This is a genomic window from Streptomyces sp. NBC_00122, assembly GCF_045160845.1.
Classification (GTDB): Bacteria; Actinomycetota; Actinomycetes; order Streptomycetales; family Streptomycetaceae; genus Streptomyces.
The window spans coordinates 56364-114034 of record NZ_CP108192.1; the positions used below are offsets into that span (position 1 = coordinate 56364).

Sequence of the window (57671 nt, forward strand, 5' to 3'; positions counted from 1 at the left end):
CCCGCCGGTTCGCCGCCGCCGGCGCCGAGCTGACGCCGGTACGGGCGACCTCCTACCTGTACCCCGACTTCGAGCCGCTGCGCGGCGAACTCGCCCGCGTCCACGGGGTACACGACGGCGGCCGGCTCGCCGCCCTGTTCGCGGAGCGGTACGGGGTCGGGCTGCTGCCGGGCACCGCCTTCGGAGAGCCCGCGCACTCGCTGCGGATCCGGGCCGCCACGAGCCGGCTGTACGGCGAGACCGACTCCGAGCGCACCGCCGCCCTGACCGCCGCGGACCCGCTGCGGCTTCCGTGGATCAGCGCGTCCTTGGACCGCGTCCAGGAGGTCCTGACCGACCTCACCGAACCGTTCGCCGCCCGGCACCCGGAGGCCGGCCGGCCGTGACCACTCACCACCGCCACGCGCAGGGGACCGCCCCGGCGCGGGTCAGCCCACGACTCAGGAGGTCCCTGACCACCATGTCCACCATCCTCTTCGAATGCGAGTACCAGGGCCTGCGGTACGCGGGCCTCGGCAAGGCGGCCGCCGGCGAGAGCCTGACCCTGTACCGGGTGGCCGACGGGCAGCTGCGGGCCGCGTTCCTCGCGGGCGGCGGCCCGGAGGCGGTGGCCGCCGCGGTCACCGAGGGGGCCGAGACGGTCACGGTGACCGCCGGCGACCCGGAGGTCCGCTTCCTCCCGCCGCTGCTGCCCACGGCCGGGGACGCCCTGCTGACCGGTTTCATGGGGACCCACCGGTCCAAGTACGCCGACGACCCGGACCCGGACAAGGAGTTCACGCCGCCGAACTGGCTGATCAAGGGCTTCGGTTCCTGGGTGCGCATGCCGGACGAGCCGCTGGCCGCAGCCGCGTCGACCGTCGCCCTGCTGGAGGAGCCGGAGGTGGCCCTGGTCTACGTCAACGACGAGGAGGGCACCCCGCGCTACGCCGGCTACACCTTCGCCAACGACCTGAACGACATCGGCTACCACCTGAAGAACCCGTGGGGCTGGACCCCGTACTCCAAGCTCTGCGAGACCTCCATGACGCCGTGGCTGTTCCTCGGCGAGCCGCCCCGTACGGTCACCGGCCAGATCACCATCGAACGCGACGGGGCGGCGGCCTGGAAGGGCGACTTCTCGTGCGGCGCGGACGCCCTGTACCACCAGGTGGAGGACATGGTGGACCACCTGTTCTCGTATCCGGTGATGCGCCGGCCGGGACTGGTGAGCTACGTCCTGCTCGGGGCCGACAAGGCCAGCTATCACGACGGGTTCCGGATCGCCGACGGCGACCGCGTGACGATCGACGTGGCCAGCCACGGCGTCGTGCTGTCCAACGTCATCGAGTACGCCCGCCGGGCCGAGGCCGCCTGACGGGCGGGGCGGCCGGGGCCGGCCCGGGCGGCGCGCGCCGACGCCGGTCAGGCCGTCGCGGCCGCCTGGCCGGGCGCGCTCTCGCAGGCGGCGCCGCGCACGGCCGCGACGTAGCGGGAGATGGCGTCCCTGTTGCGTTCCAGGCACCGGATGCGCTCGGTCATCCGGTCGCGTTCGAGTTCGAGCGCGGCGATCGTCTCCGGGGTGGCGCCGGAGACGTGGATGGTTCGGGGCGTGTCGATGCACGGGAGGACGTGCTTGATGACCCGGGTCGGCAACCCGGCGGCGAGCAGTCCTCTGATCTGCAGGACCCGGTCCACGCAGTCCTCGCCGTACTCCCGGTACCCGTTCAGGGAGCGGCCCGAGGAGATCAGCCCCTGCTCCTCGTAGTAGCGCAGCAGCCGGCGGGAGGCGCCGGTGCGCTCTGACAACTGCCCGATCAACATGTGACCCACCTCACATCGGATCATCTTGACCTTCACATCTATGTAAGGGTTTGAGGATACAAGCCATGACGACTTCCCACACTGAGTCACAGTCACTGAACGTCTCTCCACCAGCACCTGACACCCGGAAACTTCCCATGTCGCCACTGCTGGCGCTGGGTACGGCCGCTTTCATGGGGATCCTGACCGAGGCGCTGCCGGCGGGCGTGCTGCCCGAGATGGCCCGCGACCTGTCGGTCAGCGAGTCGGCGGCGGGGCAGTCGCTGACGATCTACGCGCTGGCCACGGGCCTGTCGGCCATTCCCGTCTCCGTGGCCACGGCGGGGTGGCGGCGCAAGAAGCTGCTGCTGCTCGCCGTGGTGGTGTTCGCCGTCGCCAACCTGGTCACGGCCGTCTCGTCCAGCTACGCCCTGACCATGGCGTTCCGCCTGGTGGCCGGCGTGGCGGCAGCCGTGGTGTGGGCCGAACTGGTCGGGTACGCACGCCGCCTGGCACCGCCCCACCTCCAGGGCAGGGCCATCGCGATCACCATGGCCGGCATCCCGCTGGCCCTGTCACTGGGCATTCCGGTCGGCACGTTCCTCGGCGGACTGTTCGGCTGGCGGCTGACCTTCGGCCTGGTGACCGTGGTCTCCGTCCTGCTGGTGGTGTGGATCCTCGCGTCGGTGCCGGACTCCCCGGGGCAGCGGCGGGAGAGCCGGGAGCCGATCCTGAAGGCCCTGCGCCTTCCCGGCGTGGTGGCGGTCCTGTTCGTGGTCGCGGCCTACGTGCTGGCCCACAACATCCTCTACACGTACATCGCCACGTTCCTCGACGAGTACGGCATGGGCGCCTCGCGCGACGTCGTGCTGCTGGTCTTCGGCATCGCCTCCATGGTGAGCATCTTCATCACCGGAGCCCTGGTCGACCGCCGGCTACGCGCCCTGACCATCGGCAGCACCGCCCTGTTCATCGTCGCTTCCGTCCTGCTGGCACTGCTGGCGAGCAGCCCCGTCGTGGTCTACGCGGCCATGGTGCTGTGGGGGCTCGGCTGGGGCGGCGTCGCCACGCTCCTGCAGACCGCGGTCACCGACGCGGGCGGCGACCGCGGGCAGGCCCTGCTGGTCACCACGTGGAACTCGTTCATGGCCGGCGGCGGAGCCGTCGGCGGCATCCTGCTCGACTCGCTCAGCCCGACGTCCTTCCCGTGGAGCGTCCTGGTGCTCCTCGTGCCCGTGCTGCTGGTCGTGGTCGGCGCCCGAGCGCACGGCTTCCCCGCCAAGCGGCCGGACTCGGCCTGACGTACCGGCGGACGGCGCAGCAGGCGGTCGGCCGCGACCCCGGACCGGGGCCGCGGCGCGGCTGCGCCGCAGCGAGAGGCGGCCCCTGCGTGACCAAGGCGTCCGAAGCCTTGACCACGCAGGGGCCGCGTCCGTGTGCCCGGATTCCGTGGTCGGCCGCGGGTCGGCGGCACGTCAGCCGCGGCCCATGCGGTAGCCGACACCGCGGACCGTGATGATCCATCTGCTGGCGCCGAGTTTCGCCCGCAGGCTGCTGACGTGCGTGTCGATGGTGCGGCTGGAATCCGCCCAGTTGGTGTCCCACACCCGGGCCATCAGCTCCCTGCGGGAGATGACGCTCTCGGGGTTCGCGGCCAGGATGTGCAACAGCTCGAACTCCTTGCCGGTGAGGTTGACCGGCTCGCCGTGCAGGCGGGCTTCACGGGTCCCGACGTCGATGTGGAGCGGGTCGAGGGAGATGCTGCGGGTCGGCTCCGGCTGCGGATGGGAGCGCCGCAGTACCGCCTCGATGCGCGCCGTCATCTCGCGTACGCCGCAGGAGGTGACGACGCAGTCGTCCGCGCCGGCCTGCAGGGCGAGGACCCGGTCCAGTTCGGTGTCGCGGGCGGTGACGGAGATGATGGGCTTGTCGCCCGCCTCGCGGATCAGCCGGCAGACCTCCAAGCCGTCGATGTCGGGCAGGTCGAGGTCGAGCAGGACCAGGTCGGAGTGCTGATGCGTCCTCAGCGCTTCCGCCCCGGTGTCGACGCTGCTCGCGTTGTACCCCTGCCGGCGCAGGTCGCGCACCCTCGTCTCGGCTTCGGCCGCGTCGTCCTCGACCACGAGCACCCGGGTGAGGGGCGCGTCGGCCTTCTTCGGGTGGAAGCGTGAGGCGGCCGGCGGTGCGCCTGCCCGCCGGCCGGCGGGCGCGGTCCGCGGCCGGCCGGCCTGCTCGGTCCACAAGGTGACTCCCTGAGTCATGACTCCCCCTCATAACCGGCTGGGGCGGCGCGAGGTGCCCGGCATTTCGCCATGCTGCACTCCCCCTGGCGTGACTGCTCGCCATATCATAACGAACGTTCTCTTTTTTTTGAGCGGCGATATCCACTCTGTCCTCGACCGGCCCCGGCCTGCCGTTCCGCGGGTTCTTCGCCGCCGACCGCCGCGGGTTTCGCCGGGCCGACGTCGCCGCGCGGGGTGGTCGGGAACCCGCCAGTTTCGGTTCAATCGGTGGCAATCCGGGAAGGCGAAGGCCCTTTCACCAGTTGACCTTGTGCCGGAACGACCGGCACAACTGACCGAGCGGAACCGAATGCGTCGGCACCGGAGGTGACATGTGGCCGCTCTCGCGCGTCCAGCCCGGGGCCCGCGTGCGCCCCTGGCGAGAAATCGCCGGTCTCCGGCCCCCCATGCCGCCGCCGGCCCACCACCGGCCGAAGAGACACACGCGCGCACCGGCCCCACCCACGGTGCGCCTGCTCAGCAACCGTGCGGCCCCGCCGGTCCGGCCATCGACCCGGGTGGGTGGAATCCGGAGACAGCCCATGGTGAAACAGGAGAGGGCCGCCCGTACCCGGGAGGCCCTGGTGCAGGCCGCCGCGGCGGCGTTCGACTGCACGGGATACGAGGCCACCACGCTGGCCCGGATCAGCAAGACGGTCGGCATCTCCACCGGAGCCCTGACCTTTCACTTCCCGGCGAAGGACGACCTGGCGGACGCCGTCCTCGCACGCGGCGCATCCGCCGTGCGGGCCGCGGCGGAGCGGACCGCCGCGCGCCGGGAGCCGCCCCTGCGGTCCGTGGTCGCCCTGAGCCTGGAGATCGCGAGGCTGCTGGAGACGGATGCCACCGTGCGCGCCGCGGCACGGCTCGCGCGTGAGCGCGTGGACGGCCCGGCCCTGTGGCCCTCCCTGTGGCTGCCCACCCTCGACTGCCTCCTCACGCAGGCGGCGGAGGGCGAACTGCGCCCGGGCGCGGACCACAAGGCGGTCCTCGCCCTGGTGGCCTACCTCGTCACCGGCGCCGAGGCGCACGCCCGCAACCGCGCCAAGTCCCCCGGAGCCCGGGGCGACAGCGCCGAAGAGCAGCTCACCCGGATCTGGGACGTGGTCCTGCCGGGCATCTCGGACGGCGACCGGGCGCCCTGACCCGGCCCCGGCCCTGCTGTCCCGTCCGTGACGCACGGTGCACGGGGGGCGTCGGTCCCCGGCGAACGCCGATAGGGCGGCGTACGCCGACGCGGTGTCGGAGTACGCCGCCCTCGGGCGGGACGAGTCGCGGGAGGCGGCCCGAGCTCAGGCGAACAGCTCGCCGAGCAGCTCGGGGCCGATGGCGATGGGGGCGGGGCGGTAGGCGGGGGGCTGCGTGCCCGTCAGCTCCCGCACCAGGAAGTCCCAGCTGCGCCCCCGAACGTAGGCCAGGCAGTCGAGGAGCGTGTGCTCGGCCCCGGGGACGATGAGCAGCTCGAAGTCCTTGTCGGCGGCGATGAGCCGGTCGGCCAGCCGCAGCGTGTGGTCCGGGTGGACCTGGTCGTCCATTTCGCCGTGGATGAGCAGCAGCTTGCCCGCCAGCCGGTCCGCGAGGTCCACGTTGGAAGCACGCGCCCAGGCCTCGGGGTTGTCCGCGCCGTCGTAGGTCTCCACAAAGCCCAGGTTGAAGTGGCGGGCGTCGTGCGAGCCGGAGAGGGCGACGCCGGCCTTGTACACCTCGGGGAAGTCCAGCAGCGCCCGGGCCGCGGCGAACCCGCCTCCGGAGTGGCCGAACGTGCCCACCCGGTCCAGGTCCATCCACGGCCGGGTCCGGGCCAGCTGCTCCAGCGCCGCGACATGGTCGGCCAGGCAGCCCGCGTCGGCCAGGTGGCCGTACGAGGCGTCGTGGAAGGACTTGCTCCGCCCCGGGGTGCCCCGTCCGTCCAGCGCCACCACCACGAAGCCCAGCGCCGCGAGGGGTTCCGCGTCGAGGCCCAACCCGCCGGGGTCGAAGCAGGGGGCGACCCGGTTGACCTGCGGGCCGGGGTAGACGTTGTCCACCACCGGGTAGCGCTGGGCGGGGTCGAACCCCCGCGGCCGGTACAGCACCCCGTAGATCTCCGTCTCTCCGTCGGCCGCCTTGACGCAGAACCGTTCCGGCGCCGTCCAGCCGGTGGCGGTGAGCTTGGCTGTGTCGGCGCTCTCCAGCTCGGCCAGCACCCGCCCGGCCCAGTCGCGGACGCGGGTCACCGGCGGGGTGTCGACGGTGGACGCGGAGTCGATGAAGTACTCCTGGTCCTCGGGCACGGTGACGACGTGGTCCAGCTCGTCGTCCGTGACCTTGGCGAAGCCGGAGCCGTCCAGACCGGCACGGCACACCGTGCGCCGGTACGGATCCTTATCGACCAGCCCGGAGGCGGTGAAGTACACCACCCGCTCGGCCTCGTCGACGCGCAGGATCTGCCGCACCGCCCACTGCCCGGAGGTGACCTGCCCGAGCAGCGCGCCGGTGCGCAGGTCGTACCGGTACAGGTGGCCCCAGCCGTCCCGCTGCGAGTACCACAGCACCTCGTCGGCCAGCACCCGCACGATCGGCGGCTCGTACATCCACTGGTTGGGCTCCACACGGGTGGTCCCGGTCTCGCTGAGCACGGTGGTGACCTCGCCGGTGGCCGGGTCCAGCCGGTACAGGGTGAGCGTGCGCAGGTCGCGGGGCCGGCCGAGGTAGTACACCGCCGAGCCGTCCGGAGCCCACCACGCCCACTTGGTCGTGATCGGCGACAACTGCGGCATGAGCAGCGGCTCGGCCTGCGCGCGGACCACGGTGCCCTCGGCGACGTCCAGTACGACCAGCTCGGCCAGCGGCATGTTCTCGTCCCCGGCGTAGGCGTACCGCTGGGTGTGCAGGAGGGGCGCGCCGCCGTCGGCGGGCCTGGCCTCCACGAGGTGGGTCTGCCGGACGCTGCGCTCGTCGGTCCGATGCGCCAGCACCTTCGTCGAGTCGGGTGACCAGGCCACCGCGGGCGGCAGGTGCGGCAGGCCGATCTTGCGCAGCAGGGTGCCGTTGCCCGTGCAGTCCGGGCCGGATCCGTACCGGTGGTCGGGCTCTCCGTCGGTGGTCAGCGCCCACTCGCGGCCGTCGGACAGCGAGCGCGCCCACAGGTCGTGCCCCCGCTGGGACACGGCGGCCTTCCCGTCGGGCGACGGCACGTCCAGGGGGCTGCCCGGCGGCGTGAACTCGGCCCGCTCACAGACGTAGCCCTCCAGGTCGCAGCGCCAGTACTCACCGAGCGCGGCGAACTCCACGGCGTTCTGGCCCAGTTCGATGGCCATGAACGGCAAGGCCTCGGGGTCGACCGGGTGCCCGGAGGCGGCGGCCAGCGCGGCGGCGAGCAGGGTGTGGTCGAAAGCCGGCTCCCGGGTTCCCGCCGCCGGGTCGACCCGTACGAACCGTCTGCCGGCGCCGTTGCTCACCGCGTACCAGAACCGGGCGCCCCCATCGATCCACTGCGGCTTGACCTTGTCGCCGATGACGAGCTCGCCAGGACGGGTGGGGCGGCGGAAGAGCAGCTCTGCGGCCTGGTAGTCCTGAGTGGTGGTCATTCTTGGTGTCCTACCTCGGTGTTGGTCTTGGGGCATCGTGATCTTCATGAAGGTCATGCGAAGGCGCCGGCGAGGTGGGCACGGTCGGTGCCGCGTCGGGGCCAGGCGTTTCAGAGGCTGCGGGCGGTGATGTCGCCGTAGGCGGTGGTCGCGTGGATGTTCAGGCCGGCGGCGGCGCCGTCGGTGTTGTTCAGTGCGTTGTGGATGCGGCCGTAGGAGGTGCCGGCGTCCAGGGACGCGGAGACTCCGCGGGCGGCGCCGACCGAGATCCCGCCGGCCTCGGTGCGCAGTTCGACCGTGCCGCGCACGGCCTCGGTGATGCGCAGGTCGCCCTTCTGGGTGCTGATCTGCGCGGGGCCGCCCAGGCGGCCGACCGTGATGTCACCGGCCTGGAGGGTGAGGCGGGCGCTGTCGGTCTCGTCGAGCTTGACGGTGGCCTGCGCGGCCTCGAAGGTGACGTCGCCGAGCCGGCCGACGCCCCGCAGTTCCGCGCTGGCCGCCTTCGCCTCGACGCGGGAGCCGGCCGGCAGCTGGACCGTCACCTCGACGGAACCGGAGTTGCCCAGGATCCGGTTCTTCGCCGCCGGGGCCGCGATCCGCAGGACGCCGTCGGCGTATCCGACCTCGATCTGCTCCGCCGCCTTCACGTCACGGCCCTTGGAGGCGTCCGCGGGCAGGACCTCGACCGTGGTGTCGGCCCGGTCCGCGGCGATGAACCGGATGCGCCCCGCGGGAATGTCCAGGACGGCGGCGACCGGGACGGCGGTGTCGAACTTCAGCATGGCGTTTCTCCTACATCGTGGCGGGCGCTCCGTCGGCCCGCCGTTTCCGATGAAGGAAAAGCTACGTTGCGTTCAAAGACTGGGCAACACACTCGTTGCGCAGAAATGCCATCACCACAGGTCAACGCCAGGAAATCGTTGCAACGGTCTAACGCCTAACGCAACAAACCCCACCCCATTCGTTGCAATGAATTGAAGGTGAACGCCAGAGCGCCCGCCGCGCCGCCGACGTCATCCGGCTCGGTAGCCGAGGTGTCCGTCGAGCAGGCTCCGCAGGCGCCTGCGCCCACGGTGCAGACGGGAGTTGACGGTGCCGTACGGAATGCCGACCCGCTCGGCGATCTCCTCGTACGCCAGGCCTTCGACATCGGCGAGGTAGACGACGGTCCGGAAGTCGCCCGGTATCGCCCGGAACGCCTCGACGATCACGGGGTCGGGGATCCGGTCCATGACCTGGGACTCCGGCGTGGGCAGACCCACGGACGTGTGGGAGGCGGCGCCGGCGAGCTGCCAGTCCTCGATGTCCGAGGTGTGCGTGACGCGCGGCTCCGCCTGCTGCTTCCGGTAGTCCGTGAGGAAGGCGTTGGTGAGGATCCGCAGCAGCCAGGCCCTCAGGTTGGTGCCGGGGCGGAACTGGTGGAAGCTGCGGTAGGCCCTGGCGTACGTCTCCTGGACCAGATCCTCCGCGTCGGCGAAGTTGCAGGTCAGCCGGATGGCGCGGGCGTTCAGCAGGGTTCGGTGGCAGGCGGCGTCCCGCTCGAAGCGGGCCGAGCGCTGCTCGTCCGTCTCCGCGGCGAGGAGGACCGCAGTCGTGTCCGTCATGAGTGTTTCCGCGCTCCTGTACCGCCCGCCGCACCTCGGATGGTCCGTCAGATCCGCGGGACGACTGTGGGGTTACGTCCTCGGCAAGATTATATAGCTAGCGTTCGTTTTTCTTCTTCGGGCAAAAAAGGGGCGGCCGGACGCCGCCCTGGTGGGCGTCCGGCCGCCATGCGGGTCCTGCGGTTACCTGGCGGTCCAGCCGCCGTCGACGGGCACCGCGGCGCCCGTGAGGAAGGAGGACCGGCCGCTGAGGAGCCAGGCCGCGGCCTGGGCGATCTCCACGGGCCGGGCCATCCGCTTCTGCGCGGAACGGGAGACGAAGGGCTCCTCCAATGCGGGGGTGTCGTGGAGCACCTGCTGCATGAGTTCGGTGAGCGTGCTCCCCACCACCAGCGAGTTCACTCGAATGCCCTGGTCGCCGTATTCGTCGGCCGCGGCCTTCGTCAGACCGACCACCCCGTGCTTGGCCGCGATGTAGGAGGCGGTGGCTCCCGTCGCGAGCACTCCCGCCACACTGGCCGTGTTCACGATGGAGCCGCCGGAGCCGGCGGCCAGCATGGCGCGTATCTGATGCTTGAGACAGTTCCAGACCCCGCGCAGGTTCACGTCGATGACACGGTCGAACACCTCGTCGTCGGTCTCGTGCAGCGGGGTCCCCGCCGTGGCCCAGCCCGCGTTGTTGAACGCTCCGTCCAGACGGCCGTACGCCCCGACCGTGGCGGCCACGGCGCGCTCGACGTCCCCGGGGTCGGTGACATCGCCGACGACCGCCGTCGCCCGTCCTCCCCCTTCCTCGATCTCCTTTGCCAATAAGGTCAGTTGGTCTTCCCTGCGCGCCATCAGGACGACGTCGGCGCCCTCTTGAGCGAACAGTCGCGCCGCAGCGGCCCCGATTCCGCTCGACGCACCTGTGATCATGACGGCCTTGCCCTGGAGCAACCCCTCGTATCGCATGGACCTCATTCAATCCCGGCTGGGGTTGCCGAACCCGGTGATCCTCCTCACGGCCTGACGGACCGCCGGAAGTCGGCCACGTGGCTCTTGGCCCACTGCCCGAACGTGCGCGCCGGGCGGGAGACCAGGCGCTCCAGGTCATGGGTGACCTGGAGTTTGGCACCGGCCGCCTGCCGGGCGGCGCTCTCGGTCAGGGCCTGCACCATCTGCTCGGAAAAGCGTCGCCTCCATGCCTCGCGCGCCTGGTCGAGCGTCAGCTCCACGAATCGCAGGGGCAGCTCCAGCGCGGATGCCAGCCGGTCGGTCTGATCCCGTGCGGAGAGTGCCTCCGGGCCGGTCAGGGCGTAGGCACCCCGGTGGTGTCCGGGTGTGGTCAGCACCACCGCGGCCGCCTTCGCCACGTCCTCGGGATCGACGCAGGCGTTGCGCGATGTTCCGTACAGCGCCCGCACCGCCCCGTCGCGCCGGACGCCCGGCGCCCAGCCGAGCGCGTTGGACATGAACGCGCGCGGGCGCAGCAGGGTCCAGTCCATGCCCGAAGTCCGCACCATCTCCTCGCACTCGCGCTGCCGCCGCGTCATCGCGTCCGTGGCCCGCGGGTCGGTGACGGCGAGCGCGGACAGTTTGACGACGTGGCGGACGCCGGCGGTGCGCGCCGCCGCCAGGAGGTTCTCGTCGTGGGACAGCCGGAGCGGATCGCCGGTGATCACGAACAGGGCGTCCGCTCCCACGCAGGCCCGGACGAGACCCGGGCGGTCGTCGTTGTCGGCGCCCACGATCCGGCCCGCCAGGCCCGCCCGCGCCGCCCGGGCGGGATCCCTCGTCAATGCCGAGACCTCGTGGCGGGCGGCCAGCAGGCTGACGGTCCGTCTTCCGACGGTGCCGGTCGCGCCCGCCACCACGATGCGCCGGCGTCTGTCGCCGCCGGTGGGGGCGCCGGCGCTCAGCACGCGATCGACTCCCCCTTCCCACGGTTCGGGTCGAGGTCGATGGAGGCCGCGACCGCGGCCGGGGCCAGGCCCGGGAGCAGGAACCGCCACATCCTGACCACGCGGTCGGTGAGGTCCGCCCGCCCGCACATCAGCTGCGAGTGCAACTGGGTGCCGGTACACGTACCGACGATGAACTGGGCCACTTCGGCCGGGTCGATCCCGTCCAGGAGCTCGCCACCCGCCTGCGCGTCCTTCAGGCAGGCCTCCATGATCTCCTCCCAGTCGCGGAACGAGGTGTCGTCCTGGACGCCGAGGGCCCGCTGCTCGACGGCGAGCTGGACGCCGGCGCGCAGGAGCAGGTCCGTCCGAAGGCGCCAGGACCACACCAGCGTGATGTCGACCAGGCGCTGGAGGCCCGCGGATCCCAGGTACGGCACGATCGTGTCGGGCTGCGCGTTGATGACGGCACGCGCGAGCTCTTCCTTGTTGGGGAAGTGGAAGTACACGGCTCCCAGCGTGACTCCGGCCTGCTGAGCCAGCGCCCGCATCGAGGTGCCGCGGTACCCGTACTCCTCGATCAGAGTTGCTGCTGCTCGCAGGATCTGCTCCCGCGTCCTGGCTGCGCGTTCCTGCTTCGGTTCGTGCACCGGCCCTCAACTCCCTCGACAAACAAAAAGAACACACGTTATGTTACGGCCCTCGGTCCCCCCACCGCCAGCGACTGAGGTCACTACGAGGCTTGCTCGGCCGTATCTGGAGTGAATCGATGATCAGCATCCAGTCTGCGCATGTCCGTTCCAGTGCCTTACCTGACCGGCTCGACCGTCCCGTCCTTCCTCTCCGTTCTACCGTTCCCGCCGTTCCCGCCGTTCCTGAACAGCAGTCACGCCGACTCGCCTCGGCAGACCTGCTCCAACTGCTCGTGCACAAGCGGAGACCGGCGGAGGTACTCCTGACCGGCTGGGAGCGACGCGGATCGAACACCTTCACCGTGAGAGCCCACTGGCCCGTGGCGCACACCTTCTACGAGCCGCGCTGCGGCGTCTTCGATCCGCTGCTGTTCGCGGAGACCGTGCGGCAGAGCATCCCGCTCCTCTCGCACGCCGCCTACGACGTCCCGCTCGGACACCAGCTGATCTGGGAGTACTTCACGTACGCGGTCGAGCCGGCGGCGATGCGGGTCCAGCACCGCCCGGCCGTCGTCGAACTGCGCATCACCTGCTCGGACATCGTGCGGCGCGCCGCACGCATGGCCGCGATCACCATGGACGTCGAGGCGTTCGCGAACGGCGCGCCGATCGGTACGGCCCGCGCCCGCTTCACCAGCAACCCGCCCGCGATCTACAAGCGGCTGCGCGCCGGCTACGCGGACCCCGTGGCCGCCATGGCCGCGGCCGGGCCGGCCGCCCTCCCGATACCGGCAGCCGTCGTGGCGCGCGAGCGGCACGCGGACGTGGTGCTGTCCGCCTGCGACGAACCCGCCCGCTGGCTGCTGCGCACCGACACCTCGCACCCGATCCTCTTCGACCACCCGGTGGACCACGTGCCGGGCATGCTGCTGCTGGAAGCCGCCCGCCAGTCGGCGCTGGCCCGGGTTTCCCCGGCCCACGCGAGGGCGGTCGCCTTCGACTCGACGTTCTTCCAGTACGTCGAGTTCCATGCCCCGTGCTCGATCGCGGCGGAGCCGACGCTGCCCGACGAACAGGGCCGGCCGCGCGTCGACGTGGTCGCGCTGCAGCGGGGGACGGTCGCCTTTTCCTGCATCGTGACCCTTGAGACGCACGACCACTTACCGGCAGCCGCGTGACCTCCCGCCCCGGCGTCCGCGGCACCAGCGCCCCAAGGGGCAATTCGGTAAATTTTCTCCATATGCCATAAATACGACGCACAGAACGGGGCCCTGGGCGTCCGATCACGGAGCCTCCGGTATGGCGGGGGCATTCGCCCGCTCCGAGGCGCCCAGCTGGCCACACAGCGATTCCGGTCCTCTCGCCGCGGAGTCCGGTACGCCGCGCGGCACCCGTCGAGGGGTGTCGCGCGGCCGGGGCCGGCCGCTCTCCCGCGAGCGGACCGGTCCGTGGAAGTCCGGGGCGCTGATCAACCGTTCAACGGCTTCTGATACCACTTCAAGCCATGAAGAAGATCACTCGCCGTCATGCCTTGGGCATCACCGCCGGCGCAGCCACCGCCTTCGGGCTGACCGCCTGCTCGTCGTCGGGCGCCAAACCCGCGGCGGGCTCCTCCGGGTCCCCCGCTTCCATACCCACCGGCACCATCGACGAGGTCTACGAAGGCCGCCGCATCCAGATCACCCTCGGCGCGGGCGGCCACCACGGCGTCGGCATGCCGGTCATCAAGATCGACGGCAACGAGCTGCACCTGATGGCCAACGCCGACAACAGCTGGGTCACCGTCGTCAACCACTACGAGACGTTTCCGGACCCCATCTCGGCCGCCCGCGCCGCCATCCGCGACCTCCAGGGCGCCGCCCTCGTCCCGTTCACGCCGAAGGGCGACACGCTGTGACCGTCCGCAAGAATCAGGCCAAGCTCACCGCCGACGAGAAGCGCGCCTTCACCAACGCGGTGCTCGAACTCAAGCGGACGGGCGTCTACGACCGGTACGTCAACGCCCACAACGCGTTCCTCATGAGCGACTCCGACTTCGGCGACCGGGTCGGCCACCGCGCCCCCTCCTTCCTCCCCTGGCACCGCCGCTTCCTGCTGGACTTCGAAGCGGCGTTGCAGAAGGTGGATCCGAAGGTCTCGCTCCCGTACTGGGACTGGACCGCCGACCGGACCCCCGGATCCTCCCTCTGGGCCGCGGACTTCATGGGCGGCACCAGCCGCGCCCGGGACGGGCAGGTACTGGACGGGCCCTTCGCCTACCCGGCGGGCAAGTGGGCCATCACCGTGGGGGTGGACCAGCGCCAGTACCTGCGGCGCACCCTCGGCACGGGCACACCCGAGCTGCCGACCAAGGCCGAGGTGAACGCCGTCCTCGCCATGCCCGAGTACGACATGGCCCCCTGGAACAGCTCCTCCGGCGGCTTCCGCAATCACCTGGAGGGATGGCGCGGGGCCAATCTCCACAACCGCGTCCACGTGTGGATCGGCGGCCACATGGCCACCGCGGCGTCTCCCAACGACCCGGTCTTCTGGATGCACCACGCCTTCATCGACATGCTCTGGGCCGAGTGGCAGTCCCGGCACCCGCAGTCCACCTACGTGCCCGCCACCCCGACGCCGAACGTGGTCGACCTGCGCGGCACCATGCGGCCGTGGAACAACGTGACCCCGGCCGACATGCTGGACCACCGCAAGTTCTACACCTTCGACACCGAAGGGGCCCCCGCCGCCCGTTAGGCGGAGGTGGTCCGTTCGACCAGCTGGACAGCCACTCCGCTGGGGGGCGGCCCGGACCCGGCGGCGGCTCACGTCTTCGGGCCGCTCACCACCGGTCTCGACGGGTGACGGCGAAGGACTCGCCCTCCCTGCGGACCTCCACCGCGCCCGCCCCGCCGAAGTGCGCGGGGACCACCAGCTCGCAGGTGTCCGCGGCCCGTTCGAGGATCCGCCGGCGGGTGGCCACGGCCTGGTCCGCGTCCAGGCAGAAACAGCTGTTGCAGGAGGGCCGCAGGATCTGTACGGGGCTGTGCAGGATGTCGCCGACGAAGACCGCCCGGTCGTCGCCGGAGTCGAGGCGCAGGACGCTGGAGCCGGGGGTGTGGCCGGGTGCGGACTCCAGGGTGAGGTGTTCGTCGATGCGGTGCGTGCCCTCCCAGAGCACGGCCTGCCCGGAGCGGTGGACGGGCGCGATGCTGTCCTCGTAGATGAGCCGGTCGTCCTGGTTCAGCCCCTTGCCGTAGGCGTTGCCGGGTCCGAAGTGGAAGTCGTCGGCCGCCGGGATGAGGTACTGGGCGCCCGGGAAGGTGGGTATCCACTGCCCGTCGACGTCGTGGGTGTTCCAGCCGACGTGGTCGCCGTGGACGTGGGTGTTGACGACGGTGTCGACGTCCTGCGGGCGGATTCCGGCCCGGGCCAGTCGTTCGAGGAACTCACCCTGCCAGTGGTGGAACTGCGGCGAGCCCGGACGTTCGCGCCCGTTGCCCACTCCGGTGTCGACGAGGACCGTCCGTCCGGCGCTGCGCAGGACCCAGGTCTGCAGGGCCACCACCGTCAGGTCCTCGTCCGGTTGCCAGTGGTCCGGGGCCAGCCAGTCCTCGTTGTCCTTCCACACGTCCGTCCCGGACTGCGGGACGAGGTCGCGGGCGGGGACGAACGGACCCGCCCATTCGACGATCCGGATGACCTCTACGTCTCCCAGCACGGTGCGCTGTACGTTCTCACTGTTCATGGCTTCGACCCTAGAAAGAGCCGGTGAGGCTCTCAATGCCTGCTCGGCTCACCGGAATACGAGGGCGTCTCATCTAGTCTGGCCCGATGGACGTGGTGAGCGATGCGATCTCGGCCGTGCGGATCGGGCGGCCCTCCTCGGACCGGATCCGGGCGGGGGGCCGCTGGTGCACGCGGCTCGCCCCGTACGACGGCGCCGGCTTCCATGTCGTACTGGAGGGAAGCTGCTGGCTGCTGCCCGACGGGGGCTCCCCCGTCCTGCTGGGGCCCGGTGACGCGGTGCTGCTGCCGCACGGGACGGGGCACGTGATGGCCGACCGCCCCGCGGACGCGGCGGCAGTGGAACGGGCCGTGCCCTTCGAGCGGGTGGCCGGCGGGGCGGCGGGGCTGCCGCAGGACGGCTCCGGTGCGGTGGAGGTGCTGTGCGGGAAGTACCGGCTCGACCGCAGCCGGGTGCACCCGCTGATGGCGGAGCTGCCGCAGGTCGTGCACCTGCCGAACCGGGCGGGCACCCATCCAGAACTCCGCGCCGCCATCGACCTGCTGGGCCGGGAGCTGGACGGGCGGCGGCCGGGCGCCTGCATCGCGGTGCCCAGCCTGCTCGACCTCCTGCTCGTCTACATGATCCGCTCCTGGATGGCCGAGGGCCGCACCGGGGCGTGGCCGGCCGTACTGGGCGATCCGGTGGCGGCCGCCGCCCTGCGCGCGCTGCACTCGGACCCGGCGGCCCCGTGGACCAACCAGCTCCTGGCGGCCGAGGCGGGGGTGTCGCGGCCGACCCTGGCCCGGCGGTTCACCGCTCTGGTCGGCCGTCCGCCGATGGCGTACCTCACCTGGTGGCGGCTGAACCTCGCCGCCACCTTGCTCAGGGACACCGGGGACCCGCTGTCGGCGGTGGCCCGCCGGGTCGGGTACGGCACCCCGTACGCCCTGTCGCACGCCTTCAGCCGCGAGTTCGGCATCACGCCGGGGCGGTACCGGGCGCAGGCGGCGGCCTAGGTGTGTTGTCCGGCCAGGCCTGGCGGAGGGCCTGGACGTCATCGCCCTGCGGCTTGATAGGTGTTGGGCATGCATGACAACCAGGTAGTCAGGCTCGAAGACGTCAGCCGGTGCTACGCGGCCGGGTCGTCGGCGCAGGTGCGCGCCCTCGACGGGATCTCCGTGACCTTCGAACGCAGCACCTTCACCGCCGTGATGGGCCCCTCGGGCTCGGGCAAGAGCACCCTGCTGCAGTGCGCGGCGGGGATCGACCGGCCCGACTCGGGCCGGGTCGTCGTGGACGGCGTCGATCTGGGCCCGCTCGGTGAGAAGGCCCTCACCGAACTGCGCCGGGACCGGATCGGATTCATCTTCCAGGCGTCCAACCTGATCGGCGCGCTCACCGCGGAGCAGAACGTGGGGCTGCCGCTGCGGCTGGCCGGCCGCCGGCCGGACCCCGCCCAGGTACGGGCAGCGCTCGCGCAGGTCGGGCTCGGCGAGCGGGGCGGGCACCTGCCCTCCCAGCTGTCCGGCGGCCAGCAGCAGCGTGTGGCCGTCGCCCGGGCCCTGATCAGCCGCCCGAAGGTGCTGTTCGCCGACGAACCGACCGGGGCCCTGGACAGCGGCTCCAGCCGGACCGTGCTGAGGCTGCTGCGCGGTCTGGTCGACGAGCAGGGGCAGACCACGATCATGGTCACTCACGACCCGGTGGCGGCCTCGTACGCGGACCGCGTCATCTTCCTCGTCGACGGCCGCGTGACCGACGAGATGCACGGGCCGACCGCGCAGCGGGTGGCCGAGCACCTGGCGCAGCTGGAGGCCGAACCGGAACCGGCCGCGGAGCCCGCTGCCTGCCCCCGTCAGTGAGACGGGTGGTGGTCACCGGCGGCCGCACCTTCGGCGAGGAGCGCGTTGGCCTCGGCATAGGGGAGGGCGTCCGCGCCGAAGCCGAAGGTGCCGTACTCGGCGATCTCACGGGCGGCCCGGGTGAGGGCGCCGAGCGCCGCGCGGGACAGGGCCGATCCGGTGCTGATCCGGCGCACCCCGAGGGCGCCGAGCTCGGTGACGGACAGCTTGAGGGCGCCGCCCATCAGGACGTTGACGGGCCGGGTCACCGAGGAGCAGACGGCCCGGATGGCGTCGGCGTCGGGCAGGGCCGGGGCGTAGAGCACGTGGGCGCCGGCCGCCTCGTACGCCTGGAGGCGGCGGATGGTGTCGTCGAGGTCGGGCCGGCCCAGGAAGAAGTTCTCGGCGCGGGCCGTGACGGTGAACGGGAAGTCCAGGCGCTCGGCGGCCTCCACGGCCGCGGCCACCCGCTCCACGGCTTCGGCGAGCGGGCGCACCGGCTCCTCGTCGCGTCCGGTGGAGTCCTCGATCGAGCCGCCGACCAGTCCCGTGGCGGCGGCGAGGCGGATGGTCTCGGCGACGTCCTCGGGCTCGTCCCCGAAGCCGCTCTCCAGGTCGGCGGTGACGGGCAGGGTGCAGGCCTCCACGATCCGGCGGGCGTTGTCGAGGATCTCGGCGCGGCCGGCCCGGCCGTCGGGGCGGCCGAAACTGTGGGCGAGGCCGGCGCCGGTGGTGGCGAGGGCGGCGAAGCCGAAGCCGGCCAGGATGCGCGCGCTGCCCGCGTCCCAGGGGTTGGGGACGACGAAGGGCCGGGGGCCGTGGTGCAGGTCCCGGAAGGCGACGGCCCGCCGGTGGCGGGCGTCGGCGGTGCGGTGGTCCATGGGTTCCTCGCTGCGGTCCGTCGGCGTCGGCCCGGCTCCGGCTCCGGCCGGGGGCGCTCGGCTCAACGTACTCATCTGCGGCCGGTTTCACCCCACTTGGCGCGGTGGACCCCTCAGACCGCCGCGAGCGAGTCGTCCCCCTGGGGGATCCGGCCGTGGAGACGGTCCAGGTAGGTGTGGGCCGGGGGCAGAGTCTCCAGCAGGATCCGCTGCTGCCGCTTGATCCGGGTGAAGTGGTCCTCGGCCGTACGGACGGCGTGGGGGTGGTGGGAGAGGGCCGGGGGCGGGGACGCGGTGTGCGGGGTGAGGGCGGTCAGGAGGGCGCGCAGCGGAGCCTCCGCGGGCGTGACGGACAGGCCGGCCCGGTGGGCTTCCACGGTTTCGTGCAGGGCGTCGGAGAGGGGCAGGGTGCGCTGCTGTGTCCAGAACGGGCCGTCCGTGCCCTGTGAAGCCGCGTAGCGGAGCTGGGCGAGGTCGAGGGCATCGCGGTAGTGGGCGGCGGCCGCCCGGTTGAAGCGGGGCGCGGGGACTTCACGGGTGCCGAGGGACGGGAGGTCCCGGATCAGCCGGTCGAGCAGGTCGAGCGTCGCGCGCTGGTCGTCGGCCAAGGGGTCGGTGGACCAGGCGGCCGCGCCGAGGGCCACGCAGTTCTTGACCCAGGCGCGCCTGGTACGGCCGGCGCGGAGGGGGGTGTGGGTGAGCTCCGTGGGGTCGCGGGGCAGGCCCAGGGCCCTGCGCAGGCTCCGGGCGGCTTCGTCCGGGGTGGTCAGGGCGCTCGCGTAGACGAGGCCCGCGCCGTAGCGGCCGAGCAGGGGGCGGCGCCAGGTCCAGCCGTGCGCGAGGGCGGTGGCCGTGGTGTACGGCTCGACGCCGTGCGGGCCGCTGTCGTGCGGGACGGTGAGCGACATCATGCTGTCGGCGAGGAGGCGGTCGGCCGCGCTGAGGAAGGGTTCGCCGAGGAGGCCGGCCAGGAGGCCGCTCTCGTGGCCGGTGCAGTCCAGGAAGAAGTCGGCCGTCAGGTCTCCGCGGGTGGTGTGCACGGCCGTCAGCATGCCGCTCGCGTCGCGGTGGGCGCCGAGGAGCTCGCCGGTCACCATGCGCACGCCGCAGGTCTCCATCGCCTTTCTGCGCAGGAAATGGGTCAGCATGGCGGTGTCCGCGTGCCAGCCGTACGCGATCGCCGCCCGGCCGTCCAGCCAGCGGGGGGATTTCCGGGCGTCCATGAGCGGCGGCTCGCGGAAACAGGCGTGGTCGGCGGGTTCGACCGTCCGGCCGGTCCGGCGGCGGAGGAGCCAGAAATCGGACAGGGGGAATCCCTCGCAGTCCGGCGGCGTCCCGTCCTGCGGAATGTAGAAATGGTGTTCGCCCCAGTTCACATATTTGACGGCCGCGCTGAAGGACGCCGAACTCGCGTGCATCCATTCGTTCTCGGAAATTCCCAGGCGGTCGAAGAGATCGCGCTGCACCGTGGGCGCGAGGGCGGTGACCCGGCTCGCGGGGCGGTGGGGGGTTTCGAGAACCGTGACACGGACCGTCCCGCGGCAGGCCGAGGCCAGCCGGGCGGCGGCGATCCAGGCGGTGAGGGTGCCGCCGACGATCACCGCTTTCCTGATGTCGCCGGGTGCGGCCTCGGCCGTGTTCGTGTCCATGGGGGGAGTTTCGCCGCCACCTCTGTACCGGGTGTGTACGACGTCTGTATCGAGGTATCCGAGGGGACCGGAGAACGCGTACAGGGGGCGAGCCGAATCTGTTGGTGCGGGACCTGAACGGGGCCCGACACCAATAGGAGGAATGATGTTCAAGAACCCCCAGGTCCAGCACCCTCTGGAAATTCTGACGGAGATCGAGCGCAGTGCGGCGGTGGATCAGGAACTGCTGCTACGGGACAGCGGAACGCCGTGGGCGGAGATCCTCTCGGAATACGTCGACGCTTTGAACGAGCTGGCCACTCGGGGCACCGCGGACAACGGGTACATCGCCACCTACGGCCTGGACGAGGGGCACGCCGGCGGCTGCGGGTGAGTCCGCGCACGGGGAAGCGGCCCGGTGGCGGGAACCACCGGGCCGCCGGGGAGCGGGAGTTCAGACCGCCGTGAGGACGCTGGTCCGGCTGAACAGCCTGACCAGCGGCATCAGGCGGTAGTGCGGGACGAGGTTGTCGGTGGGCCGGGGTTCCAGAAGGCGGGCGTCGGCCAGCTGGTCCAGGACGTCCTCGGCCTCGTGGAGCGGCAGGTCGAGGAGGGCGGCCGCGTCCAGGGGCGTGAAGTGGGAGAGGTCGGTGGCGGTGAGGGCGGCGAACGCCGTGGCGGTGGACGGGTCGAGGTCGGTCAGGGCGTGCCGCAGTCCGGTGGTGACGTCGAGGCTGCCGATGCGCAGTTCGCCGAGCCGGCGGTCCTCCGCGGCGAGCCGGGCGGCGAGGCGGGCGGGCGGCCGGTCGGGGCGGTCGGCGAGGCGGGCCGCGGCGATGCGCAGGGCGAGCGGGAGGCGATCGCAGTATTCGGCGATGCGGGCGACCGCTTCGGGGTCGGCGGCCAGCCGGTCGGGGCCGGCGATCCGGGCGAGGAGACGGGTCGCCTCGGCGGGGGTCATCGGGCCCAGGCGGACCAGGCGGGTGCCTTCGAGAGAGGCGAGGGCCGGGCGGATGCCGGTGACGAGGGTGCGGGTGGCGCCGCCGCCGGGAAGCAGGGGCCGTACCTGGGCGTCGTCGGCCGCGTTGTCGAGGACGACCAGCATGCGGCGGCCGGCGAGGAGCGTGCGGTAGAGCTGGGCGCGCTCGTCGAGGCCGTCGGGGATCCGGCCGGGGGCGGTACCCAGGGCGTGCAGGAACCAGCCCAGGACCTGGGCGGGGGCGCGGGACGCGCCGTCGGGGGTGCGCAGATCGGCGTACAGCTGGCCGTCGGGGAAGTCGGGGCGGGCGTGTTCGGCGGCCCTGAGGGCGAGTGCGGACTTTCCGGTGCCGTGGGCTCCGGTGATGACGACGTCCTGGCGGCCGTCGAGGGCGTCCAGCACCTCACGGCACGGGGCCTCCCTGCCCGTGAAGTCGCCCGGCGCGGCCGGCAGCAGGGCCGGGACCGGGCCGGCGGCGGAGCCGGGGACGGCGGGGGCCTGACCGGCCGGGGCCGGGGCGGTGACGGTCCGGGCGGCCGGCGCCCGGCCGGCCGGGGCCGGACCCGGCGCGGGCGGCTCGGCCGTGAGGGCGGCCGTCCGGTGTTCGGGGGCGGCGGGGGCGGGCAGGGTGCCGGTGAGGATCTCCTGGTGCAGGGCGCGCAGCTCGGGGCCCGGGTCGATGCCGAGTTCGTCGGCGAGGACCCGGCGGCCCTCCTCGTACAGGCAGAGGGCATCGGCCTGCCGGCCGCAGCGGAACAGTGCGGTCATCAGCTGGCCGCGCAGGCGCTCCCGTAGGGGGTGCTGGGTGACCTGCCGGGTGAGGCCCGGGACGAGTTCGCCGTGGCGGCCCAGGGCGAGGGCTGCCTCGGTGTGGTGTTCGGTCGCGGCGAGGTGTGCCTCGGTCAGGCGCGGACCCTCGGCGGCGGCGAGCTGTTCGGTGACGCCGCTGAGCGCCGGGCCGCTCCACAGGGCGAGCGCCTGGCCGAGGCGGCGTTCGGCGTCGGCGTAGCGGCCCGCCAGGAGGTCGGCGCGGCCGGTTTCGGCGAGTTCGCGGAAGCGGTCCCAGTCGAGGGCGGCTGGGGTGATGTCCATGCGGTAGCCGGCGCCGTGGCGTTCCAGGCCGTGGCCCGGGCCCAGCCGGGTGCGCAGCCGCGAGACGTACGTGTAGAGCTGGTGGGTGCTCGTGGCGGGCGGGTTCCAGCCCCAGAGCAGGGTGGTGAGCCGCTCGTCGGTGATGACCTGGCCGTGGGCGAGGAGCAGGGCGGCGAGCGCGGTGCGCTGTTTGGAGCCGTCGAGGGGAACCGGGCTGCCGTCGAGCTCGGCGGACACGGGCCCGAGGATCTTGAAGTCCATGGAGTCCCCTCCGTTTCGCGAGCCCGCGTCTGCTCGCGGGCCAACCACCGCGAAACGCTAGTGACCTGGGGTTTTCCATCGCTCTCGGATCGATTTTGGTGAGCCGAAAGGGTTTTGAAAGCGCACGAAAACGGGGGCTCCGTAGCGTTCATGGCGTACCGCAGGGCACCGGCCCACGGCGGACGACGAGGGTCCAGGAGGACACCATGAACCGCGCCATTCTCTCCGCTCGCAAGACCGCCCGGACCGCGACGGCCGCCCCGCTGGGACAGCTGGCGGCGACGGCGGCCCTGCTGCTCGCGGCGGTCGGGGGGATCGCCGCGAACCAGGGTGTGACGCCATTCGTCGACAGCGCGGCCTCGGACCTCTCCGTCTCCCAGGCCGCCACGGCGGACGACCCGTGGGTGTGAACCCGGTCCCCGCGGGGACCGCCGTCAGGGCTGGCCGCTCGCGAACAGCTGCCGCAAGCCGGCCGGTTCGCCTCCCGCGAGCGCCACCAGGAACTGCTCCACACGCTCCCGCCACGCCCGTGCGCCGACCTCGGTGAAGAGGTCCACCGCGCTCTTGAACGTACCCGCGGCGCCGCTCACGTCCGAGCGCAGTGCCTGCGCACATCCGAGGACGACCGCTGCCCGCGCCCGGAGGTAGGCGTCCGTCACCTGTTCCGCGGCCTGCAGGGCACTGCGGGCGACCGCCTCGGCCTCCTCGAGCTTTCCCTGGCGCCACAGCGCCTCTCCCAGAGCACGCAGCACATGCGTCTCGCCCCTGCGGTCACCACTGCCGAGCACCAGCTCCAGCGCACGCCGGCAGGCCTCCTCGGCGCGCGCCGCGTCGCCCTGGTGGAGCAGCGCCTTCGCCAGCCGGAGCATGCTCTGCGCCTCGCCCCGCACCGACCCGAGCCCTCTGCTCCTGGCCACGGCCTCCGAAGACAGCACCAGGCTCGCCTGGGCGTCCCCCCGTTCCAGTTCGATCTGCGCCAGCAGACCCAGTACATGGGCCTCGGCGTAGGGGTCGTCGACCGCGCGGAAGATCTCCAGCGAACGGCGGCCCGTCTCCACCGCCCGGCCCGTGTCTCCGCGATGGCGCTCGCACATCGCCAGGTTGCGCAGCACCAGGGCTCGCCCCTGGTCCTGGCCCTGCTCCTCGAACAGGGCCAGGGCCAGGCCGAGGCGCTCGTACGCGCTGTCGTGCTCGTACTGGATGATCTCCAGGGTGCCGAGCGACTGCAGCATGGCCGCCTCGCCCAGCCGGTCGCCGGTGCGGCGGGCCGCGTCCAGGGCCGCTTCGCCGCATTCCCGCCAGTCCTCCAGGTAGTTGCGGCTCTGGAAGAGGGTGACGCTGGTCATCGTCAGCTCCCACGCGTAGCCGGACTCGCCCTCGCGGGCCGCCTGCTGCACGAGGCCCGTGATGGAGGAGCGCTCGGCCTCGAACCACTCCATGGGGTTCTCCACGAGGGAGTCCACCAGGTGGGCGGGGAGGTCCCGCAGGGGAGCGGCCCCGGGGACGACGGTGTAGTCGCCGCCGTAGAGCCGCCGGTGTGCCACCTTGGCGAGCCCCAGCCACACCCCGCAGGCGCGCCGCAAGGCCGCCCTCAGTTCCCCTTCTCCGTCCTCGGCAAGCGCGCATTCGCGAGCGAAGAGGCGGAGAAGGTCCTGAAACCGGTAGCGGACGTGGCCGGCGCTGGCGCTGAGGGGTTCGAGGAGCTGGGCGTCGACGAGCTGTTCGATGAGGTCCTCGGCGTCGACCGGGCCGATGTCGAGCAGGGCGGCGCCGGCCCACGCGGAGAACTCGGTGACGTTCAGCGAACCGAGCAGCCGGAACATGCGGGCGGTGTCGGCCGGCAGGTCACGGTAGCTCAGCCGCAGACCGGCCCGCACCCCGCGCGCGTCCAGGCTCAGTTCGTCGAGCCTGCGGTGCTGGTCCTCCAGGCGGGAGACGAGTGTGCGGACGGTCCAGTGCGGTTTCGCCGCGAGCCGGGCGGCCGCGATGCGCAGCGCGAGGGGAAGGCGGTCGCACAGTTCGCTGAGCCGGGCGGCGGCCACCGGGTCGCCGGCCAGCCGGTCGTCGCCGGCCACCCGGGAGAGCAGGGTGATCGACTCGTCCTGTTCGAGGGAACCGAGGTTCAGCGGTACGAGGGCGTAGTCGCCGGCGAGCCGGCTGCTCATGCTGTCGCGGCTGGTGACCAGGACGCAGCAGCCGGACGTGCCGGGCAGGAGGGGGCGTATCTGCTGGAAGGAGCGGGCGTTGTCGAGGACGATCAGGACCCGGCGGCCGTCCAGGACGCTGCGGAAGAGCGCGGTCCGTTCGACCTGGTCGGCGGGGATCTGCGGGCCGGGCACGCCGAGGGCGCGCAGGAAGCGGTCGAGGACGGCGGCGGGCCTGCGGGGTTCCTCCTCCTCGTCGTAGCCGCGCAGGTCGGCGAAGAGCTGCCCGTCGGGGAAGCGGGAGGCGACCTGGTGGGACCAGTGCACGGCGAGCGCGGTCTTGCCGACGCCGCCGGTGCCGGTGATGGAGCCGACGGGCGGGGAGGCACCGTCGAGGAGGTCCAGCAGCCGGTCGAGGGTGGCCAGGTCCTGGTTGCGGCCGGTGAAGGACGCGGCGGCCGGGGGGAGATGGGCGGGCACCGTGGTGACCTGGGCGGGCAGGGGGTTTGCGGTGGGGAGGGTGAGCTTCGGGGAGTCGGCGAGGATGTCTCCGTGCAGTTCCTGGACCGCGGGCCCGGGGTCGATGCCGAGCTCCTCGGAGAGCAGGCGTGCGCCGTCGCGGTACGCCTCCAGGGCCTCGGCGCGGCGGCCGGAGCGGTAGTGGGCCAGCATCAGCTGGGCGAGGGCCTGTTCGCGCAGCGGGTTCGTCCGTACGAAGCCGGTGAGCTCCCCGATCAGTTCGCGGTGCTGGCCGCGATCCAGGCGCAGGGCGGTGAGCTGTTCGTACACGTCGAGGCGGAGCTCGGTCAGGCGCTCGGCCTCCGCTTCGACCCGTTCGGCGGTGATGCCGGCGAGGGCGGGGCCGCGCCACATCGCGAGGGCTTCCTCGAAGTGTGCACAGGCCTCCTCGGTACGACCGCGGCGCGCGGCCTCGCGTCCTTCGGCGGCCCGTTCCTCGAACTCGACGGCGTCGATGCGGTGTTCGCCGGCGTAGAGCATGTAGCCGGGGTGGCTGGTGACGAGCAGGTCGTCGATGCCGACGGCGGTCTTGAGGGTCTTGCGCAGCGCGGAGACGCAGATGGCGATCTGGTTGCGCGCGGTGGCGGGCGGGTTGCCGTGCCAGACGGCGTCGGCGAGGGTGTCGACGGAGACGACCCGGCCGGGCGCGAGCAGCAGCATCGACATGATGGTGCGCTGCCGGGCGCCCTGGAGGGCGACCGGGCGCCCGTCGGCGCTGATGTCCAATGGCCCCAGGATCCGGAACACCACCTGAAGCACGACTGCCCTCCCTTGCTCCGGCCACGGTCGTACCCGAACGACCGGTTCGCCTTCACTCTGGGTTACAGGCCGTGGTGGGGCCCCGCAACGAAGGCGGCAGCAAACTGCCAGACGGGCCGCTGATCAGGTACGGGCCGCCCACGAGGAGGGGGGCAGCAGCTCGCTGCGGTCCCAGCGGGCGGCCTGCTCGGTCGGGGCGGGTTCGGGGGCGCGGGCGGTGAGGACCGTCACGAGGGCCGCGACGACGGCGAGTTCCTCCGGGGTGGGACGGCCATTGATGATCTTGAACAGGGACGGTGCCAGGGGTCCGTCGAGGGCGGGTGCGGTGGTGCCGGACATGGCTCTCACTCCTTACATCGGGGGGTTGCCGTGCTTGCGGGCGGGCGTCGCGGCGTGCTTGGTGCGGAGCATGGCGAGGGCGCCGATCAGGGTGGCGCGGGTGTCGGCGGGGTCGATGACGTCGTCGACGAGGCCGCGCTCGGCCGCGTAGTACGGGTGCATCAGCTCGGCCTTGTACTCCTTGACGAGCTGCTGCCGGGTGGCCTCGGGGTCCTCGGAGGCGGCGATCTGGCGGCGGAAGACCACGTTGGCCGCGCCCTCGGCGCCCATGACGGCGATCTCGTTGGCCGGCCAGGCGAAGGTGAGGTCGGCGCCGATGGACTGGGAGTCCATGACGATGTAGGCGCCGCCGTAGGCCTTGCGCAGGATGAGGGAGATCCGCGGGACGGTGGCGTTGCAGTAGGCGTAGAGGAGTTTGGCGCCGTGCCGGATGATGCCACCGTGTTCCTGGTCGACGCCCGGGAGGAAGCCGGGTACGTCGACCAGCGTGACGAGCGGGACGGAGAACGCGTCGCAGAGCTGGACGAAGCGCGCCGCCTTCTCCGAGGAGTGGATGTCCAGGACACCGGCCAGGGACTGGGGCTGGCTGGCGACGATGCCGACGACCTGGCCGCCGATCCGGGCGAGGGTGGTGATGACGCTGGTGGCCCAGCGCTCGTGGACCTCCATGTGCTCGCCGTCGTCGACGATCTCCGTGATGACCTCGCGCATGTCGTACGGGCGGCTGCCGTCGAGGGGGACGAGGTCGAGGAGGCGCTCGCAGCGGCGGTCGACGGGGTCGTCGCAGGAGACGGCGGGCGGGGTGGCCCGGTTGTTGGCGGGCAGCATCGACAGCAGGTAGCGGACCTCGGAGATGCAGGTCTCCTCGTCGTCGTACGCGAAGTGCGCGACGCCCGAGGTCTCGGCGTGCACGTCCGCGCCGCCGAGCCCGTTCTGGGTGATCTCCTCGCCGGTCACCGCGCGGACCACGTCCGGGCCGGTGATGAACATCTGCGAGGTCTCGCGGACCATGAACACGAAGTCCGTCAGCGCCGGGGAGTACGCGGCGCCGCCCGCGCACGGGCCCAGCATCACCGAGATCTGCGGGATGACGCCCGAGGCCCGGGTGTTGCGCTGGAAGATGCCGCCGTAGCCGGCGAGGGCGGAGACGCCCTCCTGGATACGGGCGCCGGCGCCGTCGTTGAGGGAGACCAGCGGAGCGCCGGCCGCGATGGCCATGTCCATGATCTTGTGGATCTTCGTGGCGTGGGCCTCGCCCAGGGCACCGCCGAAGATGCGGAAGTCGTGCGCGTAGACGAAGACCGTACGGCCCTCGACCGTGCCCCAGCCGGTGATGACACCGTCGGTGTAGGGCTTCTTGGCCTCCAGGCCGAAGCCCGTCGCCCGGTGGCGGCGCAGCTGCTCGACCTCCTTGAAGGAACCCTCGTCGAGCAGGAGGGCTATGCGCTCACGGGCGGTCAGCTTGCCCTTGGCGTGCTGCGCCTCGGTCGCGGCGGGCATGCCGTCGAGGACGTCCTGCCGGATGCGGACGAGTTCGGCGACGCGTTCGGCCATGGTCATGGGGGCTCCCTTGCCGGTCTACCGGTTGTGCCGGTGTCAGCTGGTGCGGAGGGCGATGTAGTCGCAGAGGGCGAGCAGGGCGCGGCGGGCCGGCAGCGGGGGCAGCCCGGCGAGGGCCGCGCGGGCCCGGTCGAGGCGGCGGTGCATCACGGCCTCGGTCTCTTCGAGCGCGGTGGAGCGCTCGAAGAGTTCCAGGGCGCGCGGCACGTCGGCGGCCGGGACGGGGCCGGCGGCGAGGAGGCCGCGCAGTTCGGCGTCGGCGGGGTCGCCGCCTTCGCGGGCGAGCAGGACGGGCAGGCTCTGGACTCCGGCCAGCAGGTCCTTGCCGCGTTCCTTGCCGGTGACGTCGGCCGGGGAGCGCAGGTCGAGGAGGTCGTCGGCTATCTGGAAGGCGATGCCGAGCTCTCGGCCGCACTCGGTGAGGGCGGCCACGTCGCCCGTCCGGGCCGCGGCCTGGATGGCTCCGATGCCCAGAGACATCGAGAGCAGGGCCGCCGTCTTGCCCTCGGCCACCTTGAAGTAGTGGGTGACCGGGTCCTCGTCGGGGCCGGGGCCGGTCAGTTCGCGCAGCTGGCCCGCGACCAGGCGGCCGGCCGCCTGGGCGTTGAGGTGGACGGCGGCGGGGCCGAGTTCGGCGGCGAGCTGGGCGGCACGGGCGAGCAGCCAGTCCCCGCCGAGGACGGCGGCGCGCTCGCCCCAGCGGGCGTGGGCGCTGGGGACGCCGTGCCGGGTGGCGGCGCCGTCCATCACGTCGTCGTGGTAGAGGGAGGCGATGTGCACGAGTTCGGCGATGGCGGCGGCCTGGGTGACGCCGTGGGCCCAGGGGTCGCCGAATTCGGCGCCGAGGAGGACGAGGAGGGGGCGCAGGCGTTTGCCGCCTGCGTCGGCGAGGTGGCCGGTGAGCGCGGCGACCCGCGGGTCGAGGGCGTCGTGGGCGCTGGCCTGGAGCCATTTCTCGGCGCGGGAAAGGGATTCCCGCATTCGGACCTCGAACTCCGGTTCTTCAAGGGCGAGTTGGGTGAGCAGCCGGGCGGCGGGCAGATCAGTCGACACGGATGCCGTCCCGGCTCCGTACGTTTGTCCAGCACCCATGGGGAATCCCCTCCGCGACACGGCGAACCTATCGATTTCACCTATTCGCACGACAGCTTTCAGCCCCGGCGGACTGCCCTACAACAGCGCTGACATGAAGGTGCCACTACGACCTCAGCGCACGGCCGACCAGGAGATCGTCAGCTTCCTGCCAAGTTTTCGGCGGTCCGGTCGGCCCCGAATGGCCGCCGTTACGCTCCCTCACGAAATCTTCGAGGGAAGGCTCAAGGAATTGCGAAACCGAATCACGCTCGCCGCTGTACTCGTCGCCGTCGCACTGTCCCTGACGGTCGTTCCGGCCACGGCGGCCGAGACCACCGCGACGCCTGCCGCACCGGCCGCGCAGACCTGCGGTGAGATACGGCTGACCGGGTCGCTCCCCGCGCCGCCGGCCGGTATGGCCGTCCAGCAGCAGATCACGATCGGGGCGGACTGCGAGCCCCGGCTCGGGGAAGCGCGGCTGGTACCGGTGGCGTCCGAGGGCGCGGCGAAGACCGCCGTGAGCCCGGCCGCCGCGCCGGCGGCCGGTGTCGCCGCCGTTCGCCAGTTCAAGAGCTGGAACGAGATGTACGACTGCTGCAACATCCGGATGACCGGCCTCTACACGACGTCGCAGTGGACGACGGACGGCGGCCGGATCACGACGGCGGCCACCGACGCGACGCAGGCGTGGAACCGGGAGCCCTGGAATGCCGGCTGGTCACTGAAGTCCGCCACGAAGAACACCGACTGCTTCAGCGACTGCGGTGTCTCGCGGACCGAGGCGCACGCCGACTTCACGTACAAGGGAATCTTCGACATTTCCGGGAACGTGTACGCGAACACGCACCACTCCTCCGTGGACCTGAACGCCGACGGCTCCGCCACCTGCCGTTTCGACGTGTCGCTGCGGAACACCTTCATCGGGTGGAACTGGCAGCGCGGCTGCGCGTGAGGCGGCCCCGCAAAACGGCGTCTGGCAGCTTTTGACCAACCGCGGGGGTGCCGTGTGACGTGCGGCGCCACGTCAAGGGCGTGCGCTGTCAACAAGCTGTCATCGGAAGGAATTCCGGAGTCCGGGTTTTCTAAACTCGCCGGGATTCCCCCATCCGAGTCCGCTGAAGGAGTCCGCAATGTTACGAGGGATTGGGCGGCTTGCCGTACGCCGCCCATGGCTCACCATCGCCGCCTGGATCGTCGCCACATTGGCCACGGTGATGCTGGCTCCGCAACTACCGTCGACGACCGATCAGGCCGAGTTCCTCCCGTCGCATTACGAGACGGTGCAGGTCATGAAGGTGGAGGAGCGCGCTTTCCCGCGCGAGGAGCAGCCGGCGGCCACCATCGTCTTCAAACGTACCGACGGCGGAAGTCTTTCGGCGGAGGATCAGGCCACCGTCTCGAAAGTGGCGGCCGATCTGACGGGAAGGAAATACAAGGAGATCAAGGAGGTCCTAACCGGTCCGCAGATGCTCTCGCCGAACGGCACGATCATGCTGGCCTCGGTCAGTACCTCGGCGGAGAACGTCTTCACCGAGGACGTGTACGAGTCCGTCAGGCAGATGCGCGTCGACGCCAAGGAGCAGCTCTCCGGCGGAGCGCTGTCGATGGGCATCACCGGGCAGGCGGCCTCGGCGGTGGATTCGATGGAGTCGGCCGGTGACACCGACTCCATGATCATGATGGCCACGCTGGGCCTCATCGTCGTACTGCTCCTGATCATCTTCCGCAGCCCGCTGATCGCCCTGATGCCGGTGGTCATCATCAGCCTGGTCTTCGCCGTGGCCACCGGGCTGATCGCCACCGCGAGCAAGATCGGCGGGCTGAAGGCCGACGCCTCCGTCACCTCGATCCTCATCGTGGTGCTGTTCGGCGTCGGCACCGACTACATGCTGTTCCTGCTCTTCCGTTACCGGGAACAGCTGCGCACCGGCGTGCCGGCGCGACAGGCCATGGCGCAGGCCGTGGAACGGGTCGGCGAGACCATCGCCTCCGCCGCGGGCGCGGTGATCGTGGCCTTCCTCGCGCTGCTGCTCTCGTCCATGGGCATGCTGCGGACCATGGGCCCGGCGCTCGCCATCTCCGTGGGCGTCACCGCGGTCGCCTCGCTCACCCTCGTGCCCGCGGTGTTCGCCCTGCTGGGCACCAAGGCGTTCTGGCCGTCCAAGGCGTGGCAGCGCGAGCCGAAGAACGCCCTGTCGCACCGCACCGCCCGGCTCGTCTCCCAGCGTCCCGGCGTGGTCGCGGCGGTGTCCGGCGGCATCCTGATCGCCCTGACCGTCGGCCTGTTCGGCTTCCGGGCCGAGTACGACTCCAACAGCTCGCTGCCCAAGCACCTGGAGTCCGTGCGGGCCCAGGACGACCTCGCGCGCGGTTTCGCCGCGGGTGCCACCGAGCCGACGCTGGTCTACGTGGAGGACCGGGCCGGCAAGGCGATCCCCGAGGCGGCGCTGAAGACCTTCGGTGAGCGGATCGGGCAGGTCGAGGGTGTCGGGCCGGTCTCCCCGCCCCGGGTAAGCCCGGACGGCTCGGTGGCCCAGTTCAGCGTGGTGCTCGACCACAAGCCGGCCGCGGACGAGGCGCTCGCCCTGGTCGAGGGGCCGCTCCGGGACGCCGCCCACAGTGCGGCGCCCGAGGGCACCAGGGCTCTGGTCGGCGGTTCGACCGCGCTGCTCGCCGACATCAGGGACGCCGTCAACCGCGACTACTCCGTGGTGTTCCCGGCGGCCGGCATCGCCATCATGATCATCCTGGGTCTGCTGCTGCGCAGCGCGGTGGCGCCCTGGTACCTGATGGCCGCGGTCGGCCTCGGGTTCAGCGCCACCCTCGGTGCGACGGTGGTGCTCTTCCAGAACGTGCAGGGCCAGCACGGCCTGCTGTTCATGCTGCCGGTGATGGTCTACCTGTTCGTGGTGGCCATCGGCACCGACTACAACATCCTGATGGTGGCCCGGCTGCGGGAGGAGGCCGCCCGGGGCCGGGACCCGAAGGAGGCCACCCGGCTCGCGGTCGCCCACTCGATGCCGACCGTCGCCACCGCCGGCCTCATCCTGGCGGGCACCTTCGGCGTGCTGATGCTGGCGCAGAACTCGATGCTGCAGCAGATGGGCTTCGCCGTCTCCTTCGGCATACTGCTCACCGCCTTCGTGATGGCGGTGCTGCTGGTGCCGGCGGTGACCACGCTGCTGGGCCACCGGGCCTGGCTGCCGGGCCGCCCGAAGAGCGGCCACGGGGAGCCGGCCGCCGACGGCGTCACCGTGCGGGCGCCGGAGCGAGAGTCGGCCGGCAGCAGGTAGACACCCTTCCGGCGCGGCCCTCGGCCGCGCCGGAAGGCAGTACGGGAGTCCGGGCGGCGCGCCCACCGGCACGACGGCCGGTGGGCGCGCGGGTGCCCCTACGACGCCATGACCCGCTGCGACCAGTGTTTTGGCAGCTTCCTGCCAACGGTGCAGCCGATCGGCCGACGGCGAATACCCGGCGCTCCACTCCGTCCCGAAACCACGGGGAAAGGCTGTGAATTGCCGGGCCATTCATGCTCGGCGCCGTACTCACGGAACCGGACCTGCCGTTTCGACGGTCGGCTGCGCGGCGCCTTCAGCGGGTGGAACCGGCGGCGCGGCTTCCGGTGACCGGGCCCGGCGCGGCCACCGAGATCAGCCGCGCCCAGTTCGCGTGATCACCCTTCTCACCGATGAGCCTGCCTTCGGCCTCCACCCACGCGTGGGGGCTGAACGGCGGGATCATCAGCGTGCCCACGCACCACGTGGGCCAGGTGCCGCCCAGCCGGCAGGTCAGCGCGACGGCCACGGACCGGGGCAGACAGCTGCGCTGCCCGTTCATCCGCAGGCTGGAGGTCAGCACCAGTTCCCGCGCCCGCGTCGCCTGCGCCTCGGTCGCCGGGACCGCGCCGCGCGCGAGCCGGGTCAGGGCCCGTTCGAGCCGGTGCGGGGCGAGGCGGGCGAGCAGCCGGGCGGCTCCGACCGCCGTACGGGCCGCCAGCCGACGGCGCAGCGGGAAGCTGCCGCGGTCGGCCGGCAGGGCGGTGGTGACGCTCACGCCGCCACCACTCCCGCCTCGGCCATGGCCGCCAGCACCGCGTGGACGTCCGCCGCGGCGCGTTCCGCGTCGACGTCGTACTCCTCGGTGAGGCGGCGGGTGGCGTCCTCGGCCTGCCCGCCGTCGAGCAGGGCGCCCACGATCGTCGCGGAGGTGGGGTTCAGCTCCCAGTAGGCGCCCGACTTGGTGTCGAGCAGCACGGCGCCGTACTCGGTGGTGGCGAGCTTGAGGTACTCGCGGTGGACGAGTTTCATGCCAGGGCTCCTTGGGCGTTCACGGTCGTACGCAGCCACATCTCGGCGGCGAGGGTGGACAGGAAGCGGTCGTCGCGCAGCTGCGGTGAGGAGGGCACGGCGCACAGGCGGCGCAGCTCGGCCTCGTCCACGAGGCCGGCGCGGCCGAGCATGCTGTCCTCCCACAGTCCGGTCAGCGCCTCGCGGTTGCGGTAGAGGCCGGCTGCCACGTCCTGGGTGCCCTCGCCCTTGGTGGTGCGGGAGAGGGAGCGGCGGGGCACTAGCCCGTCCATCGCGCGGACCAGCAGCGGCTTGTACGCCCAGGGGTCGACCCGGTCCAGGGCGCGGACCGAGAAGGCCGCGTCCACCACCCGGTCGTCCAGGAAGGGGGCGGACATCGGCACTCCGGCCGCCCGGCCAGCGTCCTCGATGTCCTGGTTGCCGCGGACCAGCCCGCGCAGGGCCGCCAGTTCCGTGTGGCGGCCGGGCGTTCGCCCGTACGGCACGGCGGTGGGGGCGGCGGCGGCCAGCTCCCGCTCCAGCAGGCGCAGGCAGTCCTCGGTCAGCCAGGAGGCCACGGAGGGCTGCCCCAGCCAGCCGAGAGCCGGACTGCCGGGCACCGGCTCGGGTACGTCGCGCAGTGAAACGGCCGCCAGGGCCGCACGGTAGCCGCGGCGGTCGGCGAGCTGGCGGGCGACGGGGGCCAGCGGCCAGGAGAGCAGCGCGCGGAAGCCGCTGAGGCGGCGCAGGGCGGGCAGCGGGTGGCGGACGAGAAGTGTGTGCAGGTGGTGGGGGAGACCGACGAACAGGTTGTCCCCGCCGTTCCCGGTCAGGTGGAGCCGGGAGCCGCGGGCGGCCATCTTGGCGGTGAGGACGGTCACGCGGCGGCGGGAGGCGACCAGCGGGGTGGGGGCGTCGAGCCTCAGGCCCGGGTCGTCGAACCCGTCGTAGAACTTCGGCAGTTCCTCGTTGGGCAGGATGTAGTGCTCGACACCGGGCAGGTCCTCGGCGGCCCAGCGTGCCCACCGGCCGTCCTCGTTGAAGGCCTCGTCGCCGGTGGAGGTGGCCGCGATGAGCCGTGCGCGGGAGTCACGGGCGGCGAGGAAGCACACGGTGGTGGAGTCCAGGCCGCCGGAGAGGTCGGAGCTGATCAGCCCGCCGGGGGCGGTACGGACCTCCACCGCGTCCAGCAGTGCATCCCGGACGGCGGCGGCGCCGCGGTCCAGAGGTGTGACGGGCTCCGGTGGCCGGTGCCAGCGCCGCTCGGACAAGACGCCGTCGGGGGAGGCCAGCAGGGCCGCGCCCGGAGGGACGGCGGTGACGGCCGACCACATCGGGCGCTCGTCGAGCGGGGCGGGCGCCGCGCCCAGAAGGCGGAGCGCCACGGCGGCCGGGTCGGGTTCCAGGCCCGCCAGCCGGGCCAGTTCGGCGGCCCGGTCGCCGGCCACCAGGGTCCCGCCGGTGCGGGTGTGGAAGACGCGCCGGGCTCCGTACGCGGAACCCTGTACGCGCAGGGCTCCGTCCACGGAGGCGAGCAGGTGGAACTGGCCGGACAGGGTGAGCGCCAGGTCGTCCAGCTCGGCGGGGTCGCGCAGGACGCCGGCGCGGCGCGTGAGCGCGCCGGCGGCGGACTGCGAGAAGGTGCCGATCAGGGCGATGGCGTTACGGCCCGCCCGCGCCACGAGGAGATCGGCCGGCTCCCACCGGCCGACGATCCAGTCCCGCCCGGAGGCATGGGCCGCGGACGACAGGCCGGGCACGTCCTCGCGCAGGTGCCGGGCCGCGGCGGACCCCGCCTCGTTGTCAGGGAATACGAAGAAGAACGGTGCGCCGCGGTCCGGCATTGTCAGCTCCTGCGCAGAGAACCGGAAATTTAGAACCAGCCGCCGCGGTGGTTCCAGTCCCAGCTGCCGACCGGGAGACCCATTCCGGTGTCGGCGCGGAAGGAGCCGGCGGCGGCGAAAACGGGGGCTGTGTAAGCCTTCTTCATCATGACCTTTTTCCTTTCGGTGGGCCGGAAACAATTCCGGCAGCCTTTGTGCTTGCCCCAAAACCTTCACAGCGGGAGACCGCCAACTCAACGCACTTGTCCGGTTCGGGCCGTGGTGGCAGCAAGCTGACAGCGCGGGGGGGAATGGACCGCTTCGTTCCATAGAATTCCGGGTCCGGTTGCGCACGTTACGATCAGATTGGCAGCCTTACAGACATGACGACACACGTCAGCTCCCCGGCCCGTTCGGCGGCCCTGGCCACGCCGCCGCCACCGAGGTGGGCGGTCTGGGCCGCCCATGCCGTCCCCCTGATCGCGTTGCCGTCCACCCTGTGGCGCCTGGCCATGACCGTCGGCGTCCCCGTCGGGTTCAGCGAGGAGGTGCTGCGCACCGACTACGGGCTGCCCGGCACCGGGTATCTGATCCTGCCGGCGATCTCGCTGGCGCAGGAGGGCGCGGCACTGCTGACGCTCGGTCTGGTGCGGGACTGGGGGCTGGTGGCGCCGCGCCGGCTGCCGTTCATCGGCGGACGCCCGGTGCGCACCGGGGCGGCCGTGACCGCGGCGCTGCTCGGGGCATTGGTGATGACCGCGGTGACGGTCAGCCAGCTGATGCTCTGGGACACCGTCGACGACGGCAACCTGACGGGCACTCACCGAGCCGTCATGGGCTGGCTGTACGCGCCGCTGCTGCTGTGGGGGCCGCTGCTGGCGCTGGTGACGCTCTCGTACGCCCTGCGGCGCCGACGGCAGCGATGAACACGGCCGTCCTCGTCCTGCTGGCCGCGCTCTCCCTGACCGTCTTCGTCGCCGGGCTCGCCTCCGGGGCCAGGCGGCTGCTCGGCGTCCGGCTGGGCAAGGGGCGCGCGGTGATCACGGGCTGCGTCGGGCTCGCTTCCGGCACGCTGGTCAGTTATCCGCTGCGGAACGTGCAGCCGCTGGCGCTGATCACCCTGGAGATCGGGGTGTCGCTGGTGGTCGCCATGCTGTTCCTGGCGGCCACCGAAGTGCTGGTTCCCTCGGGCGCGGTGCGCGGGCTGGTGCGGCTGCCGGGTTCGCTGCGCCGCCAGTTCGCCCGGACCCGGCGCTACGTCCGGCTCAGCCGGATCTTCGTACGGCACGGTCTGGGCCGGTTCCTCAGCGGCAGATCGCGGCGCGGTCCGGGCGCGGCCGCCGAACGCGCCGTACTGGCCCCCTCGCTGCGGCTGGCGCTGGAGGAGGCCGGGGTCACCTTCGTCAAGCTGGGGCAGGTGATGTCCACCCGGTACGACCTGCTGCCGGCGGAGTTCATCGCGGAGCTGAGCACCCTGCAGGACCAGGCGTCGCCCGAGCCGTGGGAGGCGGTCGAGCAGGTGCTGCACGAGGAGCTGGGGGCGCCGCCGGACGAGGTGTTCGCCGAGTTCGACCCGAAGCCGCTCGCGGCGGGTTCGATCGCCCAGGTGCACCGGGCGCGGCTGCAGGACGGTCGGCAGGTCGCGGTGAAGGTGCAGCGGCCGAGCGCCCGCGACATCGTCGTGGACGACCTGGACATCCTGTACCGGTTCGCGGCCCGGCTGGAGCAGCACACGGAGTGGGGGCGCAGCGTCGGCGCGCTGGCGCTGGCCCAGGGCTTCGCCGTGTCGGTCCAGGAGGAGCTCGACTTCCGCATCGAGGCCCGCAACACCCTGTCCGTGGCGGCGGCCATCGAGGAGGCCGGCGGCGGCTCGGTGATCCGGGTGCCCGAGGTGCACGAGAAGCTCACCGGCAAGCGCGTCCTGGTCACCGAGTGGATGTCCGGCATACCGCTGCACAGCGTCTCGCGGGTGCTGGACGAACGGGGCCTGGACCGGAAGGCGCTGGCCACCGCGATGCTGGAGTGCCTGCTGGGGCAGATCATGACGACGGGGGTGTTCCACGCCGATCCGCACCCCGGCAATCTGCTGCTGCTCGACGACGGGCAGCTCGGCATGCTCGACTTCGGTTCGGTGGGCCGCATCGACCGGTCGCTGCGGGCGACCCTGCGCGGGATGCTGCTGGCCCTGCACCGCGGCGACCCGGCCGGCCTGTGCGACGCGCTGATCGCCCTGGTCGTGCATCCGGAGCACATAGACGAGCGGAAACTGGAGCGGGCCCTGGGGCAGTTCCTGGCCCGGCACTTCGCGCCCGGCATCAAGCCGGACCGGGAGATGTTCGCCGACCTCTTCTCGATCGTCTCCCGGCACGGGATCAGCGTGCCGCCGGAGATAGCTGCCGTCTTCCGGGCGCTGGCCACGATGGAGGGCTCACTGGACCGGCTGGTGCCCGGCTTCGACATCGTCACCGAGGCCCGCTCCTTCGCCGTCACCCAGCACCTGCGCAAGCTGAAGCCGGAGGCGCTCGGTCGTTCGCTGACCGAGGAGCTGCTGGGGCTGGTGCCGATGCTGCGCAGGCTCCCGCGCCGCATCGAGCGCATCGGCTCGGCCGTGGAGAACGGCCAGCTCACGGTCGGCGTACGGATGTTCGCCGACCCGAACGACCGCCGGTTCCTGCGCTCGCTCGTACACGAGGTGCTGCTGGCCTTCCTGGGCGGGGTCATCGGCCTGGTCGGCGTACAGCTGCTGCGCATCAGCGGCGGCCCGATGCTCAGCGAGGGCCTCGGGCTGTTCGAGCTGTTCGGCTACAACCTGCTGGTGATCAGCTCGGTGCTGGTCCTGCGGGTGCTGTTCATGATGATCGGGCCCGGGCACAGACGCTGACCGTGCGGTGGGGCCGACGGGGCCCGGCTCCTCCCGAGGGGGCCGGGCCCCGTCGCGCGTACGGGGTGTTCAGCGCTTGGCGGCGGCCCGCTGGTACGCCCGGCCGGCGAGCGGCACGACCACCGCAAGCAGGACGAGCAGCACCACGAGCGCGGCGGTGACGGGGTGTTCGGAGGGGAAGGCGCCGCTGGAGGGGCCGCGCTCGTTGCCGAACAGGTCGCGGGCGGCGGAGACCACCGCACTGACCGGGTTCCACTCGACGACCACGCGCATCCAGCCGGGCAGGCCTTCCGGCGGCACGAAGGCGTTGGAGAGGAAGGCCAGCGGCATCATCACCACACCGGAGAGCGCGCTGACCGCCTCCGGGCTGCGCAGGCTCAGGCCCACCAGGGCGCCCAGCCAGGACATCGCGAAGCCCATCAGGAGCAGCAGCCCGAAGCCGGCGAGCGTCTGGAGCACGCCGTTGTGCGCACGCCAGCCCATGAAGTAGCCGACGACGGCCATCACGGCGCTGGTCCAGCCGACGAGGACGAGGTCGGCGGTGGTCCGGCCGAGAAGGACCGAGGAGCGGGAGATGGGCAGCGCGCGGAAGCGGTCCACCAGGCCGTTGTTGAGGTCCTCGACCACACCGATCGCCGTGGTGGTGAGGTTGGCGAGCATCACCTGCGCGAAGATGCCGGCCATGATGTATTCCTTGTAGCCGCCCTGGCCCGGCGCCTGCATGGCGCTGCCGAAGAGGTAGCCGAAGACGAGCACGAACGCCACCGGCATGATGGTGATGCCGAGGAGCTGCTCCGGCATCCGCCGGATGTGCCGCATCTGGCGGCCCGCGAGTGCGAACGAGTCGCTGATCACCTCGGTCATGCCGCCTGCATCTCCTTCGTGTCCGTGTCCGTGTCCGTGTGCGTGTTGCCGTCCTCGGCCTCCGCGGCGCGGCCGCCGCCCTTCTGGCCGGTGAGGGAGAGGAAGACGTCGTCGAGCGAGGAGCGGCGAACGGCGAAGTCCTGCGGCTCGATGCCCAGGCGCTCCAGGCCCGACGCGGCGGCGGCGATGGTGTTCACCCCGCCGGTCAGCGGCACCGAGACGGTGCGGGCCGCGCGGTCGACGACGGGCTCGCCCGGGGAGACGTCGGCCAGCACCCGGGTCGCGGCGGCCAGGTCGGCGACCGAGGCGACCGAGACCTCCAGGCGCTCGCCGCCGACCTTGCGCTTGAGCTCGTCGGGGGTGCCGTCGGCGATGACCACGCCCTTGTCGATGACCGCGATCCGGTCGGCGAGCTGGTCGGCCTCCTCCAGGTACTGGGTGGTCAGCAGCACGGTCACACCGCCGTCCACCTGCTCCTTGATCATCTCCCAGAGGGCGAGCCGGCTCGTGAGGTCCAGACCCGTGGTGGGCTCGTCCAGGAAGAGCACGGGTGGGCGGGCCACGAGGCTGGCGGCAAGGTCGAGGCGGCGGCGCATGCCGCCCGAGTACGTCTTGGCCATGCGGTCGGCGGCGTCCACCAGGCCGAACTTCTCCAGGAGTTCGTCGGCGCGGGCCCGCGCGCCCTTGCGGCCCAGGCGCAACAGGGTGCCTATGAGCTGGAGGTTCTCCCGGCCGGTGAGCCGCTCGTCGACGGCCGCGTACTGGCCGGTGAGACCCACGTTGGCGCGGATCAGCTTGGCCTGCGTGGCCAGGTCGTAGCCCGCCACGGTGGCGCGGCCCTCGTCCGGGTCCAGCAGGGTCGCCAGGATGCGCACGGTGGTGGTTTTGCCCGCACCGTTGGGACCGAGTACGCCCAGGATGGTGCCCGCGGGCACTTCGAGGTCGATGCCGTTCAGCGCCTGGTGGTCGCCGTAGCGCTTGCGGAGGCCCTCCGCCGAGATTGCCGTTTCCATGACGGCCACTCCTTTACGTCTGGTCGTGCGGGGGTCAGTTGACGGAGGTCAGCTGGCCGGCGAGCTTGTCGAGGACGACCCGGCCGATCTCGGCCGCCGGCTGCGGCTGGAGCAGGTGTCCGTGGTGCGCGTGCACCGGGTGGGTGGTGATGGTGCCGGCCACGTACGGCTCCCAGGCGGCGACGGAGTCCACCGTCTTGGCCGCCGGGTCGTCCGTGCCGGCCGTGGAGACGAAGAGCAGCAGCTCGCCGTCGAAGCGGCGCGGCCGGTAGGCGGCGCTGAGCACGTGGTTGTTGATGCCGACCTTCACGAAGGCCGAGATGTGGTGTTCCTCCAGGCTGCCGAGCGCGCTGTCCCGGCCCCGGATCAGCTCCATCGCCCGCTGGTGGTCCAGGGGCTGGGCGCGCAGCTCGGCGAGGTCGTATCCGACGAAGTCCAGGAGGGTCTCCAGGACGTCCCGCTCCGTGGGCAGGGTGTAGTCGTCGTCCTTCCAGGACTCGTCGTACGGGGTCTGGTCGAGGTTGGCCAGCAGGGCCACCCGCTCCCCCGCCTCGGTGAGCTGCGTGGCGATCTCGTGGGCGACGAGGCCGCCGAAGGACCAGCCGATGAGGTGGTAGGGGCCGGCGGGCTGGACCGAGCGGATCTGCTCGACGTAGTCCGCCGCCATCTCCGTGACACCGGTGGCGATCGGACCCTCACCGTTCAGACCGCGCGCCTGAAGGCCGTAGACGGGGTAATCGGCCGCGATGTGCGCCAGCAGGGTCGAATACGGCCAGCTGAGGCCGCCCGCGCCGTGGACGCAGAACAGGGGGGGCCGCTCGCCGCCCGTGCGCAGCGGCAGCAGCACCTCGAAGCCGTCGCCGTCCTGGCCCGTGCCGAGCTTGTCGATGAGCCGGGCGACGGTCGGGGTCTCGAAGATGCCGCGGTTGCTGAGCTTGACGCCGAGGACGGAGCGGATGCGGCTGACCAGCTGGATGGACGTGATGCTGTCGCCGCCCAGTTCGAAGAAGCTGTCGTCGATGCCGACCCGGTCGACCCCCAGCACCTGCGCGAACAGGCCGCAGAGGACCTCCTCCTGGGCCGAGCGCGGACCGCGGCCGCCGACCGCGGTGTCGGCGCCGGGTGCCGGGAGCTGCTTGCGGTCGAGCTTGCCGTTGACGGTGAGCGGGAGGGCGTCGAGGGAGACGAACGCGGCCGGGACCATGTAGTCGGGCAGGGCCGCGCCGATGTGGGCGCGCAGCGCGGCGGGGTCCGGGGTGGCGCCCTCGGCCGGGACCACGTAGGCCACCAGGCGCTTGATGCCCGGGCTGTCCTCGCGGACGATCACGGCGTTCTGCGCGACCGAGGGGTGCGTGGCCAGGGCCGTCTCGATCTCACCGAGCTCGATCCGGAAGCCGCGCACCTTGACCTGGTCGTCGGACCGGCCCAGGTACTCCAGTTCGCCGTCCCGCGTCCACCGCGCCACGTCACCGGTCCGGTACATCCGCGTGCCCGGCGCACCGTACGGGTCGGCAAGGAACCGCTCGGCCGTCAGGCCGGGGCGGCCCAGGTAGCCGCGTGCCAGGCCGGCGCCCGCGATGTACAGCTCGCCGGCCACGCCCGGGGCGACCGGGCGCAGGGCGGCGTCGAGCACGTAGGTGCGGGTGCCGGGGACGGGGGTGCCGATGGCCGGCACGCCGGAGCCGGCGGTGAGCGGCGTCGAGGTGGTGGCCATGACCGTGGACTCGGTCGGGCCGTAGGCGTTGACCATCCGCCGTCCCGGGGCCCAGCGGTCGACCAGCTCGGCGGACGTGGCGTCACCGCCCACGACGAGCGAACGCAAGTGCGCGTACTCGGCCGCCGGGACGCTGGCGAGCGCGGCCGGCGGGATCAGGGCGTGCGTGATCCGCTCGGCGGTCAGCACCTCGGCCAGCACCTCACCGGCCAGCGGACCCGTCGGCGGCACCACCAGCGCGGCACCCGCGGCGAAGATCATCACCAGCTCCAGCACCGAAGCGTCGAAACTCGGCGAAGCGAACTGCAGCACCCGGCTGTCGGCATCCACCGCGAACCGCTCGACCTCCGCCGCCGCGAAGCTCGCCAGACCCGCGTGGGAGACGACGACACCCTTCGGGCGACCCGTCGAACCCGAGGTGTAGATCACGTACGCCGGGTTCTGCGGCGCCACCGCGGTCTGCGGGCGGGAGACGGGCTCCTCCCCCGGCACCGGCAGTTCGCTCAGGACGAGCACCGGGCGAGCGTCGTCGAGCATGTACGAGACGCGCTCGGCCGGGTAGTCCGGGTCGACCGGAAGGTACGCGCCGCCCGCCTTCAGCACCGCCAGCTGCGCGATCACGATGTCCACCGAACGCGGCAGCACCAGCGCCACCACCTGCTCCGGCCCCACGCCCTGACCCGACAGCCAGTGCGCCAGCCGGTTCGCCCGCGCCTCCAGCTCCGCGTACGACAGCACGACGTCGCCCGAGACGACCGCCGGAGCGTCCGGCGTCGCGTCCACCGCGGCTTCGAACAGACCGTGGAACGTGACCGGCGCCGCCGCGTCCGCGGCACCCGCCCACTCCCCCAGCACCCGGCCGCGTTCGGCCCCGGTCAGGACCTGCAGCGCCCCGACCCGGACCTCCGGATCGGCCGCGACCGCGTCCAGGACCGCCACCAGACGCCCCGCCAGCGCCTGCGCCGTCACCCGGTCGAGCAGGTCGACCGCGTACTCGACGCTGCCTTCCAGACCCGACTGGGCCTCCGCCAGCTGGAAGGTCAGGTCGAACTTCGCCGCGTCGAAGCCGATCCGCTCCGGGGCGATGCCCAGGTCCCCGAGGTCCAAGGTGGCCTCGCCGGTGTTCTGGAAGGCGAGCATCACCTGGAAGAGCGGGTGGCGGGCCATGGACCGCTCGGGGTTGAGCACCTCCACCAGCCGCTCGAAGGGCACGTCCTGGTTCGCGTACGCCGCCAGGTCCGTCTCCCGGACCCGTCCCACCAGCTCACGGAAGGTCGGCTCGCCCGACACGTCCGTGCGCAGGACCAGGGTGTTGACGAAGAAGCCGACGAGGTCGTCGAGGGCCTCGTCGCCGCGGCCCGCGATCGGGGAGCCGATCGGGATGTCGGTCCCGCCGCCCAGGCGGTGCAGCAGGGTCGCCAGGGCCGCCTGGACCACCATGAACAGGCTCGTGCCCGTGGTGCGGGCCAGCTCGTCCAGGCGGGCGCGGGTGGCCTGGGAGACCAGGAAGGGGACGGTGTCACCGCGGTAGCTCATCCGGGCCGGGCGCGGGCGGTCCGCGGGCAGGCTCAGCTCCTCGGGCAGGCCGGCCAGGGCCTCGCGCCAATAGTCGACCTGCCGGGACAGCTCGCTCACCGGGTCGTCCTCGTCACCGAGGACCTCCCGCTGCCACAGCGTGTAGTCCGCGTACTGGACCGGCAGCGGCGCCCGGGACGGAGCCGAGCCCGCCGTGCGGGCGGCGTACGCTTCGCCGAGGTCGCGGGCCAGCGGGCCCATGGACCAGCCGTCGCCCGCGATGTGGTGCACGACGACCAGCAGGACGTGCGTGGTCGCGTCCACCGTGAACAGGTGGGCGCGCACGGGCAGGTCGGCGGCCAGGTCGAAGCCCCGGGAGACCTCGGCGGCCAGCGCCTCGGCGTCGTACGGCGCCTTCGCCAGGACCGGGCGGGCTTCCTCGGGCGGCAGGATCCGCTGGTGCGGGCGGCCGTCGGTGTCGGGGAAGACCGTGCGCAGGCTCTCGTGGCGGGCCACGACGTCGCCGAGTGCGGCTTCGAGGGCTCCCGCGTCGAGGGCGCCGGTGAGGCGGACGGCGAGCGGCATGTTGTAGGTCGCGCTGGGCCCCTCGAAGCGGTCGAGGAACCACAGCCGCCGCTGGGCGGGCGACAGCGGGATCTCGGCGGGGCGCTCCCGTACGGTCAGGGCGGCGCGGCCGGTTCCCTCCTCGCCGAGGCGCTCGGCGAGCGCGGCCACCGTCGGCGCCTCGAAGAGGGTGCGGACGGCGACCTCCGCGCCGAGACGGGAGCGGATGCGGCCGGTGACGCGGATCGCGAGGAGCGAGTGGCCGCCGAGGTCGAAGAAGCTGTCGTCGATGGAGACCTGCTCCAGGCCCAGGATCTCGGCGTAGATCTCGCACAGGGCCTTCTCCGGCGCGGTGCGCGGGGTGCGGCCCCCGGGGCCGGTGCGCGGTCCGGGCGCGGGCAGGGCCTTGCGGTCGAGCTTGCCGTTGACGGTCAGCGGCAGCTTGGGCAGGGCGACGTACGCGGTGGGGACCATGTAGTCGGGCAGCCGCTCGCCGAGGGCCTTGCGGAGCTGCTCGGACTCGGGGGCGGCGCCGCCCTGGGCCGCGACGAGGTAGGCGACGAGTTCCTGGATGCCGGGGCGGTCCTCGCGGACGACGACGGCGGCCTGGGCGACGCCGTGGTGGGTCTCCAGGGCGGACTCGATCTCGCCGAGCTCGATGCGGAAGCCGCGGATCTTCACCTGGTCGTCGGCTCGGCCGAGGCAGTCGATGCGGCCGTCGCGGGTCCAGCGGGCCCGGTCGCCGGTGCGGTACATGCGGGTGCCGCTCACGCCGTACGGGTCGGCCACGAAGCGCTCGGCGGTCATGCCCGGGCGGCGCAGGTAGCCGCGGGCCAGGCCGGCGCCGGCGAGGTACAGCTCGCCGGCGACGCCGGGCGGTACGGGGCGCAGGGCGGTGTCGAGGACGTAGGCGCGGTAGTTGTCGAGCGGGCGGCCGACCCGGACGCGGTCGCTGTCGGTGACGCGCTGGCCGAGGGCGTCGACGGTGGTCTCGGTGGGGCCGTACAGGTTGTACGCCACCAGGCCCGGGGTGCGGGCGAGTTCGCCGCGCAGGGCCTCGCCGAGCGCCTCGCCGCCGAGGCTGACCAGCAGCGGGCGGATGCTCTCGTCCGTGGTCAGACCCAGTTCGTGGAGCTGCTGGAAGTGGCCGGGGGTGGTGTCGAAGTGGTCGATGCCGCCGACCCGGCGGGCGTAGGCGAGCAGGGCGGCGGGGTCCTGACGGGCCTCGTCGTCCAGGATGTGCAGTTCGTGGCCGGCGAGCATCCACAGGAGCGGGTCGACGGCGGCGTCGAAGGAGAACGAGGCGGCGAGGGCGACTTTGAGGCGCCGCTCGTCGGCGGCGGCGATCACGTCGGCGTACAGCCGGCCGAAGTGGTCGTGGAAGAGGTTGACGACGCTGCGGTGCTGGACGGTGACGCCCTTGGGGCGGCCGGTGGAGCCGGAGGTGTAGATGACGTACGCGGCGTTGTCGGGGTGTCCGGCGCCCGGCGCCTCGTCGGGACCGAGGTCGTGGTCCGGCCAGGTGCGGTCGCGGTCGAGGGCGTACAGGTCGGCGACGGAGGCCAGTTCGGCGACGGGCCGGGCGTCCTCGAGGACGTACGCGATGCGCTCGGCCGGGTAGGCCGGGTCGACGGGCACGTACACGGCGCCGGCCTTCATGACGGCGAGCAGCGCCACGATGTGCTCGGCGGAGCGCGGCAGCCGTACGGCGACGGCCTGTTCGGGGCGGACGCCGTCCGCGACGAGCTGGCGGGCGAGGCGGTTGGCCCAGGCGTTGAGGGCGGCGTAGCTCAGGCGGACGTCGCGGAAGACCAGGGCGGTGGCGTCGGGCGTACGGGCGGCCTGCGCCTCGAAGAGCCGGTGCAGGGTGCCGGTGGGGTGTTCCCGGGTGGTGTCGTTCCAGGTCTCGAGGACCTGGTGGCGTTCCCCGGCGGTGAGGACGTCCACGGTGGACAGGGCCCGGTCGGGGGCGGCGACGAGGTCGGCGACCAGGCGGACCAGGCGGTCGGCGAGCGCCTGGGCGCTCTCGCGGTCGAACAGGTCGGTGGCGAACTCGATGCCGCCTTCGATGCCGTCGGGGGTGCCGTCGGCGGTGAAGCGTTCGGCGAGGACGACCGACAGGTCGAAGTTGGAGGTCTTCAGGCCCACGGGCCGCGCCGCGGTGCGGGCCCCGTCGAGGTCGAGCGCGGCCTCGGCGTTGTTCTGGAAGGACAGCATGACCTGGAACAGCGGGTGCCGGGCCAGGGAGCGTCCGGGGTTGAGGATCTCGACCAGTTGCTCGAAGGGGACGTCCTGGTGGGCGTACGCGGCGAGGTCGGACTCCCGTACCCGGGCGAGGAGTTCGCGGAAGGTGGGGTCGCCGGAGACGTCGGTGCGCAGCACCAGGGTGTTGACGAAGAAGCCGACGAGTTCGTCCAGCGCCTGGTCGGTGCGACCGGCGACCGGGGTGCCCAGGGGGATGTCCTCGCCGGCGCCGAGGCGGTGCAGCAGGGCGGCCAGCGCGGCCTGGGCGGCCATGAAGACGCTGGCGCCGGAGTCGCGGGCGAGGCCGGCGAGCGCCAGGTGGGTGGCGGCGTCGATGGTGAGGTCCACGGTGTCGCCGCGGTAGCTCGTCTCGGCGGGGCGGGGGCGGTCGGCGGGCAGCGCCAGCTCCTCGGGGAGGTCCGCGAGGGTGGTGCGCCAGAAGTCGATCTGGCGGGCGAGTTCGCTGCCGGCGGTGTGCTCGTCGCCGAGGACCTCCTCGCGCCACAGCGTGTAGTCGGCGTACTGGACGGGCAGCGGCTCCCGGTCGGGGGCCTGCCGGGCGCGGCGGGCGCGGTACGCCTCGCCGAGGTCGCGGGCCAGCGGCGCCATGGACCAGCCGTCGGCGGCGATGTGGTGGACGACGAGCAGCAGGACGTACTCGGTCCCCCCGAGCGCGAAGAGCCGGGCGCGCAGCGGGAGGTCCCGGGTGAGGTCGAACTCCTTGCCGGAGGCGGCGGCCAGGGCCCGGTCCAGCTCGTCGTCGGCGACGCCGATGACCGGCAGGGCGGGGACGGCGTCGGCGGGGTCGAGCACGTACTGGCGGGGGCGGCCGTCGGTGTCGGGGAAGACGGTGCGCAGCGCCTCGTGGCGGGCCACGACGTCGGCGAGCGCGGCGCGCAGGGCGGGGACGCTCAGCTCGCCGGAGATCCGCACGGCCATGGGCAGGTTGTAATTGCCTCCGGCGTCCTCGAAGCGGCCGAGGAACCACAGCCGCCGCTGGGCGGGCGAAAGCGGCACCGCCTCGGGGCGCGGCCTGGCGGTCAGGGCCTGGCGGGCACGGCCGGCGGCGGCGATCCGCGCGTCCAGTGCGACGACGGTGGGAGCCTCGAAGAGGGTGCGGACGGAGATCTCCGCGCCGAGGTCGGCCCGGATGCGGCTGACCAGGCGGGTGGCGAGCAGGGAGTGCCCGCCGAGGTCGAAGAAGCTGTCGTCGACGGAGACCTGCTCCAGGCCCAGCACCGCGGCGAACAGGTCGCACAGCCGGATCTCGCGGACGGTGCGCGGGGCGCGGCCGGCGGCCGCCGCACCGTCGGGGGCGGGCAGGGCGCGGCGGTCGAGCTTGCGGTTCGGGGTGAGCGGAAGCTCGGGCAGGGCGACGTAGGCGGAGGGCACCATGTAGTCGGGCAGGGTGCCGTCGAGGTGGGCCCGCAGTTCGTCGGCGGCGGGCACCGTACGGCCGTCGGCGGGGACCAGGTAGGCGGCGATGGTCTTGATGCCGGGGCGGTCCTCGCGGGCGATGACGGCGGCCTGCGCGATCTCGGGGTGGGTGGTGAGCGCGGCCTCGATCTCGCCGAGTTCGATGCGGAAGCCGCGGATCTTGACCTGGTGGTCGGAGCGGCCGAGGTAGTCGAGTTCGCCGTCGGCGGTCCAGCGGACCACGTCGCCGGTGCGGTACATGCGGGTGCCGGACGGGCCGTAGGGGTCGGCCACGAATCGCTCGGCGGTCAGGCCGGGGCGGCCCAGGTAGCCGCGGGCCAGGCCCGCGCCCGCGAGGTAGAGCTCGCCGGGGACGCCGGGCTGGACCGGGCGCAGCGCGCTGTCGAGCACGTAGGTGCGGGTGCCCCGGATGGGGCGGCCGATGGTGGGGCGGGCCGGCCAGTCGTCGGTGTCGGCGGGGAGCGTGGCGGCGGTGACCACGTGGGTCTCGGTGGGCCCGTAGTGGTTGTGCAGGACACGGCCGGTGCCGTGGTGGAAGTCGCGGATCCGCTTGCTCAGGACGAGGGCCTCGCCGGCCTGGGCGAGGTGGCGCAGCTCCGGGAGGTCCAGGCCCTGGCCGACGGCTTCCTCGCAGAGGGCGTCGATGACCAGGTTGGGCGCGTACACCTCGTTGATGCGCTGCGCGGCGAGCCAGTGGACGAAGGCGGCCGGGTCGCGGCGGGTGTCCTCGTCGGGGATGACCAGGGTGCGGCCCGAGAGGGTGGTGGAGAGGATCTCCTGGGCAGAGACGTCGAAGCTGATGGCGGTGAACTGGGCGGTGCGCACGCCCGGTCCGCCGGGGAGCTCCTCCTCGTGCCAGCCGATCAGGTTGGCGAGCGGCGCGCCGGGCATCGCGACGCCCTTGGGACGGCCGGTGGAGCCGGAGGTGTAGATGACGTACGCGGGGGTGAGCGGGGTCAGCGGCGCGGTGCGCTCGGCGTCGATGATCTCGCCGTCGGCCGAGGCCGCGAGTTCGGCGGCCGTGGCCTCGTCGTCCAGGAGCAGGAGCGGGGTGGCGGCGCCGTCGCCCGCCGCGGCCGCGATGCCCGGCCGGGTGGCCCGGTCGGTGACGACGAGGGCGGGCCGGGCATCGCCGAGCATGTGCACGATGCGGTCGGCCGGGTATCCGGCGTCGACGGGCAGGTAGGCGGCGCCGGACTTCAGTACGGCCCACAGGGCGACGACGAGGTCGACCGAGCGGGGCAGGGCCAGGGCGACGGTCCGCTCGGGGCCGGCGCCGCGGGCGATGAGCAGGCGGGCCAGGCGGTTGGCGCGGGCGTCGAGCTCGCGGTAGGTCAGCGCGGTGTCGGCGTACTCGACGGCGACGGCGTCGGGGTGGCGGTCGGCGGTCTGCCGGAAGAGTGCGGGCAGCGGGAGCAGCGGGCCCTCGTGGGCGGTGTCGTTCCAGGTGCCGAGGACGCGGTCGCGCTCGTCGCCGGTGAGCAGGTCGAGCCGGCCGACGGGGGTGTCCTCGGCGCCGGGCAGGGCGGCGAGCAGGCGCAGCACACGGGCGCCGACGGCCTCGGCGGCGGCGGTGTCGAGGAGGTCGGCGCGGTGGCTGAGTTCCAGGGCGAGGGTCTCGTCGGCGTTCACCAGCAGGCTCAACGGATAGTGGGTGCCCTCGTGGCTGCGGCCGTCGACCACGCCGAGGCCGCCGGCGGAGCGGCGCAGGCCCTCGGTGTCGACCGGGTAGTTCTCGAACACCAGGAGGGTGTCGAAGAGTTCGCCGTCGGCCGGGGTGAGGCGCTGGATGTCGCCCAGGCCCAGGAACTGGTGGTCCATCAGTGCCGCCTGCTGGTCCTGGAGGCGCTCCAGGAGGGCGCCGACCGGCTCGGCCGGGTCCAGGGCGACCCGGACCGGCAGGGTGTTGATGAACAGGCCGATCATGGACTCGACGCCGGGCAGCTGCGGGGGACGGCCGGAGACGGTGCCGCCGAACACGACGTCGTCGCGGCCGGTCAGCCGCCCCAGGACGACCGCCCAGGCGGCCTGCACGACGGTGTTGACGGTGATGCCGCGCCCGCGCGCCCAGCGGATCAGCTCCGCGGTCGCCGCGGCGGGCAGCTCCACGCGGGTCAGCGTGGGGGCGAGCGGTTCGCGGCCCGCGTCGGGGGCGGCGAGCAGGGTCGGCTCCTCCACGCCGTCCAGAGCACGGCGCCAGGCCTCCTCGGCGGCGGTGCGGTCCTGGGCGGCCACCCAGGCGAGGTAGTCGCGGTACGGAGTCACGGCGGGCAGCGCCCGCTCGTCTGAGCCGGACCGCACGAGCCCGTACAGCTCGAAGAGCTCCCCGATGAGCAGGGCCCGGGACCAGCCGTCGAGCAGGATGTGGTGGGCGGTGACGAGGAACTGGAAGCGGCCCCCGCCCAGCTCCACGAGGGTGAAGCGGATCAGCGGCGGGCGCGCCAGGTCGAAGCGGCGCGCGCGGTCGGCGGCGGCGATCTCCCCGGCCGCCGCGGCCCGCTCGTCGGCTGGTCGCCCGGTCAGGTCGGTGACGGTGAAGTCGAGGGCCACCTCGAAGGGGATGAGCTGGACCGGCTCGCCGTTCTTGCGGTGGCGGAACGAGGCCCGCAGCCCCGAGTGCCGGCGCAGCAGGGCGGCACAGGCCGAGCGCAGGTGCCCGACGTCGACCCCGCCCTCGATGTCGAGGACGAACTGCATGGTGTAGACGTCGGGGCCCTGCTCGTCGTACTGCGCGTGGAACAGCAGGCCCTGCTGGAGCGGGGAGAGCGGGAGGATGCCCTCCAGGCGCGGCTTCTGCTTGGTCATGTCGCTTCTCTCCACTCAGAACTCGAAGTCTTCTTCGAACGCGTCGATCTCGTCCTGGTCGAGATCGAGCAACGGCGCCGGTCCGGCAGCCGCGGGGCGCGGGGCCACCACCTGCACCGGCCGGGCCGCGGGGTCCGCGGCGTGGGACACCAGGGCGCGCAGCGCCCGGAACCAGCCCTCGGCGAGCGCGGCCACCTCGGCCTCGGTGAACAGTCCGTCGGGCCATGTCCAGGAGGCCACCATGCGGGGGCCGCCGGGACCGTCCTGGGCCAGCGAGTTCAGCTCCAGGGCGTGCGCGGCGGGCATCGCGGCGTCGCTGCCGCCGAGGCCGCCGTCACCGCCGTCACCGTCCCCGGCGCCGAACCGTCCCAGGTAGTTGAAGCCGATCTGCGGGACGGGAAGTGCGGCCAGTACTCCGGCGGTGTCCGGGTTGAGGTGGCGCAGCAGCCCGTACCCGGCTCCGTTGTCGGGCAGCTCGGCGAGCTGTCCGGCCACGTGGGCCAGGGCCCGGCCGGCGGCGGGACCGCCCGCGTAGAGCGCCTCCCAGTCGCCGTCGGGGACGGCGGGGTCGAGGCGGACCGGGAAGAGGCTGGTGAACCAGCCGACGGTGCGGGAGACATCGGCGTCCGGCAGGACGCCGATGAGCAGCTCCTCGCGGCCGTGGCCCTCCAGGTCGAGCAGGACGCCCTGCTCGCGCCGCCGTCCGCGGCCGCGGTCCCAGTCGGTGACGGCCAGCGCGAACGCGGTGAGCAGCACCTCGTTGACGCCGGTGCCGAGCGCCGTGGGCACGGTGGTCAGCAGCGGTCCGGTGACCTCGGCGGGCAGCGTCAGGCTGTACTGCCGGCCCGAGGCGGCCACGTCGCGGGCCGGGTCCAGCGGCCGGGCGCCCAGCGCGGGCTCCTGGTAGCCGCCGAGCATGCCGGTCCACACCGGGAGTTCGGCGGCCCGCTCGGGGGCGAGCGCCGCCCGGGCCAGGCCCCGGGCCCAGGCCCGGAAGGAGGTCCACACCGGTTCCAGTACGGGTTCCCGGCCCGCGACGACGGCCTCGTACGCGGCCATGAAGTCGGGCATCAGGATCCGCCACGACACTCCGTCGACCACCAGGTGGTGGACGATCAGCAGCAGCCGGCCCGGCGCCTGCGGTCCGGCGTCGAACCAGACCGCCTGCACCATCAGCCCGGCGTCGGGGTCCAGCCGGTCCTGGGCGGCCCGGCCCTCGGCGTCGATGCGGTCCGCGACCGCCGCCTCGTCCAGGTCCGCCACGTCGATCCGGTGGACCACGTCGGCGGCCCGCAGCGCGCCCTTCGGCGGGATGTGCAGGCTCCAGTCGGCGGGGTCGCGCACCAGGCGGGCGCGCAGCGCGTCGTGGTGGTCGAGCACGGCCTGGACGACCGCGCGCAGCGTGTCCTCGGTGAGGCCGCCGGGGACGGGTGCCATCACCGACTGGTTGAACCCGTCGATGCGGCCGCCCAGTTCACGCAGCCAGCGGACGATCGGGGTGGCGGGCAGGGCGCCGATCGCCGGGTCCGCGCCGTCCGGGTCCGGCGCGAGCAGCAGCTCGGCCGGGGACTGCGGCAAGGCGGCGGCGAGCGCCTGGACCGTCTTGTGCTCGAACACCTCGCGCGGGGTCAGCACCAGGCCGGCCAGGCGGGCACGGCCCACCAGCTGCACGGAGGTGATGCTGTCGCCGCCGAGGGTGAAGAAGCTGTCCTCGACGCCGACCGCGGGCAGTGCGAGGACTTCCGCGAACAGGCCGGCCAGCAGTTCCTCGCGCGGGCCGGACGGGGCGCGGCCCACGGGGCGGTCGGCGAATTCGGGTGCGGGAAGTGCCTTGCGGTCGAGCTTGCCGTTGGTGTTCAGCGGCAGCGCGTCCAGCGTGACGAACACGGCCGGAACCATGTAGTCGGGCAGATCGGCGGCGGCGTGGGCGCGCAGGTCCTCCGCTTCGGGGGCGGGGCCGTCGGCGGCGGGGACGACGTACCCGGCCAGCAGCTTGGTACCGGGGCGGTCCTCGCGGACGACGACCGCGACCCGGGACACCCGCGGGTGCCGGGCGAGAACGGCCTCGATCTCGCCGAGCTCGATGCGGAAGCCGCGCACCTTGACCTGGAAGTCGGTGCGGCCCAGGTACTCGATGGTCCCGTCCTCGCTCCAGCGCACCAGGTCGCCGGTGCGGTACATCCGGACCCCCGGGGCGCCGTACGGGTCCGCGGTGAAGCGTTCGGCGGTCAGGCCGGGGCGGCCCAGATAGCCGCGGGCCAGGCCCGCGCCCGCGAGGTACAGCTCGCCCGGCACACCGGGAGCGGCCGGGCGCAGCGCCCCGTCGAGCACGTACGCCCGGGTGCCCCGGATGGGGCGGCCGATGGACGGGCTGGCCGCCGTGCCGTCGAGCTCGGCGGTGGTGGACCAGATCGTCGTCTCGGTGGGCCCGTACACGTTGAGCACCGACCGGCCGGCCGCGGCCATCGCCTCGGCCAGCGCACCCGGTACGGCCTCGCCGCCGACCAGCATCCGCAGGCCCGCGAGGGCGTGCGGCACCTGGCCGGTCAGGGTCTGCCACAGCGACGGGGTCGCCTGGAGGACGGTGCCGCCGTGCCCGGTGATGAGCGCGGCGAGGGCGTCGGGGTCGTGGACCTCGTCCTTGGTCGCGACGACGACTGCGGCGCCGGCCAGCAGCGGCAGGTACAGCTCCAGGGCGGCGATGTCGAAGGAGACGGTGGTGACGGCGACCAGCCGGTCCGTGCCGTCCATCGGCACCCGTTCGGCCATGTCGGCCAGGAAGTTGTCCAGGGCCGCGCGCGGGATGACCACGCCCTTGGGGCGGCCGGTCGAGCCGGAGGTGTAGATGGCGTAGGCCGGGGTCCGGCCGTCGGCCCGCTCCGCGACCGGGGTGCCGGCCGGGTACGCGGCGAGGGCCGCGCCGGTGGCCGGGTCGTCCAGCAGCAGCGCCGGGGTGTCGGTGGGGGGCAGGGCCGCCGCGGTCGCGGTCGTGGTCAGCAGGAGCGAGGGGCGGGCGTCGGCGAGGACGTAGCCCAGCCGGTCGGCCGGGTGCTCGGGGTCCAGCGGCACGTAGCCGGCGCCGGACTTGAGCACCGCGAGGAGGGCGACCAGCAGGTCGGCGCCGCGGGGCAGGGCGACGGCGACGTAACGCTCGGGGCCGGCGCCGCGGTCGGTGAGCAGGTGGGCCAGGCGCGTGGAGCGCTCGTCCAGTTCGGCGTACGTCAGCCGGCCGGGGCCGCAGATCACCGCGGCGGCCCCGGGGGTCGCGGCCGCCTGGCGGGCGAACCGCGCGGTCAGCGGCTCCAGGCCCGGCTCGGCCTCCGCCCGGCCGGCCCAGCCGGCCAGCACCCGCCGCTCGTCGGCGGACAGCAGCTGAAGCCGGCCGACGGGTACGCCGGCCTGGCCGGCAGCCTCGCCGAGCAGCCGCACCAGCGTGGCGGCGAGGTCGTCGACGCGGCCTCGGCCGATCAGGTCGGGGCGGTGGGCGAGGTCGAGGCCGAGGGAGCGGCCGAGGCTCACGGTGAGGCTGAGCGGGTAGTGGGTGCTCTCGTGGTTGTCACCGCCCACGATGCCCAGGCCGCCGGCGGCGCTGCGCAGCCCGTCGGCGTCGAGGGGGTAGTTCTCGAAGACGACGAGGGTGTCGAAGAGCTCGCCGAGACCGGTGACCCGCTGGATGTCGGCGAGCGGCAGGAACTGGTGGTCCATCAGCCCTGCCTGCTGGGACTGGAGACGGCCCAGCAGGTCGCCGAGCGTCTCGGCCGGGTCGAGCGCGACGCGGACGGGGAGGGTGTTGATGAACAGGCCGACCATCGACTCGACGCCCGCGACCTGCGGGGGACGGCCCGAGACCGTACCGCCGAACACCACATCGGTGCGGCCGGTGAGCTGGCCCACGACCATCGCCCAGGCGGCCTGGACGACGGTGTTGACGGTCACCCCGCGCTCACGCGCCCAGCGGGCGAGCGAGGCGGTCTCGGCCTCCGGCAGCTCCAGGCGGGTGCGTACCGCCCGGACCGGGGCGCGGGACGGATCGGGCGCGGCGACCAGGGTGGGCTCCTCCAGGCCGTCGAGGACCTCGCGCCAGGCGGCCTCGGCGGCGCCGCGGTCCTGGCCGGCGATCCAGCCGAGGTAGTCGCGGTAGGGAGTGACGCGGGGCAGCGCGGAGGCGTCGCCCCCCTCGGCGTACAGGGTGAACAGCTCGCCGAGGAAGACCGGCATGGACCAGCCGTCGAGCAGCAGGTGGTGGTGGCTGACGATCAGCCGGTGCCGGTCGGGGCCGGTGGAGGCGAGGGTGAACCGCATCAGCGGGGGCCGCGCCAGGTCGAAGCGCCGGGTGCGGTCCTGCGCCACCAGGCGGTCGGCCGCGGCGGCCCGCTCCTCGGCGGGCAGGCCGGTCAGGTCCACCTCGGTGTACGGCAGCTCGAAGTCGGCGGGCACCGCCTGGACGGGGGCTTCCAGGCCCTCGTGGCGGAAGGCCGCGCGGAGGTTGGCGTGCCGGGTCAGCAGGGTGTGCAGAGCAGCGCGCAGGGCGGGCCGGTCGACGGTGCCTTCGATGTCGAGGGCGAGCTGGACGGTGTAGACGTCCTCGCCCTGGGTGTCGTAGACGGCGTGGAAGAACAGGCCCTGCTGGAGCGGGGAGAGCGGGAGCAGGTCGGCGAGGTGCCCGTGGTCGGCCTCTAGGTCGTCGATCTGCTGCTGCGTGACGGACACCAGCGGGCGCACGTCGGACGGTGTCAGGCCGACCGCCCCGATGGCCGCGGCGTGGGCGGCCAGGGAGCGCAGGGCCTCGAACCAGCCTTCGGCCAGCGCCCGTACCTCGTCCTCGGTGAAGAGGGCGGCCGGCCAGGACCAGTCGGCGGTCAGGCGCGGGCCGTCGGCGTGGTCGAGGGTGACCGCGTTGACGTCCAGCGCGTGGGCGAGCGGCATGCCGGGCTCGCGGCCGTCGCCGAGGTCGGCGTCGGCGCGCAGGGCCCAGTCGGCGCCGTCGCCGTCGCCGGCGGTGGCGTCGAAGCGGCCCAGGTAGTTGAACCCGATCTGCGGGGAGGGCAGTTCCGCCAGGACGGCGGCCGCCTCGGCGTCGCCGTGGCGCAGCAGGCCGTAGCCGATGCCGTTGTCCGGCAGCGCGTGCAGCTGCTCCTTGACCGCCCTCAGTGCCCGGCCCGGGTCGGTGCCGCCGCCGGCGTCGAGGCGGACCGGGAACATGCTGGTGAACCAGCCCACCGTGCGGGAGATGTCCACCCCGTCCACGACGGCCTCACGGCCGTGGCCCTCCAGGTGCACCAGGACCTCGGTGGAGCCGGCGCCGCGCCAGGCGGAGACCGCCTGCGCGAATCCGGTGAGCAGGACGTCGTTGACCGTGGCCCGGTACTTCGCCGCGACCTCGGTCAGCAGCGGAGCCGTCACCTCGGTCGGCAGGGACAGCGACAGGTGCCGGAGAGTGGACGCCGTGTCCGCTTCGGGGTCGAGCGGACGGGCGCCGATCAGGGCGTCGTGGCCGGCCGACTGCTCGATCCAGAGGGGGAGTTCGGTGGAGCGGTCGAGCGCGGTCAGCTGCTCGGCCCAGCGGCGGAAGGACGTCCCCACGGGCTCCAGCTCCACACCCGCGTACGCCTGCGCCAGGTCGGGCAGGAGCACACGCCACGAAACGCCGTCGACCACCAGGTGGTGAGCCATCACCAGCAGCCGGCCCGCCTCCTCGAACCACACCGCCTGCACCATCACACCCGCCTCGGGAGCGAGCCGCAGCTGCGCGGCACGCGCCTCCACCGCGACCTCACCCCCGGCCACCCGCAGCACATCCGCCGCCCGCACCGAACCCGGCTCGGCGACATCGAGGTTCCACACCGACTCGCCCCGCACCAGACGCGCACGCAGCACGTCATGCCGGTCGAGAACGCTCTGCAGCGCCGACTCCAGCCGCTCGTACGTGGCACCGGCCGGAGTCTGCACCAGCATCGCCTGGTTGAACCCGTCCACCGGCCCGCCCAGCTCACGCAGCCACCCCACGATCGGAGTCTGCGCGACCAGGCCCAGACCCGCCGACGGATCCTCCGCCACCGAACCCGACACCGCCTGCGCCACCGCCGCCAGCGCCTCCGGCGTCCGGTACTGGAACACCTCACGCGCCGTGAACACCAGACCCGCCCTACGCGCCCGGCTCACCAGCTGGATCGACACGATGCTGTCGCCACCCAACTCGAAGAAGCTGTCCTCCACCGAAACGGTGTCCAGACCCAGCAGCTCGGCGTACAGCCGGCACAGCAGCGCCTCGCGCTCGGTGCGCGGGGCCCGGCCCGCCGTCGTGCCCCGGTACTCGGGTGCCGGGAGCCGCTTGCGGTCGAGCTTGCCGTTGACGGTGAGCGGGAGGGCGTCGAGGGAGACGAACGCGGCCGGGACCATGTAGTCCGGCAGGGCGGCGGCCAGGTGGGAGCGGACCACGGCGGCGTCGAAGGCGACGCCGCGCCGCGGGACGACGTACGCGACGAGGCGCTTGATGCCGGGGATGTCCTCGCGGACGACCACGGCGGACCGGGCGGCACCCTCGTAGCGGGCCAGGACGGTCTCGATCTCGCCGAGCTCGATCCGGAAGCCGCGCACCTTGACCTGGTCGTCGGAGCGGCCCAGGTAGTCGAGCTGCCCGTCCCGGGTCCAGCGGACCACGTCGCCGGTCCGGTACATCCGGGTGCCGGCGGGCCCGTACGGGTCGGCGGTGAACCGCTCGGCGGTCAGGTCGGCGCGGCCGAGGTAGCCGCGCGCCAGACCGGCGCCCGCGATGTACAGCTCGCCGGCCACACCCGGGGCGACCGGCCGCAGCCGCTCGTCCAGGACGTAGGTGCGGGCGTTGCCGACGGGCCGGCCGACCAGCGGGCGGGAGACGTCGGTGGTGCGGGCGGAGAGGGTATCGACGGTGGCCTCGGTCGGCCCGTACAGGTTGTAGCCGGTGATGCCCGGAGTCCGCGCGAGCTCCTGCCACAGGGCGGGGCCGACGGCTTCTCCGCCGAGGGCGAGGATGCGCGGCCGGGCCTGCTCGTCGCGGACCAGGCCGTCCTCGATGAGCTGTTCGGCGTAGGACGGGGTGAGCTCCATGAAGTCGATGCCGTGCGCCCGGACGTAGTCGATGAGCGCGGGCGCGTCGCGGCGGGTGCCGTCGTCCACGAGGTGGAGTTCGTGCCCGGCGACCAGCCACAGCAGCGGGTCGAGTGAGGCGTCGAAGGAGACGGCGGCGGTGAGCGCGGCCCGCAGGGGGCGGCCGGCGGCCGCCGTCTCGGCCGCGAAGAGCTCGTCGAAGTGGTGGTGGAAGAGGTTCACCAGGCCCGTGTGCGGGACGACGACGCCCTTGGGCCGGCCGGTGGAGCCGGAGGTGTGGATGACGTACGCCGGGTGACGCGGGTCCAGCGGGCGGACCCGGTCAGCGTCGGCCGGGGCGGTGTCCGGCAGGGCACGCAGGGCGTGTGTGACGGCCCGGGACTCCAGGTCGATCCGGATGCCGCCGCGGTCCTGGGGAAGCGTCTCACGGGCACCGGCCGCGGTAATGACGGCCGCCGTGCCGGCGTCCTGGAGCACCTGGGCGATGCGGTCGGCGGGGTGGGAGGGGTCGACGGGTACGTACGCGGCGCCCGCCTTGGCGACCGCGAGGACGGCGACGACGAGGTCCGCGGTGCGTGGCAGGGCGACGGCCACGTAGTCCTCGGCGCCGATGCCGTGCCCGGCGAGCAAGCGGGCCAGCCGGTTGGCGCGGGCGTCGAGTTCGGCGAAGGTCAGCCGCTCGGCGCCGGCGACCAGGGCGGTCGCGTCCGGGGTGCCGGCCGCCTGCCGCTCGAAGAGGGCAGGCAGGGTGGCGGCGGGCACCGGGCGGGCGGTGTCGTTCCACTCGGCCAGCACCTTGCGGCGCTCGTCGTCGGTGAGGACGTCGAGCTGGGACAGCGGCCGGTCGGGCCGGGTGACCAGGGCGGTGACCGTGCGGGTGAAGCGGCCCGCGAGGTCCAGG

39 protein-coding genes (2 of these 39 cut by a window edge) are annotated in these 57671 nt (G+C 73.0%); 15 read left to right on the forward strand and 24 right to left on the reverse strand.

Going from position 1 to position 57671, the window contains the following annotated elements:
• Both OG737_RS34295 and OG737_RS34300 read left to right on the forward strand, forming a co-directional pair.
• Positions 1-386, forward strand: the 3' portion of a protein-coding gene (locus OG737_RS34295; RefSeq protein ID WP_328930613.1) for a pyridoxal phosphate-dependent aminotransferase. It extends 919 nt beyond the left edge of the window; the window shows 386 of its 1305 coding nt (coding positions 920-1305); its start codon lies off the left edge, out of view; the stop codon is at positions 384-386.
• Between the two features lie 74 nt (positions 387-460).
• Positions 461-1357: a fumarylacetoacetate (FAA) hydrolase gene (locus OG737_RS34300; RefSeq protein WP_328930614.1), complete on the forward strand. Its 897-nt coding sequence runs from the start codon at positions 461-463 to the stop codon at positions 1355-1357.
• Between the two features lie 47 nt (positions 1358-1404).
• Here OG737_RS34300 and OG737_RS34305 read toward each other — a convergent pair whose 3' ends face one another.
• On the reverse strand, positions 1405-1803 hold the full coding sequence (locus OG737_RS34305; protein ID WP_328930615.1) for a MerR family transcriptional regulator: 399 nt from the start codon (positions 1801-1803) through the stop codon (positions 1405-1407).
• Positions 1804-1940: 137 nt separating this feature from the next.
• Here OG737_RS34305 and OG737_RS34310 point away from each other — a divergent pair, with 137 nt between their 5' ends.
• A complete protein-coding gene (locus OG737_RS34310) occupies positions 1941-3083 on the forward strand; it encodes an MFS transporter (protein ID WP_328930616.1) in 1143 nt (380 codons plus the stop codon).
• A 174-nt stretch (positions 3084-3257) separates the two neighbouring features.
• Here the strand turns inward: OG737_RS34310 and OG737_RS34315 are convergent, their stop codons facing one another.
• Positions 3258-4043, reverse strand: coding sequence for a response regulator transcription factor (locus tag OG737_RS34315; RefSeq protein WP_328930617.1), 786 nt, complete (start codon positions 4041-4043; stop codon positions 3258-3260).
• Positions 4044-4606: 563 nt separating this feature from the next.
• On the opposite strand from OG737_RS34315, the gene OG737_RS34320 reads away from it, so the two are divergent.
• On the forward strand, positions 4607-5209 hold the full coding sequence (locus tag OG737_RS34320) for a TetR/AcrR family transcriptional regulator (RefSeq protein ID WP_328930618.1): 603 nt from the start codon (positions 4607-4609) through the stop codon (positions 5207-5209).
• A gap of 147 nt (positions 5210-5356) precedes the next feature.
• Here the strand turns inward: OG737_RS34320 and OG737_RS34325 are convergent, their stop codons facing one another.
• The 6 genes from OG737_RS34325 to OG737_RS34350 all read right to left on the reverse strand — a co-directional run bounded on the left by OG737_RS34325 (position 5357) and on the right by OG737_RS34350 (position 11770).
• Positions 5357-7633, reverse strand: coding sequence for a DPP IV N-terminal domain-containing protein (locus OG737_RS34325; protein WP_328930619.1), 2277 nt, complete (start codon positions 7631-7633; stop codon positions 5357-5359).
• Positions 7634-7743: 110 nt separating this feature from the next.
• The gene (locus OG737_RS34330; RefSeq protein WP_331723490.1) at positions 7744-8415 is read right to left on the reverse strand and encodes a DUF4097 family beta strand repeat-containing protein; all 672 of its coding nucleotides are present in this window, start codon (positions 8413-8415) and stop codon (positions 7744-7746) included.
• Positions 8416-8646: 231 nt separating this feature from the next.
• Positions 8647-9237, reverse strand: coding sequence for a sigma-70 family RNA polymerase sigma factor (locus OG737_RS34335; RefSeq protein WP_328930621.1), 591 nt, complete (start codon positions 9235-9237; stop codon positions 8647-8649).
• 183 nt (positions 9238-9420) lie between these two features.
• A complete protein-coding gene (locus tag OG737_RS34340; protein WP_328930622.1) occupies positions 9421-10191 on the reverse strand; it encodes an SDR family oxidoreductase in 771 nt (256 codons plus the stop codon).
• Between the two features lie 47 nt (positions 10192-10238).
• On the reverse strand, positions 10239-11141 hold the full coding sequence (locus OG737_RS34345) for an NAD(P)H-binding protein (RefSeq protein WP_328930623.1): 903 nt from the start codon (positions 11139-11141) through the stop codon (positions 10239-10241).
• A complete protein-coding gene (locus tag OG737_RS34350; RefSeq protein ID WP_328930624.1) occupies positions 11135-11770 on the reverse strand; it encodes a ScbR family autoregulator-binding transcription factor in 636 nt (211 codons plus the stop codon). The genes OG737_RS34345 and OG737_RS34350 overlap by 7 nt, the downstream gene beginning before the upstream one ends.
• A gap of 275 nt (positions 11771-12045) precedes the next feature.
• On the opposite strand from OG737_RS34350, the gene OG737_RS34355 reads away from it, so the two are divergent.
• From OG737_RS34355 to OG737_RS34365, 3 genes are all read left to right on the forward strand, one after another.
• Positions 12046-12930, forward strand: coding sequence for a ScbA/BarX family gamma-butyrolactone biosynthesis protein (locus OG737_RS34355; protein ID WP_405681553.1), 885 nt, complete (start codon positions 12046-12048; stop codon positions 12928-12930).
• Positions 12931-13256: 326 nt separating this feature from the next.
• Positions 13257-13649, forward strand: a complete 393-nt coding sequence (locus tag OG737_RS34360) for an apotyrosinase chaperone MelC1 (RefSeq protein ID WP_328930626.1) — start codon at positions 13257-13259, stop codon at positions 13647-13649.
• Positions 13646-14488: a tyrosinase MelC2 gene (locus OG737_RS34365; protein WP_328930627.1), complete on the forward strand. Its 843-nt coding sequence runs from the start codon at positions 13646-13648 to the stop codon at positions 14486-14488. Before OG737_RS34360 ends, OG737_RS34365 begins: the two co-directional genes overlap by 4 nt.
• Before the next feature lie 85 nt (positions 14489-14573).
• On the opposite strand, the gene OG737_RS34370 is transcribed toward OG737_RS34365, so the two are convergent.
• On the reverse strand, positions 14574-15479 hold the full coding sequence (locus OG737_RS34370) for an MBL fold metallo-hydrolase (protein ID WP_328930628.1): 906 nt from the start codon (positions 15477-15479) through the stop codon (positions 14574-14576).
• An 86-nt stretch (positions 15480-15565) separates the two neighbouring features.
• Between OG737_RS34370 and OG737_RS34375 the strand changes: the two genes are divergently transcribed.
• Both OG737_RS34375 and OG737_RS34380 read left to right on the forward strand, forming a co-directional pair.
• Positions 15566-16477 carry an AraC family transcriptional regulator gene (locus OG737_RS34375; protein ID WP_328930629.1) on the forward strand — a complete coding sequence of 304 codons (912 nt, stop codon included), beginning with the start codon at positions 15566-15568 and terminating at the stop codon, positions 16475-16477.
• Positions 16478-16546: 69 nt separating this feature from the next.
• Positions 16547-17323 carry an ABC transporter ATP-binding protein gene (locus OG737_RS34380; RefSeq protein ID WP_328930630.1) on the forward strand — a complete coding sequence of 259 codons (777 nt, stop codon included), beginning with the start codon at positions 16547-16549 and terminating at the stop codon, positions 17321-17323.
• Here the strand turns inward: OG737_RS34380 and OG737_RS34385 are convergent.
• Both OG737_RS34385 and OG737_RS34390 read right to left on the reverse strand, forming a co-directional pair.
• Positions 17317-18183 carry an isocitrate lyase/phosphoenolpyruvate mutase family protein gene (locus OG737_RS34385; protein WP_328930631.1) on the reverse strand — a complete coding sequence of 289 codons (867 nt, stop codon included), beginning with the start codon at positions 18181-18183 and terminating at the stop codon, positions 17317-17319. The two genes, OG737_RS34380 and OG737_RS34385, sit on opposite strands and share 7 nt — an antisense overlap.
• A 113-nt stretch (positions 18184-18296) precedes the next feature.
• A complete protein-coding gene (locus OG737_RS34390; RefSeq protein ID WP_328930632.1) occupies positions 18297-19832 on the reverse strand; it encodes a tryptophan 7-halogenase in 1536 nt (511 codons plus the stop codon).
• A 145-nt stretch (positions 19833-19977) separates the two neighbouring features.
• On the opposite strand from OG737_RS34390, the gene OG737_RS34395 reads away from it, so the two are divergent.
• A complete protein-coding gene (locus tag OG737_RS34395; RefSeq protein ID WP_328930633.1) occupies positions 19978-20205 on the forward strand; it encodes a DUF6269 family protein in 228 nt (75 codons plus the stop codon).
• A 60-nt stretch (positions 20206-20265) separates the two neighbouring features.
• On the opposite strand, the gene OG737_RS34400 is transcribed toward OG737_RS34395, so the two are convergent.
• Positions 20266-22143 (reverse strand): BTAD domain-containing putative transcriptional regulator, encoded by a 1878-nt coding sequence (locus OG737_RS34400; RefSeq protein WP_328930634.1) that lies wholly within the window; start codon positions 22141-22143, stop codon positions 20266-20268.
• A 206-nt stretch (positions 22144-22349) separates the two neighbouring features.
• Here OG737_RS34400 and OG737_RS34405 point away from each other — a divergent pair, with 206 nt between their 5' ends.
• Positions 22350-22553: a hypothetical protein gene (locus OG737_RS34405; RefSeq protein ID WP_328930635.1), complete on the forward strand. Its 204-nt coding sequence runs from the start codon at positions 22350-22352 to the stop codon at positions 22551-22553.
• A 24-nt stretch (positions 22554-22577) separates the two neighbouring features.
• Here OG737_RS34405 and OG737_RS34410 read toward each other — a convergent pair whose 3' ends face one another.
• From OG737_RS34410 to OG737_RS34425, 4 genes are all read right to left on the reverse strand, one after another.
• Positions 22578-25565: a BTAD domain-containing putative transcriptional regulator gene (locus tag OG737_RS34410; protein WP_328930636.1), complete on the reverse strand. Its 2988-nt coding sequence runs from the start codon at positions 25563-25565 to the stop codon at positions 22578-22580.
• Positions 25566-25688: 123 nt separating this feature from the next.
• Positions 25689-25904: an acyl-CoA carboxylase subunit epsilon gene (locus OG737_RS34415; RefSeq protein WP_328930637.1), complete on the reverse strand. Its 216-nt coding sequence runs from the start codon at positions 25902-25904 to the stop codon at positions 25689-25691.
• A gap of 12 nt (positions 25905-25916) precedes the next feature.
• A complete protein-coding gene (locus OG737_RS34420) occupies positions 25917-27458 on the reverse strand; it encodes an acyl-CoA carboxylase subunit beta (RefSeq protein WP_328930778.1) in 1542 nt (513 codons plus the stop codon).
• Positions 27459-27500: 42 nt separating this feature from the next.
• Entirely contained in the window at positions 27501-28517 is a 1017-nt protein-coding gene (locus OG737_RS34425; protein ID WP_328930638.1) for a polyprenyl synthetase family protein, read from the reverse strand.
• A gap of 271 nt (positions 28518-28788) precedes the next feature.
• On the opposite strand from OG737_RS34425, the gene OG737_RS34430 reads away from it, so the two are divergent.
• Complete coding sequence (locus tag OG737_RS34430) at positions 28789-29490, forward strand: hypothetical protein (RefSeq protein WP_328930639.1); 702 nt, start codon at positions 28789-28791, stop codon at positions 29488-29490.
• Positions 29491-29668: 178 nt separating this feature from the next.
• Positions 29669-31831 (forward strand): MMPL family transporter, encoded by a 2163-nt coding sequence (locus OG737_RS34435; RefSeq protein ID WP_328930640.1) that lies wholly within the window; start codon positions 29669-29671, stop codon positions 31829-31831.
• A gap of 298 nt (positions 31832-32129) precedes the next feature.
• Here OG737_RS34435 and OG737_RS34440 read toward each other — a convergent pair whose 3' ends face one another.
• The 4 genes from OG737_RS34440 to OG737_RS34455 are packed head-to-tail and all read right to left on the reverse strand — an operon-like array spanning position 32130 to position 34817.
• Positions 32130-32591, reverse strand: a complete 462-nt coding sequence (locus OG737_RS34440; RefSeq protein ID WP_328930641.1) for a lasso peptide biosynthesis B2 protein — start codon at positions 32589-32591, stop codon at positions 32130-32132.
• Entirely contained in the window at positions 32588-32845 is a 258-nt protein-coding gene (locus OG737_RS34445; RefSeq protein WP_328930642.1) for a lasso peptide biosynthesis PqqD family chaperone, read from the reverse strand. Before OG737_RS34445 ends, OG737_RS34440 begins: the two co-directional genes overlap by 4 nt.
• A complete protein-coding gene (locus OG737_RS34450) occupies positions 32842-34668 on the reverse strand; it encodes an asparagine synthase-related protein (RefSeq protein WP_328930643.1) in 1827 nt (608 codons plus the stop codon). Before OG737_RS34450 ends, OG737_RS34445 begins: the two co-directional genes overlap by 4 nt.
• 29 nt (positions 34669-34697) lie before the next feature.
• Positions 34698-34817, reverse strand: a complete 120-nt coding sequence (locus OG737_RS34455; RefSeq protein WP_328930644.1) for a keywimysin-related RiPP — start codon at positions 34815-34817, stop codon at positions 34698-34700.
• Positions 34818-35030: 213 nt separating this feature from the next.
• Here OG737_RS34455 and OG737_RS34460 point away from each other — a divergent pair, with 213 nt between their 5' ends.
• Both OG737_RS34460 and OG737_RS34465 read left to right on the forward strand, forming a co-directional pair.
• Complete coding sequence (locus tag OG737_RS34460; protein ID WP_328930645.1) at positions 35031-35573, forward strand: hypothetical protein; 543 nt, start codon at positions 35031-35033, stop codon at positions 35571-35573.
• The gene (locus OG737_RS34465; RefSeq protein ID WP_328930646.1) at positions 35570-37528 is read left to right on the forward strand and encodes an AarF/UbiB family protein; all 1959 of its coding nucleotides are present in this window, start codon (positions 35570-35572) and stop codon (positions 37526-37528) included. The genes OG737_RS34460 and OG737_RS34465 overlap by 4 nt, the downstream gene beginning before the upstream one ends.
• Before the next feature lie 69 nt (positions 37529-37597).
• On the opposite strand, the gene OG737_RS34470 is transcribed toward OG737_RS34465, so the two are convergent.
• The 4 genes in view from OG737_RS34470 to OG737_RS34485 are tightly spaced (at most 34 nt apart) and all read right to left on the reverse strand, a layout consistent with a single transcriptional unit that may run on beyond the window.
• Positions 37598-38392, reverse strand: coding sequence for an ABC transporter permease (locus OG737_RS34470; protein ID WP_328930647.1), 795 nt, complete (start codon positions 38390-38392; stop codon positions 37598-37600).
• Positions 38389-39405: an ATP-binding cassette domain-containing protein gene (locus OG737_RS34475; protein ID WP_328930648.1), complete on the reverse strand. Its 1017-nt coding sequence runs from the start codon at positions 39403-39405 to the stop codon at positions 38389-38391. The genes OG737_RS34470 and OG737_RS34475 overlap by 4 nt, the downstream gene beginning before the upstream one ends.
• Before the next feature lie 34 nt (positions 39406-39439).
• Positions 39440-49684, reverse strand: a complete 10245-nt coding sequence (locus OG737_RS34480; RefSeq protein ID WP_331723493.1) for an amino acid adenylation domain-containing protein — start codon at positions 49682-49684, stop codon at positions 39440-39442.
• 15 nt (positions 49685-49699) lie between these two features.
• A protein-coding gene (locus OG737_RS34485; RefSeq protein ID WP_331723494.1) for a non-ribosomal peptide synthase/polyketide synthase crosses the window boundary here: on the reverse strand, positions 49700-57671 show its 3' portion. It continues 16868 nt past the right edge of the window; 7972 of the gene's 24840 nt are visible here — the last part of the coding sequence; the start codon falls outside the window, past its right edge; its stop codon occupies positions 49700-49702.

Excerpts from the sequence above, each read along its gene's own strand:
- OG737_RS34300 (WP_328930614.1), top strand. The coding sequence starts at position 461 with ATGTCCACCATCCTCTTCGAATGCGAGTACCAGGGCCTGCGGTACGCG.
- OG737_RS34305 (WP_328930615.1), bottom strand. The coding sequence starts at position 1,803 with ATGTTGATCGGGCAGTTGTCAGAGCGCACCGGCGCCTCCCGCCGGCTG.
- OG737_RS34310 (WP_328930616.1), top strand. The coding sequence starts at position 1,941 with ATGTCGCCACTGCTGGCGCTGGGTACGGCCGCTTTCATGGGGATCCTG.
- OG737_RS34315 (WP_328930617.1), bottom strand. The coding sequence starts at position 4,043 with ATGACTCAGGGAGTCACCTTGTGGACCGAGCAGGCCGGCCGGCCGCGG.
- OG737_RS34320 (WP_328930618.1), top strand. The coding sequence starts at position 4,607 with ATGGTGAAACAGGAGAGGGCCGCCCGTACCCGGGAGGCCCTGGTGCAG.
- OG737_RS34325 (WP_328930619.1), bottom strand. The coding sequence starts at position 7,633 with ATGACCACCACTCAGGACTACCAGGCCGCAGAGCTGCTCTTCCGCCGC.
- OG737_RS34330 (WP_331723490.1), bottom strand. The coding sequence starts at position 8,415 with ATGCTGAAGTTCGACACCGCCGTCCCGGTCGCCGCCGTCCTGGACATT.
- OG737_RS34335 (WP_328930621.1), bottom strand. The coding sequence starts at position 9,237 with ATGACGGACACGACTGCGGTCCTCCTCGCCGCGGAGACGGACGAGCAG.
- OG737_RS34340 (WP_328930622.1), bottom strand. The coding sequence starts at position 10,191 with ATGCGATACGAGGGGTTGCTCCAGGGCAAGGCCGTCATGATCACAGGT.
- OG737_RS34360 (WP_328930626.1), top strand. The coding sequence starts at position 13,257 with ATGAAGAAGATCACTCGCCGTCATGCCTTGGGCATCACCGCCGGCGCA.
- OG737_RS34370 (WP_328930628.1), bottom strand. The coding sequence starts at position 15,479 with ATGAACAGTGAGAACGTACAGCGCACCGTGCTGGGAGACGTAGAGGTC.
- OG737_RS34375 (WP_328930629.1), top strand. The coding sequence starts at position 15,566 with ATGGACGTGGTGAGCGATGCGATCTCGGCCGTGCGGATCGGGCGGCCC.
- OG737_RS34380 (WP_328930630.1), top strand. The coding sequence starts at position 16,547 with ATGCATGACAACCAGGTAGTCAGGCTCGAAGACGTCAGCCGGTGCTAC.
- OG737_RS34385 (WP_328930631.1), bottom strand. The coding sequence starts at position 18,183 with ATGGACCACCGCACCGCCGACGCCCGCCACCGGCGGGCCGTCGCCTTC.
- OG737_RS34390 (WP_328930632.1), bottom strand. The coding sequence starts at position 19,832 with ATGGACACGAACACGGCCGAGGCCGCACCCGGCGACATCAGGAAAGCG.
- OG737_RS34395 (WP_328930633.1), top strand. The coding sequence starts at position 19,978 with ATGTTCAAGAACCCCCAGGTCCAGCACCCTCTGGAAATTCTGACGGAG.
- OG737_RS34400 (WP_328930634.1), bottom strand. The coding sequence starts at position 22,143 with ATGGACTTCAAGATCCTCGGGCCCGTGTCCGCCGAGCTCGACGGCAGC.
- OG737_RS34405 (WP_328930635.1), top strand. The coding sequence starts at position 22,350 with ATGAACCGCGCCATTCTCTCCGCTCGCAAGACCGCCCGGACCGCGACG.
- OG737_RS34415 (WP_328930637.1), bottom strand. The coding sequence starts at position 25,904 with ATGTCCGGCACCACCGCACCCGCCCTCGACGGACCCCTGGCACCGTCC.
- OG737_RS34420 (WP_328930778.1), bottom strand. The coding sequence starts at position 27,458 with ATGGCCGAACGCGTCGCCGAACTCGTCCGCATCCGGCAGGACGTCCTC.
- OG737_RS34435 (WP_328930640.1), top strand. The coding sequence starts at position 29,669 with ATGTTACGAGGGATTGGGCGGCTTGCCGTACGCCGCCCATGGCTCACC.
- OG737_RS34445 (WP_328930642.1), bottom strand. The coding sequence starts at position 32,845 with ATGAAACTCGTCCACCGCGAGTACCTCAAGCTCGCCACCACCGAGTAC.
- OG737_RS34450 (WP_328930643.1), bottom strand. The coding sequence starts at position 34,668 with ATGCCGGACCGCGGCGCACCGTTCTTCTTCGTATTCCCTGACAACGAG.
- OG737_RS34455 (WP_328930644.1), bottom strand. The coding sequence starts at position 34,817 with ATGATGAAGAAGGCTTACACAGCCCCCGTTTTCGCCGCCGCCGGCTCC.
- OG737_RS34460 (WP_328930645.1), top strand. The coding sequence starts at position 35,031 with ATGACGACACACGTCAGCTCCCCGGCCCGTTCGGCGGCCCTGGCCACG.
- OG737_RS34465 (WP_328930646.1), top strand. The coding sequence starts at position 35,570 with ATGAACACGGCCGTCCTCGTCCTGCTGGCCGCGCTCTCCCTGACCGTC.
- OG737_RS34470 (WP_328930647.1), bottom strand. The coding sequence starts at position 38,392 with ATGACCGAGGTGATCAGCGACTCGTTCGCACTCGCGGGCCGCCAGATG.
- OG737_RS34475 (WP_328930648.1), bottom strand. The coding sequence starts at position 39,405 with ATGGAAACGGCAATCTCGGCGGAGGGCCTCCGCAAGCGCTACGGCGAC.
- OG737_RS34480 (WP_331723493.1), bottom strand. The coding sequence starts at position 49,684 with ATGACCAAGCAGAAGCCGCGCCTGGAGGGCATCCTCCCGCTCTCCCCG.